This window comes from Paenibacillus sabuli, from assembly GCF_014705605.1.
GTDB lineage: Bacteria > Bacillota > Bacilli > Paenibacillales > Paenibacillaceae > Paenibacillus_D > Paenibacillus_D sabuli.
Genome location: NZ_JACXIZ010000036.1, coordinates 56,231 through 100,245 on the forward strand (window position 1 = coordinate 56,231; position 44,015 = coordinate 100,245).

Genomic DNA, 44,015 nt, shown 5'->3' on the forward strand with positions numbered 1-44,015 from the left:
GTGCCCGGGGTGCGCTGGAGTCCAGGGGCACGGGCGACACGAAGGGGTCGAGTGCTGCAAGCAAAGCAACAGGCTAGATTGAACGGAAAAACTGCCGACTTCGGCGGCAAATCAAAAAAAATCCCGCCTATCCAAGGCGGGTTCCCATACCGTTCTGCTGTTCGCAACGGTCATTTAACTTTTGTGGCTCGCGCTTCGCCTGCTCGCAGCGGTTGCACGTTTTCGTGACAACCGGCTCGCGCTTCGCCTGCTCGCAGCGGTTGCACGTTTTCGTGACAACCGGCTCGCGCTTCGCCTGCTCGCAGCGGTTGCACGTTAACCCACCGAGTTCATTTTACCAAGCTCATCCTCGACAAGATGGGTAAGTTCGTCCTCATAACCTCCAGTGATGCGGTACTTGCGCACGTAGTCCCGGACAAATTTGCGCGGGTCTTTGGGCTGAAAAATTCTCGTGAGCTCCTTCAGGCTTTCCTTGACTTCATTGTGGCCTCTTTTAGCCATGAAATCCCCTCCCATTCATTGGATGGCGGTTCCTAAACGCACGTACGAGAAGTCTGTGCCGCTCGCAAGCAGACGCAGTCATCCACTCGCTCAAACGATGCTCCAAGACGGCAAGGCACTTCATGGTCAGCTGGATTTATGGTTATGACTTCCTTTATTATAGCAGTTAACGCAGTGGGAGAAAAGCAGCCTCTGCGTATTTCCCATAAACTTCTAGTCCTTCTCATCCTCCGAAGGGCGCTCCCCGTCGGCGGAGTCGTCTGCGGAAGTCTTGGATACCAAGCGCAAATAGGCAATGACGCCTACCACGCCCACGACGACTCCGAATCCGACCAGCACATAGGTGACCCACCCCTCAGCCATTCTTTATTCACCCCCATGTCATCCGTTTCCAGTTTAAGGACCATTATATCGAATTCATACGCCGGTTTCAATTCGACCCATCCCAACAAAAAGACCGGCGGCAAGCCGGTCAATTCCCGTCTGCCGTCGGACCTGCAGGATGATGCCGGTATTGCTCCAAATCAATCCGTCCGCCCGCTCCTACCGTCACGCCCTCGGCCTCCAAGAGCATACGCTGCAGCTCGAATCCCGGCCCGTCCTTGAGCGCGATCTGTCCGGCGGCATTGACAACGCGCTGCCAGGGCAGTCCTCGGCTGCGGCTCATGGCGTGCAGGATGCGCACGACCTGCCGCGCCCCGCGCGGACTGCCCGCCAGTCCGGCGATTTGACCGTAGGTCATGACGCGGCCGGCCGGAATCGCGCTGACGATGCTCAGCACCTCTTCCGTGAACGGCGACAGGCTACGCGCTTCTTCCATACTTATTCCCCCCTTTCCCACCAGCTTGCAACATTTTGCTTCCATTATATATATTACGCTTTGAGCGATCCAATCTCGCCCCCGATTCTCGCCGCGTCGCAACGTCAATTACACAATCGTCGACGCCTTCAAATGGTGTTTTTGTTTTGCGCCCGGAATTGGCGCGGCGAGCAGCCGAAATAGGCGCGAAACGCCCTAGTGAAAGCAAATAACTCTGCATAACCGAGCGTATACGCAATTTCGGTCACCGCGTCCTCCGTGTCCCGCAGCAGCATCGCCCCCTTCTCCATGCGCAGTCGCTGCAAAAAACGGGAGGGAGATAAGCCGAACCGCCGGGAAAACCGGGTCGAGAAGCTCGACCGGTGCATCCCGAATCTGGCCGCCACGCCGTCGACGGAGAGCGGCTCGGTATAATGCGTCTCCATATAGCGCCAGCACGCCTCCAGCCAATCCGTCTCGCTTCGCTGCCCCCCTCGTCCCGCCCCCATGCTGCCGAAGAGCCGGTACAGATCGGCGAGCAACTCCATGGCGAGGCCGCCCGTAGCGGTCTGGCTATACGCCGTATCCAGCAGTTGCTCCATAGCCTTGAGCGTGTGCGCCCCGCACCCGCCAACGAGGCATGGACGCTGCGAAGTGAACCCGAGCGCGTCCAGCATCGGCACCGCTTGCGGCCCCTGAAAAGCGACCCACATGAGCCTGGGAGGCGGTGATCCGTCCGGCACCGCACCGTAGGTATACAAGCGCCCGGGATACAGACAGAAGGCGTCGCCGGCGCGCAGCCGCACCTGTTCCTGCCCGTACAGTAGCTCCAACTCCCCCTGAGCGATGAGATGCATGCTACAGCATTCGATCTGGCGCGGACCGACGCGGTATACGGCCTTGGCCCGATTGCGACCAGCGCGCAGCGGCCACAATCCCCCCGTCTGCTCCAGGCGACCAGGGACAAAATAATAAAAATCGGCGAATTGATCCTCCCACTCCTGCACGCCCGTTTCCCCCTTTGAGATCTACAACATAATGACAACTTCTATATAACATTTTAGCATGTTCAACGTGGCGTATCCGCGCTAATCTATAACAAAATGAAAAGTTAGAGGAGGAAGTCAAATTGAAGAAGAAACGTCCGAACGTGCTGCTCATCACCAGTGATCAGCAGCACTGGAACACCATCGGCGCCTTCCAGTCGGAGCTGGCGACGCCCAATCTCGACCGTCTTGTCAGAGAAGGCACTGCCTTCACGCGAGCCTATTGTCCGAACCCGACCTGCACGCCGACTCGCGCTTCGATCATCACCGGCATGTACCCGAGCCAGCATGGCGCGTGGACCCTCGGCACCAAGCTGCTTGAGGATCGGCACACCGTGGGCGAGGATTTTCAAGCCGCCGGCTATCGGACGGCTCTGGTGGGCAAGGCGCATTTTCAGCCGTTGCGCGGCACCGCCGAATTTCCGTCCATCGAGGCCTACCCGACGCTGCAGGATCTTGATTTCTGGAGATCGTACGAGGAACCGTTTTATGGCTTCGAGCATATCGAGCTGGCGCGCAACCATACGAATGAAGCGCATGTCGGCCAGCACTACGCGCTATGGCTGGAGGAGCAGGGTTGCGAAGACTGGCGCAGCTATTTCCTTGCGCCAACCGGTACGATGGATCCGTCGATTCGCCACCGTTGGCCGATCCCGGAGAAGTATCATTACAATACGTGGATTGCGGAGCGTTCGAATGCGCTCCTGGAGCGTTATGCCGAGCAGGATGAGCCGTTTTTTCTGTGGTCGAGCTTCTTTGACCCGCATCCGGATTATCTCGTGCCGGAGCCGTGGGACACGATGTACGATCCGGAGCAATTGACGATTCCCGAGCTCGTGCCCGGCGAGCACGATGCGAATCCGCCGCATTTTGCGATGACGCAGGAGGAGTCCCCCGATTTTTCCGCTTGGCGGGAGAGCGGGCTCGGCATTCACGGGTACGGCTCGCACCTGTTGCCGGCGGAGGAGCGCAAGCGGCTCGTCGCGACCTATTACGGAATGGTCAGCCTGATGGACAAGTACATCGGTCGCATCCTCGACCGGCTCGACCAGCTTGGCCTGCGCGAGAATACGCTCGTCGTGTTCACGTCCGATCACGGCCATTTTTACGGACAGCACGGGCTGCAGTACAAGGGCGGTTTTCACTATGAGGATCTGATCCGCGTGCCGATGCTGGTCCGCTACCCCGGCCTTGTGCCGGCCGGGCGCGTCTCGGATGCGATCCAATCGCTCGTCGATCTGGCGCCGACGGCACTGCGCATGTGCGGCATCGACGTGCCGCATGCGATGACAGGCGTCGACCAGAGCGCCGTCTGGCGCGGCGAGCAGGCCGAAGCGCGCGACCACGCCTTGTGCGAATTCCGGCACGAACCGACGACGATCCATCAGAAGACGTACGTGGAACGACGCTACAAAATAACCGTCTACTACAAGCAAGCTTACGGAGAGCTCTTCGACCTGCAGGAGGATCCCGGCGAGCTGCGCAATGAATGGAGCAACCCCGCGTATGCGGAGCTCAAATCCGAGCTGCTGCTCAAACTCGCCTGGGCCGAGCTGGGCAAGGAATCAATGCCGATGCCGCGCATCTGGCATGCTTGAGGGCTTTCGGCCGGGTGCCGACATCGCGGGTCTGGTAAGCTTGAGGGCTTTCTTTGGCCGGACGCAGCTATTGTGGGCAGTGAGCACTTCATGTGATGGGGCGGCGCGCCAGGCGGCCTAGGGCAGTGGGATGCCACACTATGGATCGGACGATTAACGTGCGGACAGATCAGCGCGCTGCCAGCGCATGCGGTCGGTATTCGGCCAGCGACGCGTCAAGGTCGCTCATTTGAAGGCTGCGCCGCGCAATAATGGCCTTGCGCATCGCCTTCAGCACGACCTGCTCCAGATCCGCAAAACTGCAACCCTCCGTCAAACCGGCGAACGGACCGGCGATTGCTGCTGCACAAGGATACTCTCCAATCAGCTTGGCGGTGTAGGTCCAGCGCGCCTTCTCATCGGGCAACGTATAGGTCATTCGCGTGTCGAAGCGCCGCCAGACGGCATGATCGAGCTCGTCCTCCAGATTGGTGGCCGCCATGAAGATACTCTTCCCCTCGAATGCATCCAGACACTGCAGCAATGTATTGACTACGCGCGACATTTCCTTGACTTCGTCGTTATTGTCGCGCGTGCGCGCCAAAGCGTCAAACTCGTCCAAAAACAGGACGCACGGCGTCTCCCGCGCATAGTCGAAAACCTTACGCACATTGCTGCCGGTCTCCCCCAGATGGCTGTGTATGATCGCATCCAGGCGCACTAGCACGAGCGGCAATTCGAGTCGGTGCGCGATGTAGAAGGCGGTCAGCGTTTTACCCGTTCCCGGAGGACCGAACATCACCAGCTTGTTAGGTGCGGAAACGCCGTATTGCGCGAACTGCTCGCGCATGCCCAGACATGCCATGAATTCCTCGACAATCACTTGATTGACCGGATGAAAAACCATATGTTTGACGCGTTCTCCACTTTCCCCGGGCGCATACACCTGGGCCATATCCATTCCCTTTGCCCGGGGCAGCCGGCTCTGCTTTCCGTATGACTTTGCCATATGACGCTCCTTATATACGTAATAATTACGATTTTATTCAAGGTAATTGTAAGCATTCCTTTTGTAAATTGTCAAGGCTCGCGTCGGTATCCAACGCGAGCCTGCAGCGTTTCCTTACAACGATTGGATCAGCGCCTTCAGCTTGTCCCCCGACTGCCGGAGCAGCGTGCGCTCCTGCTCGGAGAGATCCGGCTGCAGCACCTCGCGTACGCCCTGACGATCGACGATGCAGGGGACGCCGAGATAGACGTCGGAGACGCCGCAATAGTCGGTCAACAGGGTCGATACATTCAATACGGCTCCCTCGTCGCGCAGAATGGCGGTGCAGATGCGGTCCAGCGCGAGTGCGATGGCATAATAGGTCGAGCCCTTCGCCTCGATAATCTGATAAGCGGCGTCGCGCGTCTGGGTGAAGATTCGGTCCTGCTGTTCGTCATCCAGCGCGAGTCGAATCCCAGCGACATTGGCCGTGGACCAGACGGGCAGCTCCGAATCGCCGTGCTCGCCCATAATATGGGCATGAATGCTGCGCGAATCGAGCTGGAGCTCCTCGCCGATCAGGTAGCGGAAGCGCGCGCTGTCGAGCAGCGTGCCCGAGCCGATGACGCGATGCGCCGGCCAGCCCGAGCGCCTCTGGGAGAAGTAGCTCATGATATCGACCGGATTGCTCGCAATCAGCAAGATGCCGTTCGTATTGAAGCGCAGTACCTGATCGACAATTTGTTCAAATATGCCCACGTTTCGCTTCAGCAGGTCGATCCGCGACTCGCCCGGCTTCTGGGCGGCTCCGGCGGTAATGACGATCAGATCGGCCGCGGCGCAATCCTCGTACGAGCCTGCCCACACCTTGGTCCGCCCCACGAACGGCATTCCATGATTCATGTCCAGCGCGTCGCCGACCGCCTTGGCCCGATTGGCGTCGATCAGTACGAGCTCGTCTGCGCGCTCGCGCAGCAGCAGCGTATAGGCGGTCGTAGACCCGACTGCGCCCGCGCCGATGATCACGATTCTCGTTTTTTTCATAGGATATCCTCCTCCTCGCTCCCATCTTCCCTGTAAGGTTTCCACGCCTACTGGCTGCATTCCTTTTGCTGTATGTGAATTTTGTTTGACGCTTGCGCGCCGCACAATGCCTCGCATTCCCGAAAGGCAAACTGCTTGCAACCCAGACACTTGGCAACATCCAACCGTTGCAGCGCATCATCGATCGCCTCTCCCGTACGATTATAGAACTGCGCTTTACCGATGCGCCCGTATAATCCGGTTTGCTTCAGCATCTCCAGCGGTTGAGAGCGAATACCGGAAACAAGCAACGCCCCCCCGCTTTGCTTGACAGCATCGGCGAGTTCGGCAAGATTCGCCTCTCCGGTCACATCCATCAGAGGCACGCCCCCCATTCGAAGCAACACGATTCCGGCAAGTCGCAGTTCTGCCATCCGTTGTTCAAATAAATGAGACGTACCAAAAAATAGAGGTCCCTCTATCGTCAGTATTTGCACCTGCGGACAGTCCCTCCGCGATTCGACCCGATGAGCGCGTACCCTTCCGGATATCGGCTCAGGCAGCATTTTTTTCACGCTCAACATACCGCCTATACGCTTGACGAACAGCAGCAGCGCCAGCAGCAGACCCATCTCGACTGCAGTCGGCAGATCGACGAAGACCGTCAATAAGAACGTCACAACAAGCACCAGCGAATCGCCCGTTTTGGTTTTGAGCACATGCATGAACGCTTTGCGCTCACTCATATTCCATGCGACGAGCATGAGAATCGGCGCCATACCGGCGAGCGGAATCGATGAGGCGTACGGGGCGAACAAGAGCAGCACCAGCAGCACCGCCACGCCGTGCACCATGCCCGAGACCGGCGATACCGCTCCATTGCGAATATTGGCCGCCGTACGCGCGATCGCGCCGGTGGCGGGGATGCCGCCGAATAAAGGTGCGGCCAGGTTCGCGATGCCCTGACCCAACAGTTCGCGATTGCTGTCGTGGCGCTTGCCGCTCATGCCGTCGGCAACAACGGCGGACAACAGCGATTCAATCGCGCCGAGCAGCGCGATGACAAAGGCCGGCTGGAGCATCGGCACGATTCGCTCCCAGCTCAACTCCGGCAATTGGACGTGGGGCAGCGTTCCGGGAATCGTTCCGAATACGGACCCGATTGTGGCCACCTCACCCCGAAAAAACAGCGTTGTCGCAGCAGTCGATACGATCAGCGCCGCAATCGATGCCGGAACCCTCGGCAGCAGTCTCGGCAGCACGAGCAGCACCGTCAACGAAAGCAGGGCCACGACTACGCTATAGCCATTGACCGAGTCGATCCGCAGCCACAACTCATGCATATTATGAGCAAAATATTCATGCCGCTCCACCCCCTCGAGACCTAAAAAATTCCCGATCTGACCACTGAAGATAAGGACGGCAATGCCCGTTGTAAACCCGATGATGACCGGCTTCGGAATATAGCGGACCAACATGCCAAGCTTAAGCAAGCTCATGACAATCAGCATGAGCCCGGCCAGCATGCCTGCAATCAGCAAATTTTCATAACCGTAGTGCATGACAACCGCGAACAAAACGGGAATAAACGCACCGGTCGGTCCGCCGATTTGAAAACGCGAGCCGCCGCACAGCGAAATCAGAATGCCGGCAATAATCGTCGTGTACAGGCCATACTCCGGCCTGACACCGGAAGCAATGGCAAATGCCATGCCAAGCGGAATCGCAATAATTCCGACTACGCTCCCTGCGACGACATCCTTCTTGAATGCAGTAAAATTGTAGCCCTCATACCGTCCCATCCATTTCACGCCGAAACCCTTCTTTTCTTCAAATATTTGATTATTTGAATATATAGAGAATACTACGCTTGCCGCCCCTTATTGTCAATGAACCGGAGCGCTCATCTTTTCCGACGCCGTGAGATTCGTCGTCCTTTAGCGCTGGCTCCGCATCCCCTCCAGCATAGAGATCGCATCCACGAGGTGATTGTCAAAAATGTGGCGCGCCACCGCCAGCAATTCCTTAATCAGCGGGTCGCGCAGCGCATAGACGACTGTAGTGCCGTCCTTTAAACCATAGACGACATTTTTGTGGCGCAGCACGGCCAATTGCTGCGAGACCGCGGAGCCCTCCGAGCCGAGCAGGCTCTGGAGTTCATTGACCGACCGGTCCCCTTCACTGAGCAGCTCCAATATGCGAATCCGCATCGGATGAGCAAGCGCCTTGAAAAAATCGGCCTTGAACTGCTGAATATTCGCTGAATCATGCATGTAAAGAAGCTCCCCTAACCGAAAGTCTCAATTCTATGCCTCCTATCATAGCATATCCGAAAGCCCCGCCGCCAGACGATCGCCGCACAGCAGCAGCACTGGCGAGGCTGTGTTTTGGGGGACTGCAGCCGCCCCGTGCCGCGCCGCTATGCAGCACCTGGTATGGCCGGGGGAACAACGTGCATAGGCTAACAGGAAGCGGAACAAGAGCGACAGCTAGACGAATCAAAGACCGGAGAAGGAAGGGATCAAATGAAACGGCTTCTCCCGCTGCTGCTGTTATGCGGCGCACTTGCGCAATTGATCTACATTCGGATCGACAGGGAACAAGCGTTGGCCGGGAACGGCGCACGTTACCGCGACGCCGGCTTCGACCTGCGGATTGCGGCGGATTTCGAGGAGGCCAGGTCGATGGAACCGAGCGCCTTCCGGATAGAGCTGAAGGACGATACCGGAGCTCCCGTGGACGGAACGAGTCTGCGACTCTCGATCACGATGCCGGGCATGCTGTGCGGCACCATACCTGGCGAGATTGCCGAGATCGCCCCGGGCGTCTATCGGGCGACGGCCATCCCGGTGATGGCCGGGAGCTGGCAGGCCCGCGCCTCCTTGGGTCTCGCCGGCGTCGAGGCGCGCGTCAGCACAGATTTCGAGGTGAAGTGAGGCTTCTTCTACCACAGCCACGGATGCACGCTCGGAATCCAGCCGTTGGCGGCACAGCCCTTGAGCAGCGCCAGCACGCCCATCAGACAGGCGAGCATCGTTCCGGCTCTGCGCATCGACCGCCGCCAGCGCTGAGCCAGGCTGCCTGCTGCCAGCGCGGTGAGCAGCAGGACCGGGAAGGTCGCCAAGCCGAATACGAGCATGATGAGCATACCCGCCCACCCCGAGCCCGAGGCCGCGGCGTTGATCTGCATCGCATAGGTGAGCCCGCAAGGCAGCAGACCGAGCAGCAGACCGGTGACAAAGGCACTCAGCCGATCACCCTGGCCGGACGATTGCCCGAGCCGGGTCAGGCGAGCATGGAAATCCGCGCGCTGCAGCACGCGATGTGTGGGCAAGGTGTAGCGGCGCAGCGTCCAGAGCAGGATCAGCAGGCCGCCGAGTATGCTCGCCGCTCCCTGCAAGCCGACGAAGCCGCCGGCGATGTCCAGGAACGAGCCGATCGCTCCCATCACCGCGCCGATCGCGGCGTACGTCATGACCCGTCCGGCATTGTAGGCCAGCACGCCCAGCAGCGGTCTGTGCGGGCTGCGCAGCGCGATCGCCGATACGAAGCCGCCGCACATCGCCGCGCAATGCGGCGCGCCCATCAGACCGGCCGCCGCAACGAGTCCCAGGCTCTGCATCGTCAGGCTCATCGGCGCGCCTCCTGCGGCCGCATGCGCTGCAGCCGCAGCGCGTTGCCGACGACCAGCACCGAGCTCGCGGCCATCCCGAGGCAGGCCAGTCGCGGCTCGAGCTGACCCGAGGCGGCAAGCGGCACCGCCACGCCGTTGTACAGCAGGGCGAAGCACAGATTCTGCCGGACATTGCGCATGGTCGCCTCACTCCACCAGTGCGCATCCGTCATCGCCGACAGGCGGCTGGCGGTCAGTACGATATCGCCGGCCGCCTTGGCCGCGTCGGCGCCGTTACCCATGGCGATCCCGACGTCGGCGGCTGCCAGCGCCGGCGCATCATTGATGCCGTCGCCGACCATCGCCACCCGCTCGCCCCGGCGCTGCAGCTCGCGGATCAGCTCCAGCTTGTGCTCGGGCCGCATCCCGGCGCGCACCTGCACGATGCCGACCTGAGCGGCCACGGCCGCAGCCGCGGCCGGCTCATCGCCGGTGACCATCCACACGCGGACACGGCGCTGCAGCCGCCTGATCGCGCTGCGCGCGTCGGCTCTGAGGCGATGGCCGACATGCAGCCGGCCGACGCACTCCCCGTCAGCGGCAATATACAGCGTCGTCTCAGCGCCCGCCATCCCTGTCGGTCCATGCGCATCCCCCAGTCCCTTCACTGCTTGCTCCAGCAGCCAGCTCCGGCTCCCTACGCATACGCGAACGCCGCCTACTCGTCCCTCCATGCCGCAGCCTGGATGCTCGGCATAGCGCGCAGCCGGACCCGGCTCGCCCAGTCGCTCACGCGCCGCTGCCGCTACCGCCTGTGCGAGCGGGTGAAGGGAATGTACGGCCACTGCCCCGGCCAGGGCAAGCAGCTCGCGCTCGCGTCCGTCCACCGACTGCAGGCGCGTCAGCGTCGCCGTCCCATCCGTCAGCGTGCCAGTCTTGTCCATCAGCACAATCGTGCACTGCCGCAGCCGCTGCAATGCGCTGCCGCGGGCGAACAGCACGCCGCTGCGTGCCGCCTGCGTGCCGGCGATCAGCAGCGACACCGGAGCGGCCAGTCCGAGCGCGCACGGACAGGCGACCAGCAGGACGGCAAGGGCGTGCTTCAGCGCAGCCGCCGCCGGCTGGTCCTGGCCGCCTGCGGCGAGCAGCCAGCCGACATAGGTCGCGACGGCACAGAGCAGCATGAGCGGCACGAAGTATGCGGCGATCGTATCCAGCGTGCGCTGGATGGGCGGCTTGTCGCGCTGAGCGCGCTCGACCAGATCGATCAGCGCCGTCAGCCGGGTCTGGCGATACGTCCGGTCGGCTCTGACGATCAGGCCGCCGCTCGTGCAACGGGTGCCCGCATAGACGCGGTCGCCGGCCCGCTTCAGCACAGGAGCGCTCTCGCCGGTCAGCATCGCCTCGTCGATCTCGGCTGCGCCGCGCTCGACGAGGCCGTCCGCCGCGATCGCTTCGCCGCGCTCGAGCGCGATCCGATCGCCGGGCGCGATGCGCTCGGCCGGCACACGCTCGGTTGATACGCGCTCCGTCTGCTCCGCGATCACCCGCCGCGCCGTGCCTTCGCGCAGCTCGTAGAGGGCTTCCAATTGCCGCAGCGCCCGTCCCCGCGCCAGCGCCTCCAGCCATTTGCCGAGCAGTACTGCGCAGAGAATCATCGCAATCGCGTCAAAGTAAAGCTCGCCGTGCGTGTGCGCCTGGGCCTGAGTATATCCGTGCGCGTGCGACTGCTCGGTACCGCCGCTGCGGAACACGTGATAATGACTGTAAAAATATGCAATCGTGGTGCTGATCACGACCAGTGTATCCATATTGGCGCTGCGCGAGCGCAAGGCCTGGTAGGCGCCGTAGTAGAACGGGTAGCCGACGCCGAATTGCAGCAGGGAGGCGATCCCCCACTGCAGCCACGGCTCCGTCAGCAAGCTCGGCGTATACTGCGCAAGCCATGCAAGATGCTGCGCCAGCATCGCCCACAGCAGCGGCACCGACAATCCGAAAGCGAGCCAGAAGCGCATCCGGTAGCTCGCGCTTTCATCTGCGAGGGCGGCTTGCGGACGACGTGGCGCATGCGCACCGTACCCGAGCCGCTCGATCGCGTCGAAGACCGCCCCCGATTCGATACGCGCCGGCTCGTAGCGGACGACGGCCTGTCCGAGCGCCAGGCTGACCTCGGCCGAGCGGATGCCGTCCTTGCGAGACAGCACTTTTTCGATACGCGCCGAGCATGCGGCGCACGTCATACCGGTAATCTGGATTTGCGCCTCCTGAATTTGCGCTTCGCGCATCTGCTTCCCCTCCCGGCTTGTTCGTTCTCGTCCAGTCCGCAATCCTTCTTGTCCCATTACGATATGCCGCGCCGCGGCGCGGCAGAACAGGATCTTTGCCCGGACCCAGCCGCCTTATCGCTCGTGCTGCAGGGTACGTGGGACCTGTTCCGCATAAGGGGCGAGATAGAGCTCGCGCACCTCGTGGCGAATCCAGCTCATCAGCAGCAGAATCGTCAGGAGGACCGCTGCTGCGGCAGCGAACAATCGCCGCGAGTCGGCTTGGTATAGCCGGTACAGCAGGACAATCAAGATCAGCGCCAGCGCAACTGCCACCGCCAGCAGCGAGGTGTGGAACACAGAGCCGCCCAGGAAGCTTGCCCGGACCTCGACATGCATGCTGAGCAGCAGGATCGGACCTGCGAGCATTTGCAGGACGGTAAATATAAGCGCCGAGCCCTTGCCGTATTTCATCGCCAGCGCATGCACCGGGTCGCCGGTTTTTCGACTGAGACGTCTGCCCCGCCAGTACATGTACATGCCAATGATGCTAAAGCTGGCGGCCATGAAGTGGAAGTACCGTTGCCAGATCGTCGGATAACGGAAGAGCGAGTCCCAAAAGCCCTTGGCGCCCTCCCACAGCTCAGGCTGCAGCATCGATGCGACATTTGTAATGAACAACAGCGGCACAAACAATAAAATTGCGGCCCCGGCGATCCCGAATGCCAGGTGCAGCCGTTTTCGATGCTGCCAGCGCTGCCAGGTGAACTTGTACACATAAAGCAGTAAGAACGAAAGGATGAGGAGCGGGATCAGCATTAGCCACCACTTGCCGATCAGAATCGTCGACGGATAAAAAAACTGGGTATAAATCGTGCTGATGATCAGCAGCGGCGCTACGCCGAGCACGACCGCGATGCTTTTGTGCATCGACACAAGCGTTGCGATCTGCAAGCCCAGCGCATCGGCGACACGGTCGCCCTTTACGATCCCCCTTATCTCAAACACAACGGCGTTGACCGAGCCTGCCACGACGATATTGACATAGATGAGATGCAGAATAAATCCGACGACAATCAACACTTCGAAGAATGGCAGATTACCCGGGACGACTAGTCCAAGATCGTTGGGGACCGGCGACTCCGTTTTGTACAAATATGGCATTTTGATCTTTACTCCTTCTGCTTGGAATCCTCGGTTAATCGGATGAGACCTCTTCATCTTTGGCTACGACCGCTGTATCCGGATCGTTCACCATTGCGGCCAGATAAGCGGCCAGCGCATCGATCTCCTCCTGCGTGCCCGCAAACGGCGGCATCACGTCCCGGATCTCGTGCATGACCGGAATGAATCCGGCCAGCGCCTCCTGGCTCATACCTGCTGCGCGTTCCGTCATGGCCCGGCTGCGTCGCACGCCGTCGATACTGTGGCATGCAATGCATTGCATACGGAACAATTCGGCGCCCGCCTGTAGTTGATTGTCCGGTGTAATCTCCCTGACGGCGGTGAATGTAGCGTTGGCCAGCATGCCCTCCTTGGATAGTCGCTCTACATCGGACTTGAGCACACCGTTAGCGTACATATAGTTGTAAATGACGTAGGGCTTGCGAATATTCTCACGTATGATCTCGAACTCCGTAATGAGCAGCAGGGAAAAGACAGCGGTGAAGACAGTCAATACAATCGGCACCTTCGGCTTGCCGTCCATCAAGGTGACGGCCAGAATAAAAATTAGCAGCAACCCGCCGGCATTAATGAGCAAAAATGCCGTTTCGCTCATGCCCGACGCCCATTTGACCAGAATCTGCGCCTGGTCCGGGAGACTTCGCAAATACCAGATACCGCTGATCAGCATCATCGGGACGGAAAAGGCCAGCCACTTGCCGAATATGCGCTGCACCGTCACGCGGTCGCGCAGCCCCTTGACCAGCCAGCGGTTCATGACGTGAAGTACCGCGACGCCGAGCGTAATCGCCGCGAACGTGCGGAAGATCGTCGACGGCACCCAGGTCGGATTCAAAAAAGCATCCCAGAAGGACAAGGTCTCGGTCCAATCGCCCGGATTGATCTGCGCCGCCAGTATCCCTGTGATGATGACCAGCGTGAACCAGGACATGATGCAGAGCGCCACACCGATTCGCAGGTGATATTTTTTCTGCTCGCCCTTCCATCTGTCCCAGGAGTAAAAGTACGTCAAGAGTAAAATGACCTCAGACACGAAAACAAGCCATTCGGTGAACCAGGCCCAGTGAAAAATACGCAGCAGCGAGCCAATGGCATCCGGCAAAATGACGGTTGTCGTGAACCAGATTCCGACGCCTGTCATTGCGCCGACTGTCGTCGTAATGATCATGATCCACTTGCTCAGCCAGCGCGCGTACGCCTCCAGGGCGGGATTGTTGTCCCTGCACGCCTTGTACTCGACGGATACCATCAGCACACATCCACCAATGGCAACCGCATGATTGATCATGACGTGCAGCACAGCCATGGCGCCGATCAGATTGCCATTGCCCAGCCAACCGAAATCAATCGTCGGAAAATTCATTCTGAATCCCTCCTTCTCGGAAACCAAGTATAGCGAGTCTCCAAGCACGACAACATGGCTAATAGTAGCTAATTCGCTTCCCCGGGAGCGTCTTTTCATGACTGAAATGTGACGTTCGTCATGCACGGAGGGCGTGTTCATGATTTCTGTTCGTCCACTAGCTCCCTCGAGCCAGCCCGCTTGAGCCGGCTCAAACGAGCCATGGCGCACTTCCCAAGCCGATGCTAAGATAGAGAAAAAACAGAGGGCAAATGAAACAAAAGGAGGCCGTGAGGATGACAATGGCAAGACGCATTTTGCTGCTGGATATGGCGTCGAACGCCGCGCAAACGATTCGCTATCTCGCAGAGGAATGCGGTTGGCTGGTGGAGGAGGATCGGACGCGCAAAGGCTACTTGCAAAAGGTGGCGCACGGCGAATATGCGCTCGTCTTGCTGGATGTGTCGGATCGCAGTCCGGAACGATTCGCCCATTGCAGAGCAGTCAAACGCGCCCTTAAAGAGAGGCCGCTATTGCTGCTGACCGACACGGGTGAGGTCGAGGAGCGCCTGCACGGGTTCCAGGCCGGGGCGGATGACTGCCTGAGCAAGCCGTACAGTCCGCGTGAATTGATCTATCGCATGCGCGTCCTGCTCATGCGAACGAACGTCTCTGCCGATCGGCCGCACGCGCCCGATGCCGATCAGCCCCGGCACTCCGCTCTGCTCGGCCTGAAGCTCCGCATCGAACGACGCGGTCGAACGCTGTGGGTCGATCGCCACTGCGTCAGGCTGTCCCGCCGCGAGTGCACGCTGCTATGTTGTCTGGCCGAGCGGCGTAACCGTACTGTGAGCCGGGAGGAGCTGCGGCGGCGTGTCTGGAACGCAGAGACCGGTCCGAGCGACCGTATCGTCGACGCCAACATTCGGCGCATCCGCGAAAAACTCCGGCGGCTAAGCCCCGATCTGGGCGGATTGATTCGGACCGCGCGCGGACAAGGTTACTGCCTGCTCGACCCTGCGGTCGTCGGCGGTTGAGGCCACGCATCCGCGCAGCCCGACGATCGCCAAAAGCCAAAAAAGTACCGCCTGCAGAAAAAAGCTCCGTTTCCACCTGATAGGGAAACGGAGCTCTTCGTGTATAAAAGCGAAACGACGCGGCCGACTTTCACAATCTAAATCAAGTCATCTGGCGTCTGCGGCGCCGGCCGCCTAGCCCGATCGCGACCGCAAATGCAAGCTGCTGCATGACGAGTAGCACGAGCCCGCCGTAAGTCGAGGTGCTGCCTGCCCGGTATGCCAACTGCGGCGCCTCGAAGCCGGGAGCCAGACACACGCCGGCATCCGCCAAGTGCAACGGATGCTGATAGGCTGCGTATCCCGAGCTCATCATGAGCAAGCAAGCCGGAAAAAGCACCGCACTGCCGAGCGCCAGCAGCTTGTAAAGCTGGTGCCGGCCCCGTCTTGCGCCGACAGGGGCACCGGCAGCTGCGGCGCTATCGGCAGCGGCAGGCACGCGCCGCAGCAGGTAAGCCCACATGACGCAGGAGCTGAGCAGCAGCACGGCGTGCAGCAGCAGCCGCAGCGGCACCATCACCGCCAGAAAATTGTACAAATCTGGGACAAGCGAGGCTGCCAGCCCCGCGAAAAGCACAAGTGTCGCGAGCAGGCCCGCGCGATCACCGGGATCTCCGCTGCGCAGGCCGGGCAGCCGAGCCAACAGGCCCGCTCGCCACCGATCCGGCAAGCCGGTCAGCAGCAAGGGGACCATTGCCAGGTAGCGCAGGCATACCTGTAGCACGTAGACGTCGATCGCTTCGTCGGCAAGCGCAGCGAGCACGCTGCCGTAGCTCGCATACAGCAGGAGCAAGCCTGTATAAAAGCAAGCTTGGCGCGATCGCGGCAACCGTACGAATCCGCCTTGAGCGTCGGAGTAGCCGTTGCCGACTTGCGCATATAGCAGCGCCAGAACACCGCCGACCACCAGCAGCTCCGGCGTCAGCAGCTCATGCCATGTTGTAGATGCTATCCACCCGATCTCGATCACCTCCGGACTCTACTATTCTATCGCGAGTCCGGAGATTGCGAAATGACTCCTTGTGGCTATTTCAACCGGGGTCGCTCATCGCCGCCTGGAGCTGCTTCGCGCCGACGACGAGGTGGATGCCGTCAATCGTGCGCAGCGAGCCGGAGACGACGCCGGCCAGCCGGCCGCGCGCGTCGAGTACCGGGCCGCCCGACATGCCGCTGGCAATCTGCGCCGACACGAGCACGCGCTCGCGGCCGTTGATGACCGCAGCCGGCGCGTTGACGATGCCCTCGGTAATGACCGGCGTCTCCTTGAGCGGATAGCCGATTGCGAAGACCGGCTCGCCATGCACGGCGTCAGCGGTACGAAGCGAGACAGACGGATAGGGCGCGGCACCGGCGGGCCGCGACGGGAATTGCAGCACCGCCGCATCCGTCAACGCGTCATAGGCCGTGACCGTGATGCCGGTGACGAGACTGCCGTCCGCCATGATCGCCTCCAGACGCTCTGCCGATTTGACAACATGATAGGCCGTGACGGCCGTGCCGTCGGCCTCGATCAGCACCCCGCTGCCTACCGAGCGCAGCGCCCCGTCCGCCGTCAGATTGCGCAGATAGAACACCGCCGGCGCCGCCTCGCTGTAGATCTCGCGGGCCTCGTATTGCTGCGGCTCCTCCGCCCCGGTCGGCTGCATCGCCAGCATCAGACCCGCTGCCAGCAGCACGATCGCGCCCAGTACGATCCCGATTCTCTGTCTCATATCCACCTGTCTCCTCTCCGTGCTGCGACGAGGCAGCAGTTGTCGCTTGCCCCGTCGCTCCTGCCTGCAGTACACCTTGACTCATACGGCTTGATTCGTACGCTTTGACTCGTGCGCCTTGACTTGCCCTTCGGTCGATTATTCGCCCCTGGCCGCGGCCATGATCGCTTCATAGGCCCAATGCTGCTCCGGCACATCGGCGAATCCGAGGCCTGCGGCCGCCGTCGTCGAGGTGCCGATCAGCCGGTTGATCAGCACGACCGCTTCCGCCCGGGTGATCAGCCGGTTCGGACGGAAGGTGCCGTCCGGATACCCGTTGACATAGCCGGCGCGGACGAAGGCTTCGACATACGGCGCGGACCAGTGCGCCTGCACATCGGCGAATTCGACGGTTCCCGCCGCGCCTGTGTCCAGTCCGAGAACACGCGACATCACGACGACGAATTCGGCGCGCGTCAGGCCGCGCTCTCCGCGGAAGGTGCCGTCCGGATAGCCCTGGATGATGTCCGCCGAGGCGAACTGCGCGATCAGATCGGCCCGTCCCCGCGGCACGTCCGCGAACTGCGAGGCCACCGAGAGCTCTTCGAATTGCAGCAGCTCGGCCAGACTCAGCACCAGCTCGCCGCGCGTGATGGCCTCGCCCGGACGGAACCGGCCGTTCGCCCCGCTCGCCATGTAGCGGACGGTCGGCGCGTCGGCGCGAATCTCGAATTGCGCCGGCTGGACAGTGTATGTGACCGTGACTACCTGGCTGTCCGTACTGGTGATGTACTTCAACGTCATGTCCCCGGCGATGACGATAGCGCCCGTGTAGATCGCGCTCGCCGTCGTCGGCTCCGTGCCGTCGGTCGTGTAGTAGAGCGTGACGCCATCCGGTACGTTCAGCACCAGTCGGCTGTTGCGCGCTACCTGCAGCGGCTCGCCCGCCTGCGCCTCCAGCTCTCTGTCGCCCACTGTCATCACGATCGGTGCCGGCGCAGGCGGAAGCGGAGGCATCGGGAAGAACATCCCCGGCCCGGACGACTTGCGCGTCCAGGTCGCCGCCGCGACCGCACTCGGCTCCTTGTCCTCCGCTACAGTCAGGGCGCGAATCGTCGTCGTCTCCTCGAGCGTGATCGGCCCGGTGTAACGGATCGTACCCGCGCGGCCCGGCTGCGGCTGCGCGCCGTCCAGCGTGTAATAGATCGCGCCGTTCGCTTCATTCGTGGCCAGCTCCACCTCGACGCGCTTGTCGAAGGTCCCCTCTGCCGTCGCGAACCGCGGCGCCTGTGCCGTCTCCTCGAATCGGGGAGCGGTCTTGCGAATCGTGATCATGCGCTGCAGCTCGCCCGTCTCGACCAGGAAGGCCACGCCGCCCGAGGCGGCGGTCAGACGCGCCTGCGCTCCGGATATGGCGGCGCCGCTTGAGGTCCAGCGCAAGGCGCCGTCCGCCGTCAGACGCAGCGCAGCCGTGACCCGATAGACCGTATCCTGCTCGTCCAGTAGGAGCGCCGCAGCGGCCAGCTCTGCACGAGGCGTGCCCGCATAGGCCCGCAGCTGCGGATAGAATCCGCCGCCCGCCTGCCACAGCGACGCGTCGAGCACCTGCAGGAGCGAGCCTCCGGCCAGCTCCGCGGCGCTTACCCCTGCCGCTCGGCCCCCGTCATTCACGGCCGCGCCGGCGACGGCGCCCGATACGCGGACGCCGCTGGCATTGTAATAGGCCGTATCCGTCTTGAGCATCTGCCGATTGTAGAGCGCAGCGGCGATGTCCGCCTGCGCCTCGCGCTGTCCGGCGATGCCGCCGAAGAAGACGCGCCCGCGGACAATGACTCCGCCCGCCTCGGCTCGCACCTCGCCGGCATTCCAGACGTCGGCGATGCGGCCGTCCGTCGCGTAGCCGGCGATGCCGCCAGCCCGCGCGCGCTCGCTGCCGTCCGCCGATACGGATGCGGATACGACGCCGGAGTAATGCGCGCCTGTCAGCGCTCCGGCCGACAGCCCGGCGATCCCGCCGGCCGTCGCGTCCTGCGCCCCGGCCGCTGCGGCCGTCACTTCGCCGTAGGCAAATGCCGTCTCGATCCGGCCGCCGCTCCGCAGCTCGCCTGCGATGCCGCCGGCAATTCCGGCCTGCACGGCGCCGCCGGTCGCCGCTTCGGCGATTCGGCCTTCGTTGACCCCGGCGATCCCGCCGGCGACTGCGGCCTTCGTCGTGCCTTGCGTCGCTGCGCCAGAGATCGTGCCGCTGGCTTCATTGATGCCCGCGACGCCGCCAGCCTGCTGCTCGCCGCTCACGACGGCGTCGCTCGAGGCGTCCTGCACGGCGCCTGCGTTCGTACCGGCGATGCCGCCGGCGACCGCGCCCTGCACGGTGCCTTGGGCAGATGCCGCGCCCACCGTGGCGTCCGCTTCGTTCGCGCCGGCGATGCCGCCGGCTTGCTGCTCGCCGCTCACGACCACGTCCGCTGCTGCGTCCTGCACGGCGCCTGCATTGCGGCCGACGATACCGCCGGCGATCCCGGCCTGGATCGTGCCGGACACGTCTACGTCTGCAAGGACCGCTCCCGCATGGTTCACCCCTGCGAGGAGGCCGGCGGCATCCGCCGCGGCAGCGCCCGTGCGCACTTCGGCATCGGTCAGCGCGAGCCCGCGAATCGTACCATAATTGTGCGTCGCCAGTCCGAGCGCGCCCGCATCTGCCTCCAGGCGCAGACCGCTGACGGTATGGCCCTGTCCGTCCAGCGTCTGGCGGAAGTCGCGGTAAGGCACCCAGATCATGTCTGTCAGATCCATATCGGCCGTCAGTCGCGTATCCGCCGCTGCGACGTCTGTCGCGGCCCGGTCGAACAAGCGATACAGCTCGAGCTGCGTATCATCATTGGTCAGCAGGACCGCGGTCCGCCATTGCAGCGGGTCGGCCGCCGCGTACCCGTCCGCGCCGTCTCCCATCAGGAAGGAAGCGTCGGTGCGGAGCAGCCACCGCTCGAGCTGCAGCGTCGCGAGCCGGTCCTCGCGGGTCAGCGCCGACGCGCTGCCCGCGTCGTGGCCGATCGCCGCCTGAGCGGCGGCGTAGGCCGAATCGGTCGTCGACCCGTCGCGATACTGGTAGCCGACGAGCCCGCCCTTGTACGCATTGGCCCCGGTCACCTCCAGCGCCAGCTCCGATGCGTGCGCATAGATGTCGCTGAGCTCGCCGTCATTGTAGCCGGCGAAGCCGCCCATATAGGCGCGCGTCGGATGATTGACGCCGGCGGCATGCAGCTCCGCCTGCACCGCGTAGGAGGCATCGATTGCCGCCTCGCGCTCGACCGCACCGGCGAAGCCGCCGGTCCGCGTATCGTAGCCGGCATTGTCGACCGCGCCGGACGCATAGGCCCGGGAGACGGCGTACCGGTTGACCGATCCGGCGAAGCCGCCGGCAATTGCGGTCGTACGCGCATCTACGCGCACGCTGCCCGTCGCATAGGCATCGGCAATCTCGCCGTCGCCGATCGCAGAGCGCTCGCCGAGCGCACCGGCGAAGCCGCCGGCATAGATCGTGTCCTCCAGGCTCTCGCTCGTCACGACGACTGCCATATCGGAGGAGGCATCGCGCAGCAGCATCCCGTCGGCTGCGCCGATCAGGCCGCCGGCCTGCACGACCGGGAAGTCGGGCTGGCGTGTGACTGGCGCCGCGACGGTCACTGTCGCGTCCGCTGCCGCGTCGACGTGCGAATCATGCAAGGCACCGCCCTCGCCGGCGCCGATTGCACCGCCTGCACGGACGAGCGTGCTCTGCTCGACGCGCACGGCGCCCGCGCTGTGCGACGATACGACGATCCCGCGGCTCTCGCCGACCAGGCCGCCGACCGTAGCCGAATGCGCCTCGCGCGCCTCCAGCGCAATCGCCGACTCGCCGAAGTACAGCGAGGCGTCGAGCGTGCCGACGATGCCGCCCAGCGTCAGGTCAGCCGCTCCGCTGCCGGAGGCCTCGATCGACCCGCCCGGCACGCGGACGTCGTACAGCCCCGTATAATACGGGATGACCGAGCCGAGCTCGACCGCGTCGTCCAGATCGGCCGCGGTCCAGGCGCCGGCCACGCCGCCCAGCGCCGAGGCGCCGCTCACGGCTTGGTAGCGCACCTGCGGCTCGGCCTCGACCTCGCGCAGCACGCTGTCTGCGCCGGCCCCGACGACGCCGCCCAGCGTCGTGCGGTCGCTGCGCGGGCGAAGGCTGCCTGCGAAGCTCAGCTCCGTCGCCACCGCATCGCGCAGACGGCCGATCAAGCCGCCCGCGACCGTCTCCGTAGCGACCTGCGGCGTCGTCAGCTGCACGCCGCCGGCTTGCAGCTCGCGCACATCGATCGCAGCGGTGCCTTGCCCCGTCTTGTCCCCGGCGATGCCGCCGACGATGCCGCCGCTGATCGGCGCCGCATCCGCCCTCGCGAGCAAGGCGATCGATTCCAGCGGCGCCGCGCTCTCGGCGAGGCCGACCACGCCGCCGACCGTCGAGTCGCCCGCAGACGCGGTCAGCTCGGAGCCGTCCTCGAGCGTCACATCCAGCCCGATCAGCCCGCCGGAGCGCTGATGCCCGACGACGCCGCCCAGCACTGTGGCGGCTCCGCTGCCCGTCACCCGATAGGTGATCGGGACGACCAGTCCATTCACTTCCCCCTGCTGACGACCGATGTAGCCGCCCAGCACAGCGCCGTCCGCAGCGCTGCGGATCTCGCCGGCGAGGTCCAGCTCGCCCAGCGCCGCAGGCGTCACGACGCCCTCCTGCTCGCCGATCAGGCCGCCGGCCGCTGCATCCGTGCCGACTGCTACTACAGCCGCGCCCTCCTCCAGCGTCAGCGACAGGCCTGTGAGCGTGCCCGAGCTGGAGCCCGCGATGCCGCCGACAATCCGCCCTGTGACCGTCACAGACTCGAGCAGACGCACTGTCGCTTGGTCAATCGCGCCCCGGTTCAGACCGACCAGCGCGCCCGCCGTCTCCGTCGCGCCGATGCCGAGCGGCTCCAGCACGACTTCGGCGATCCGGCCTTGCTCGCCGACGACGCCGAACAAGCCGCTGTAAGGCTGTCCCGGCGCAATTTTCAGGCCGTCGATCAGATGGCCGCCGCCTTCGAGATTGCCCTCGAACGGCGTCTCGGGCGCTGCGCCGATTGCCACCCAGTCGCTCGACTGGATGTGAATCGGCCTTGTGATCCGCACGGTCCGCTCGGCGAAGTCCTCGCGCTCCAGGCCCAGCACCGTGCCATTGACGAGCGCTGCCAGACCGGCCAGCTCCGCCTCACTCGAGATTTCGAACGTGATCGCATTCGGATTGCGCGTATACCAATTGAGATTGGCATTCACATCCGGTCCGCCGCCGCCGCCGTTGTTGGCGGTGCGGATTAGCTCCGGATAGCGGTACTCGGCCTGCAGCGAGCCGTAGCGCCACACCGCGTCGAAATCCCAGCCCGACAGGTCGGGGAACGTCCCGCGGTCGCGCAGCGTTTCTGCGAGCAGCGTGCTCAGCCGCGCCGGCACGTTGAGCCAGCGATAGTTGCCCTCTGCGAAGTCGGGCAAATCCTTGTTGATGCCGACCGCTTCATCCTTGATGTAGTACACCTTGTACAGCAGGTTTTTGCTGTCGTTGTCGTAGCGTCCGGCAAAACCGCCCGCCTCGGCGCTGCCGGACATCGTCACCTTGGCGGCCGAGTAGCTGTCGCTGATCGTACCTGCCGCGATCCGTCCGGCGAAGCCGCCGGCATAGCTGCCCGCGCCGCTCGCTTTGACATCCTTGCCGGCGTAGGAATAACGAATCGTCCCGTCGCGGTGATCCCCGACCACGCCGCCGACCAGCATGAACGCGCCGTCGGCGCTGACGTTGGAGACGCTGTAAGAGCGTTCGACCAGGCCTTCGTTCACCCCGATCAAGCCGCCCAGCGCAGCCGCGTGGGCCGCGGTGCCTTCGGCCGAACCGGTCACGTCGACGTCGACATACGAAGCGAGCACCTCGCCTTCATTCAGTCCGACCAGACCGCCTGCATGGACATCCTGGCCCTGAATCGTCAGGTCGCTGTTGGCATACGCGTAGTAGAGCGTGCCTGCCGCCCGATTCACCCCGGTATGGCCGCCCACCACGCTGCCCGCGCCGCGCGAGAGCACCTTGATTTTATCGGCAATGCTATCGTTGGCCACAAGGCTGCGGTTCTCTCCGATCATGCCGCCCGCAATCGCATTCGCCGCGCGGCTCTCCACGACCGGAGAATTGGAATTCGCCGTATTGCCGATGATCCGCGTGTTGTGCAGCGTGCTCACGGCAGACGCCGGATCCGCATCCGCATCGTATGCCCGGCTGTCGTTCACGCCGACTGCGCCGCCGACGATGGCGCCGGTCGCGCCCTCGAGCGCCTTGATGCCGAGCGTATCCATATAGCTGCCTGTAACCACGGCCGTCTCCGAGCCGCGGAAGTAGCCCGCTACGCCCCCGGCCACACCGTCCTCCGCGCCCAGACTGATATTGAGCACGCGCGCCGTCATGTCCGCGATCCGCGTCTCCTCGCTATATCCTGTCACACCGCCTGCATGCGCCTCGGCAGCCGCCGCCGTCGCCGTCAGGAACACCTGACGCAGGTTCGGATAATCCGTGTCGCCGGTGCCCGCGATGCTGCCGCCGACGGTCTGCCCGGCCACGCCGCCAGCGCGGATGCCCGGTGCCGCGAGCGACAGGATGACATAATCCGAGTCCTCCGCCATGACGGTCGGATTGGTGATCACTGCGCCTTCGCTGCGTCCTGCGATACCGCCCGCCCGCACATCGGCTGCGCTGGCGGTGACCAGCACCGCTTCGTGCGCCTGGACCAGCACATCCGCGATCGTCGGCGCGGCCGCACCCTCGACCGCCGGCGCCGTCATGCCGACCGCGCCGCCCAGCGCCGTGCCCGGACCGGCCGTCGAGAGCGCCATATTGGTCGCAGCGCTGGCGGCGATATCGCCGGTATTGGAGCCGGCGATGCCGCCGCCGGCGCTGGCGGCGCCGTCCAGCGTGATCGAGCCGTCCGTAGCGCTCGCATTGACGAGACGGCCGCTGTTCGTGCCGGCGATGCCGCCGGCCTCCATATCCGCGCCGGTCCCGGCGATGACCGTGCGCAGCGTCTCGATCACAGTCTGCTCAGCGGACTGGATGGCGCCGTTGACGCCGATCGCGCCCCCGGCGACGAGATCCGCGCCAGCGCCGTCCACGCGTACGTCGCGCGTCAGCAGCTGAACGGCCGTCACCTCGGAGCGGCCGAGCCCGCCCGCCAAGCGGCTGTCGCTCGCCGTGCCGCCCTGCAGCGATACATGATCGGCGACGATCGGCTGCCCGGCTGCCCCGACGGTCGCCTCGCCCGTGAGCTCGCCGGCGACGCCGCCGAGCGTGTAGCCGCTCCGGCCGTCCGCCGCCGACAGCGTCGTGCGATGCACCTCGCTGTCCGTCAAGGCCAGCTCGCCGCTGTTGAGGCCGACGATGCCGCCGCCGGTGAGGTTGTCGGCATCGTCTGCTGCTGTCGGGATGTCCGCGCGAACGAGGACCGTATCGTCCGACTCGCTATCGGCATCGCCGACCCGCACGCCGGACATGCTGCCTTGCGCCAGCGCCGCCGCACCTCCGGCATAGCCGTCCGGGGTACGGACGGTCAGCGTCGTATAGACAATCTGCGCGCCGTCCAGCTCGCCGACGAGCTGGCCCGCGATGCCGCCCGCATGTCCGTCGGTGACGATCTGCGCATGCGCGTCGTCCGTCCCCGCTGCGCGTGCGTCGCGCAGCTCGGCATGATCCGCGATGCCCGCGATGCCGCCGCTGTACGTATAGGCGCCGCCTCCCTGGGCGTCGATCGCGCCGCCGAAGGAGAGCCCGGCCAGCGCCGCCTCATTGCCCGCAGGGCGCGTATAGCGGCCGACGATGCCGCCGGTCGCGACCGGCGCTTCCTCGGTCGCGCCGCTGCCGGTCACCGTGATGCTGCCGGCGAATGCCAGCTCGTCGATGCGGTGCTCGGGCGCATCCCCCGGCACCGTCCCGATATAGCCGCCCGTATAGAGCAGCCGCTCGCCCGCTACGCGAATCTCCCCGGTGCTGTACGCATTGCCGGCTGCGCCGGTGCTGCGCGCGAACGTCCGATTGCCGGCCACGCCGCCGGTATACAACCCGACGTCGCCGCTCACCTCGATCGCGCCGCTGTTGCCGTACGCCTCGACGCCGGTATCCTCCAGCAGGATGCGGTCGCCGCCATAGCCGATCAGACCGCCGGTGTAGGCCTCGTTCAGCTCGCCGTCAGCAGGCGCTGCGACCGTGATCGCCCCGGAGTTCACCGCTTCGCCGTCGAACTGCACTGTGCCCGAAGCATGGCCGAACAGTCCCCCGGTATGCACATCCTGGCGCCCGGTCGCCGACACCGCTACAGGCGACGCCAGATCGTCCGCCCACACCGATGTCGTATCCAGCAGCCCGGCGATGCCCCCGGTATAGACGCGGCTGCCGCCGTCATTGACGATCGCTGCGCGCCCGTCAAAAGCCGTATCGAACGGGTAGCCGCCCTGCTCCGCTGTGATCGCGCCGATCAGACCGCCGGCTGCCGACAGCGTCGCTTGCGGCGCATCAATCGTCACCGCGCCGTCATTGCTCGTATTGGTCGAAAAGCTCACCGCGCCGTCCGCACGTCCGACGATGCCGCCGGCATAGCTGGAGCTGCCGCTGCGCACCGTCACTGCGCCTTCATTGACAATCGGAGTGCCGTCCTCTTCCATGAGCAGCTGGCCTTCGGCCGCGCCGGCGATGCCGCCGCCGATCGCCCGTCCCGAATAAGCCGGACTGGCAACCGTGAGCGGTGTCTCGTTCGCCACGCGCTTGAGCGTCAAGCCCGCAGGACCGCTATGTCCGACGACCCCGCCCGCCTCGACGTCGGCGCCGGTCGCTGTGAGCGCCGACGCCTCGTACGCCGAGTTCGACAGGCTGCCCTCGGCGTATCCGGCGATCCCGCCGGCGTACACCGTCTGGCCGCCTTCGACACTGATCGGCACCTCGCTGACGATATCGTAGATCGTGCCGAGGCCGCTCATCTTGCCGACCGCCGCGCCGCCGTACACCGTCTGCGCGACCGACTGCACATCGAGCTCGCCGCCGCCGGCCAGCGTGAAGCCGCCGATCGTCGCATCCTGCGCATAGCCGACCAGTCCCGCGTACGGGACGTCGCCGAGGATACGCATGTTCGCGATCGTGAAGTTCTGACCGTCAAGCGTCAGCAGCGTTCCGCGGAACGGATGCGCCTCCGTGCCGATCGGCACCCAGTCGTGGGCATCCAGATCCATATCCGCCGCAATTTCAATAATTTTGCCCTCAAAGCCGTACCGCTCCCGGCCCGTGCCGTTCTCCGCCCCGGTCATCGTGCCCGAATTGACCAGCTCGGCCACTGCCGCCAATTCCGCAGGGGAAGACAGCGTATACGTATCGTATTGTTCAAAGCCGTAAAACCAGCTCGTATCCGTGTAGTCCGTCCACTTCGAACCGGCCGCGCCGGCAGCGAGCAGCCACGTGCCGATTGCCGCGACGGCCAGCACAGCGGCAGCCGCAATGCGGAAGGAGCGTTTGCTTGTTTTTCTCAATTCCATCACACCGCCTTATTATGCGTTAACGGCTGTCCGGCCGGCGCAGCGGGCCGCAGCCCGCCGCGCCGGCCAAATCAGCCGTGCATGCTCACTTTTACGCGGAATGGATCCGCATCGTTATTGCGGCTTCGCCAGCCAGACGCCCAGCCGCGACGCGATGACCGCAGCCTGGGCGCGGCTCAGCTCGCCGCTCGGGTCGATGCGTCCCTGCGCGTCGCCGGCAATGATGCCGTACCTGACGGCGAGCGCCGCAGGGATCAGGCCCCACTCCGGAATGCTCGCCCGATCGCTGTAAGGCGCGAGAATCGCATTGGCTTCGGCCGTGCCGAGCTGCGCGCCTTGCTGCAGCTCCAGCAGCCGGCCGATCATCGCCATGCCCTCCATCCGCGTCAGGGTGCGCTGCGGCGCGTAGCTGCCGTCGCCCATCCCGGTGACCAGTCCGTAACGGGCCGCGATGCCGACGCTGCGCGCATACCACGCTTCATTGCCCACATCCGGGAATTCCCCGCTGCCTTGCTTGGTCATCAGCCCAGCCGCGCGCAGCAGCATCGTCGGGAATTCAGCCCGCGTCACGCGTCCGTTCGGATCGAATTTGCCCTGCCCTTTGCCGAGCACGAGCAGCGCCGAGGCCGAGCGGGCGATGCCCGCCTCCGCCCAGTGTCCGCTCTTCACGTCGGTGAAGGAGGCGTTGCCTGCGAGGAAGAACAGGCTGCCCGGATCGGTCAGCGGCACGCGCACATACGCCTGGCCGTTCACCATCTCCAGCTCCCACGGCAGCGGCGTCCATGCGCCGTCCTCGCCGAGCAGCATGACCGCGCTCAGCTCGCGCAGGCTGACGCCTTCCGGCACGGCGATCTGCGCCCGCGTCTGCAGGCTCCAGTCCTCCTCCGCCAGATTGAGCGAGATCGACGTTCCGGCGCCCGCGCCCAGCAGCTGCGCCTGAATGTCGTCCGCAATTGCAGCCGCGTCGCCGCTGATCTCGACGCTATTGGGCGCGACCATCAGCTCCAGATCGCCGTCCAGCCGAGCCAGTTGCTCCGCCGTCAGGGTCAGCTTGAGCAGCGGCAGCTCGAATGCGACTGCCCGTCCGGCCGCGGCGAGCGTACGCACCGACGCCGCCTCCATGCGAATGACGTAGCCCGTCGCATCGGCCTCGCTCGAGTGGATGACGAGTTGACCGTTCGAATCGGCCACATCATCATTCGTGATGTTCGTGGCCAGGATGCCATTCGTCAGCGTCGACTCAATCGCCGTGCCGTTGATCGTCATGGCGCCGCTCTCGGTCTGTCCGCCTGGCAAGCCGAACCACGGGAAGAACACGCCCCCGCTCTCGCCCCACACGACAGCCGTCAGCACGCCGGAGGCCGCGACGGCCTTCTTGTCGGCCGAGGTGCGCTTGGCGACGATGAAGCGATCGCCGGTCTGCGCCGTCACGATGCCGTCTTGCGGCAGGATCGTCCATTGGCCGAGATCCGCGCCAAACGACGGCGCAGCCGTCGAAGCATTGCCCGTGTAACGCTGATAGACAAGCTGGTAGCCGAGCTGCTCGCCCGCCTCGGTGACGACCAGCTTGGTCTGACCGCGCTGGCCGCTAATTGGCATGGCATGCGCCTTGATCGTCTGGAGCGCGGTCGGCTTGGCTTCCTCCACCTTGACCGGCGCATAGCCGGTCAGCGTGACGGAGTCCGAGACCCGGTATTGCACCTCGACCAGCGCCGAGCCGACATGCTCGCCCAGCACCTGGCCGTTTGCGTTCAACGTTACGCCTTCCCCGGCCGTCAGCGCGTAGCTGAGCCGCTCCAGCTCCTCATCCTTCACAGCCGCTGTTTTGAAGCGCTGCTTGCCGTCCCCTGTTTTGCCGTCCGGATAGCGCAGCGCCGCTTCGATATCCGCCGTAGCTCCCGGCGCGATGGTGATGGCGCGCAGCGTCAGGCCGACCGGCACCTCGAAGCCGTCGTTGGTAATCGAGACGCTGGCCCGGTTTTCGTTGCCGGCGCCGTCGACTGCCACGAATGCCAGCTTGACGGTCGGCTCGGACGAGCTGACCGTGATCTCGCCGTCGAATGTCCCGTCGGCATTGACCTTCACTTCCTGCCCGCCGACCGTCAGGTAGGCGTCGTTGCTCGTCTGCCCGGCGACCCGGATCTTGCCGCCTGCTGTGCGCTCGCCCGTCTGCGGCGCATCGATGTACAGCACCGGCGCGAGCGTGTCCACGGTCAGCTCCAGCAGCGTATTGCGCTTGTCCTTGGTGACCGTATTGCGCGCGCGCAGCTCGATCCCGTACGTCCCGTCCGACGCCATGCCGTCGATCGTCAGCTTGCCTGCGCTGCCGCCGCCCGTATTGGCCAGCTTGGCGTAGCCGATGCTGCGGCCGTCGAACAGCGCTTCGACCTCGATGTTCGGCTGGTCGGAGACGAGCTGGATCGTCTGCTCGCCGGCGCTACCGGTCAGCACCGTCAGCTTCGGACCGAAGCCCTCGCTCGAGGCGCTGCGCAGCTTCGGCTCCGCCGGCACCGGCAGCAGCGTCAGCGCGCTGCCCTTCGCTTCGGCGAAGTGATAATTTTCGTGCTCGTCCGCTTCCTTCGTCGGCTTCGTCGCCGCCGCGACGGCGACGCTGTATTTCGAGCCGGGCTCCAGCCCGGTGTACTTGATGTTAGCCTCGTCCGTGATGACCTCGTTAGTGGTCGCGACCGCCCGCCAGTCGCCGACGAGGATGCCCTCGTAGCGCCCGCTGGCGGTATTCCAGTACGGCGCCAGCTCCTCCTCGGTGAACAGCAGCTCGCCGAACGGCATATACTCGCCCCGCTCGCCGCCCTGCATCGCCTCGGCGTGCAGCGCATAGCTGTGCTCGAAGCCCTCGTGGCCCGCCTTTTTTGCCGCAGGCTTGAACGAGAGTGCGAACATGCCGTTGCCCGCCGGCTCGACCTTGACTCCGCTGACCGCAGTCGGCGCGAGCGGATCGATGAGCTCGAACTGCTGCGGCGAGGTCATCGTGTCGTACGCCGAGACCGACTTGAGCTCGGCCCGCAGGTAGTAATTGCCCTGCTGCAGCAAGCCGCGGATATCCTCCGTGTCGCCGAGCAGCGAGACGGCCGTGACGTCGATGTCGTAGCTACCGCTGCCGTCCGTGCCGACCGGCACATCCTTGGCGATCAGCAGACCGGGCTCGCCCGGCTCCAGCACCTCGTCCGAGGTGGCCGACGGCGTCGCCGTACTGAGCGCGTCCTCGGTCAGATACAGGCTGACCGTATCGCCCTCCTTGGCATTGTCGACCGTCCACGAGGCCGTGAAGCGATTGGGATCCGCATCGTCAGCCGCCAGCTCGACGCTGCCGAGCTCCGGCTGCGTCGGTACGGCCAGCAGCTTCGTATCCACCGGCTCCTCGGCCGTCAAGGTCCAGGTCGCACCGCTTGCAGCGACGCGCTCCTGCGGCACGATGATGTACGCCTTGTACGAGTCGACAGCGTCGCTCGCCTTGGCTGCCGGGATCCATTGCGTGAATGCCGTGGCGTCAGGATCGGTATTCGTATTGTCGTAGACGATCGGATAGCTCTTGCCGGTGCCGTCCTTGAGCGTCAGATTCGGCACGTCCGGTCCGTCGTAGGTCACCTCCAGCAGCGCATTGCCGCTGGCCTCGCCCATCGGGATATCGTGGATGCGTCCGCCATTGCGCGAGAGGATGCCGCCGATGCCCACATTCATCGTGCCTTGATCGACTACAGCCACACCATTGCCGAGATCGCGGTAGACGACCTCTTGCTCCTCTTGCTCCGGCGTCAGCCAGGAGGTGGCGACCGTCTCGATGCCCTGGCCGATCACGAGCAGCTGCGGGCCCTTCTCCGGGTCCTCCACGATCAGGTGCACCATGCCGTCCGGCAGCGCCTCGCCGGAGGTGCCGAATTCGATGCCCCCGCCCCAGTAATACGTGATGCCAAGCGAGATGAGCAGGATGCTGACGCTGCCCCATACCTTGTCATTATTCAGTCCGAGGAACACGCTCGACAGCGGCATCCCGCCGACGACCGGCACGCTGCCCGGAATTTGCACCTTCGCTCCGATGTAGCCCTCGAAGTCGATGCGATTTTTCTCCAGATTCTGACCGACGAAGATGCCGGCCTTGCCGATGATGACGTCCCAGCCCATGACGTCGACCTCGGCTTGCAGCCGCACGAACCACGGCGTGACCCACTGCGCCTCGAGCAGCGCCTCGGTGATCATCGGGATCAGGTCGTCCCCGGACGGATCCGTGGAGAAGTCCAGCTTGCCGACAATCGCAATGCCGGTCCGCTTGAGCGTCATATCGATATCGCCAAAGTGATACGCCGGCGGAATGCCGAAGCGCAGCGACACGCCCGCTTCCAGCGTCAACGGGAACGGATCGTCGCTCGTGCCGCCTGCGATCGTATCGGCCAGCTCGCGGATCGCGCCGCGGATCGCGGTCAGATAGGTCGCGCCGGTGATGAGCACGCCCGGCTGGCCGAGCGTCGTGCCGAAGCCGATCACATCCGGCAGGATGCGGCCGTCGTCGACCTGCTTAAGGGCGAATTCGATATCGACCTCCATCATATTGCTGAGCTCCGCCGAGAAGTTCAACCCGTAATAGTTGTTGATGCCCTCGACCTTTTGCTCGTAGTGGGTCACATTGAGCTCGCCGCCTACGCCCTCGGCCTTGCTGTCGGGCTTGATCAGGCCCATCTCCTTGTTCAGCTCGAACTTGAGACTGGCGTCGACGCCGACGAAGCCCTTGTCATTGAAGACGACGTCCTTGATCTCGGCGTCGACGATCGCGAAGGACACCGAGCCGCCGAACGATACGCCGCCCTCGCGCAGAATGAATTCATTGAAGGAGAAGGTGAAGCCGCCCACCGCCATCGGCATCAGGTTGAACAGCGAATGACGATTGAAGTAGACATCCTCCACCATCACCTGACGCATCGGGTTGAGACGCGAGCCGAGCTCGCCCTGCGCCCACGCCAGCGACCCGTTCAGCGAGTCGTCCTCGGGGTTGTCGTTTTCTTCGTCCTCGCCCTCTTCCTCCTCTTCTTCTTCCGGCTCTTCCTCTTCTTCCTCTTCGCCGCGCGGTATGCTCTTCTGGAAGCCATTGTAGAAGTCCAGCGTCCACTCGCCGCGGTGGAAGACGAAGCCGCTGCCGGCTACGCTGAGCGTGCCGTCGCCGCGGACGAACAGCGTGTCCAGCAACGGAATCGATTCGTACTTGGAGCCGAATACCTCGAGCCCGCCGCGCACGAACACCAGATCCTTGCCCTGGTAATCGACAGCGCCGTTGATGATCGCCGGCTCGGTGGACGTATCGACGACGACCTGCACATTATCGCCTGTACCGACCTGACGGACCATGCCCTCGATCGTAACGAGCGATTCCAGGTCGTCGCGATCCTCGAAGAACGCCTCCATCTCCTCCTCCGAGGCGAACGTCCGGTAGTTGTACAGCGCGTATTCCTCAAAAACGCCCTCGTCCGGCGTCAAGTAGTCGCCCATATCCAGGTCCGGATCGACCACCCGGCTGGACATGACCATCTGGGTGAATGCCGGCCGCAGCGCCGTCTTGGCCGCATACAGATCTGCGCCCGGGGCGAACGGCTTGTGATACATCGCCTCGTTGACCGCCTCCAGGTCTTCCTCCGAGGCGGTAGCCGAGACGAAGCTCAGATCGACGAGCTGCTTGTACACCGCCATCAGGTTCGAATTGCGAATGCGCGCCTCCTCGTTCTCGGTGACGAGGAACGTCTGCGCGGTCGTGATGTCGAACAGCGCCGCGATCTCCTCGTCGCCGCCGGCATCGCCCTTATAATCAATCTCAACCTGATATTCGCCGAGCGGCAGCTCCGGTCCGAGACCGGACTCCACGACGTCGCCCGCAGCGTCGACGCGGTCGCCGCCGCGATACGTGATGATCATATCGCCGGTCGAGCCGTCGTCGGTCGGCTGCAGCAGCACCGACGACTTGACCGGCACCTTGTACCGCGCGCCGGTGACCGTCTCCTTCAGATACAGGTCGAAGTTCGGGTCCGAATTGGCGTCGCCGACGTTGTAGGCCTCGACATTCGACAGATTGACGGTCACATACTTCTCGTCCGTCGCGAACGCTTCATCGGGCGAGAGCCCGTACACATAGGTCGCGCTCGCTTCGCCGACCGGGGGCAGCAGGATGAAGTTCGCCTTGCTGGACTCGTACTGCGCCATCACGCCCTCGTCCTCGGCACGCTGCGCACTGTCCAGCTTGGCCAATGTCTCCGGACTGCGCGCGGTCAGCAGATACTGCCGCGTCGTCGGCCACGGCCGGCCCTTCGCCTGCACCTTGAAGGAGACCGTCACCGTGTCGCCAGGCTTGTACTTCGGCACGATGCCCTGCTCGGCCTCCTCGATCGTCGCCGGCTTGCGCAGGATGAGCTGCTTGGAGCGGACGTTCTCCGTCAGCGCCTTGCCGTCGTCGTCGCGCACGATTCGGCCTTGATCGTCCAGCCGCACGAAGCTGAGCCCGCTCTCGAGCGTCAGATCGGCGGTAATGTTGCTGTGTTCCATATTATAGGAAGGCAGATTCTCAATCTCCGCCGTCACGTCGAAGATGCCCTCATCGGCATAGGCGCTGCCGTCTTCCAGCGTGTTCAATTGCATTACCGGATCGAGGTAGCGAATCGAGAACACCTTGTCCGGGGCGATGACCTCGCCGAGCCCGTACACCGTCTCGAACGACTGCTTCGCGCCTTGCGGCAGCGGCTCCGGCAGCCAGTACAGCGCGACTGCGGCATCAGCGCTGCCGTAATCGTTGGTGTCGCGCGTGAAGTCGAGATTCGGATTGACCTCGTAATCCCACTTCGTGTTCGCGAGCCCGTTCCAGTGGCCGACGATCATCTCGTCGAGAATATGCGTGTTGTTCTCCGAGAAGTTGTTGAACCCGTACGCGATCGTATTCGTCACGAGCGGATTGGTCAGATCGAGCTTGTCGCGCATCACCCAGTAGGCCGGCAGCTTGTAGTATGCCGTGTCCGCCTCGGGGATGCCGATCGCGCCCGGATCGTGCACGAGCTTGCGCTCGACCGTGAGCGGCGCCCGGTACGACGTGCCGATCTGGAATTCCGGACCGTCGTTGTCCGCGACCATCGTGTCGAGCAGGATACGCGATCCGATCTCGACCTGCGCCCCGCTCTGGTTGTCCACCTCGTAGCGGACGTTGACGTTGCCGGCGTTTTTCAGATCGTCGCCGTTGCTGTACAGCATCAGGATCTGCTTGATCGACACGCCCTTGATGCGCCACACCGTCTCGATCTGCCGGGTGCCGTTGCGATTGACGACGATGACCGGCTTCGTGATTTCCGAGAAGAAGTCCGCGCCGAACTTGTACGGATTGCCGAAGATATAGTCCGTGCCGTCGATCCGGAACGTCGTGAAGGACGTCTCCGGGTCGTCGCCGCCGTACAGCATGTTGACGTTGTCGTCGTTCTTGCGAATCGGCTGTCCGTCTACCGTACGGATGCCGAAGCGGCCACTGCCGTTGTCCACGGTCACCTTGATGTAATCATTGGAGATGACCGTCGTCTTGGGGGCGTTGGCCTGGGCGACCACGTAGGTGATCGCCCCGCCATGCATCGTCATGAATAAGATAAAGACAAGCAGTCCGATTGTTATTTTTTTTGCCAGCTTCACGCTTGCACCTCCAGCTCTATTCATTGCGCTACTCCACCCCGCCGACGAAGAACGTCGAGAATACGCGCTCCCGCTCCTGATTGCGGACAATGACCGTATACCAGCCCGCCTTCGGCAGCGTGACCTTGAAGTTTTGCGAGATCAGCTCGTCGTAGGTCAGCTTGGTCGCAATCGTCTTGAGCTGGCCTTCGCGGTACAGGCCGGATTGGACCAGCAGCTCGTAGGTACCCCACGCGTTGACCTTGTCCTCTTCTCCGACCTTCATCAGGTCGTAGCCCTGGACCTCGAAGGTCAGCTTGTTCGTATCGAAGAGCGCTGATTCGCCGATGGAAGCCGAGATGAGCAAGCCGTTGGCAAAAATCCGCATGCCGTCCTCGCTGACCACGTACACCTCCTGGGTCGCCGTAGCCGTATTGCCGACCTCGTCGACGGCCGTGTAGGTCACGAGCTGACGTCCCAGCTTGGACAGATCGAGTCCGGACACACTGACCGCGATATTGGACGCCGCCGAGACGTTGTCGCTGACGGTGTAGCCGCCCAGATCGAGCGCGGCGTCGAAGCCGGTCTTGTCCTGCAGGATCGCAGCCTTGGCCTGATGCAGCTCGATCTCCGGCGCGGTGTTGTCCAGCCCTTGCACGGTCACCGGCACCTTGGTCCGATTGCCGAGCAGATCGCTCAGGGCGATCACGGCCGATCCGTTGGCCTGGAAGATCCGGCTCGTCGTGTACGCGCCGCCGGCGTCGCTGATCCGATTCGTATACGCGCCGCCACCGTCCTTCGCGGGACGCGTGCCCAGGAAGATCGGATTGTACGCCGCGCCCTCGCCCTCGACCGTCACCTTGACGCTACCGCGGGCGTATTGCACGCCGCCGATCGTCTTGATCTGCTGCTGCGGCAGCGGGTTGCCCTGGTCGTCGACGAAGGTGTAGCGGATCGCGCTCGGCTGCGGCACGCCGGCCACGAGATGCTCGAGCGTCTCGGATACTTGCGTCGTATTGCCCGCGCTGTCGCTGACGGTGAAGGTATAGGTGCCGTTCGCAGTCACGGCGAGGCTGCGTTGCCCGCCGACGACAATGAATTCCTCGCCCTCCGGATCGGCCTTCTCCACCGTCAGCACGACGCCCGCGGCAGCGATGACATCGCCGTCGCCATCCTCGACCGTGCCGTACGCCTCGTCGACCCCCGGACCATAGGCATACGTCCGGACGATCCGCACCTCCGGCGCCGTCTTGTCGATCTTGTCGACCGTTGCGGTGGCCGTGCCGACATTGCCCGCCTCGTCTTCGAATTCGAAGGTGAATTCGCCGTTCTCCTCGAAGATATACGTATCGCGCCCGTTATTGTTCAGCACGCGCACCGGCTCGTCCGTCTCGAGCTTGACGATCATATTGCCGCTTGTCATCGCCGCGCCGCCGGCTCCCGCTTGCCCCTCGCTCACGTATACAATGCTGCCCTGCGGCGCCGTATCGTCCACATTGTTGACGACGACATACAGCTTGACCGCCGGCCGCGTCGGATCGGTCAGGTCGGTCAGGTCGAAGGCGTAGTAGCCGTTCTCCCGCACGGTGAAGGTCGTCCCGCTCTGCTCCATGCCCCCGGGCGGATTATCGGCGGCCTTGGCTACGCGGATGCCGAGCGGCGGCGTGATCTGAATCTGCACGCCGGTCTCCGGGCGCACCGGACTGAGTGTATTGAGCCGTGCGATCGCGTAGATCGGCTCGACATCGCTCAGCTCCTCCGTCGTCAGCCGGATCGGCGTCCCCGGCGAGCCTCCCGAGCTGCGGTATTTCACCTGCACATCCAGCTGTGCCGGGTCGCCGGTCGGGAGCGCCAGGTCGACGAAGTTCGTATAGGGCCGCCAGCGCGACCAGCTCGTGCCGCCATCGGGCGAGACTGAGAATTCGTAGCCTTGCTTGGCAGGCGTGTCCAGGTTCAACTGGACGATGCCAGTATAGCCTGCGGATGCGTCACCGTACATATAGATAAGGCTCGATTTTCCGGAGGCAGGAGGAGCATCCTTCTTTTTGTGCTGCAGCGTGAAGGTGCCCGTGGCGCTCACTGCGCCGTTGCCGGCCATGTCCTCCGCATAGACGTACAGGACGAAGTCCCCCGTCTCGCCGGGCTCCAGCACTTCGCTGCCCTGGATCGTCGCCGTACCGTCCTCCGGCAGCGCGAGCCATCCGTCCGAAGCGGCCTCCGGCGCAGGCGCATCCGCGCTGAGCCACTGATATTTGCTATTCTCCGTCACCGTCGCGGCGCGGCCGGCCTCGACAGCGATCGTCGCCGTCACCGTCTGCGACTCCTGCGGATAGGGCACGCCGGTCTTGCTGAAGCTCACGGTCGGCGCGGTGTTGTCGAAATAATAAAGCTTATAGGGATAATAACTCCTGCTGCCATCCTTTGGCTCGACAAGGATATGCACGTACTGCATCCCCTCGGCTGTCTCGCTCATCGGCAGCACATAGCCGTACTCGCCGCTGCCATATACCGTCTCGGTCACCGATCCCGGGTCGCCCGCCTCGCGATAGACCGACTCGGTCACCGTCGTATACGCGCTCCCGCTCGGGGTCGTCGAGCTCGGGCTGACGGCGTAGGCGACCCGTGCGGGATCGACGCCGCTGACGTAGAATTCGACGTCGTGGGTCCGGGTGTAATGCTCATCACTCTCCGGCAGGAACGCCGTGCGCACCACGCTGCTCGAGTCGACGACGAGCGTCTGACCGAGCGTGCTCGCGCCGGTGTTGCCCGCCGCATCGGCGGCGCGGATATGCAGCGTGTAGCCGCCGTCCTCGAATACATGGTCCTTCGTCGCGATCGTCGCCCGGCCGTCGGCATCGAGGTCCAGCGGCAGCCACTCTGCCTCGCTCGTCGCCGCGCCCTCGGCCGTCACTTGATAGGCCGCCTCGGACACCCCGCTATGCGGGTCCGTGACGAGGACGGTGACCTTCGGGTTCGCGGCCATGTTGTCCGCGATATGCTCGAAGACGACACCCGGCGCGCGATTGTCCAGCAGGAACGGCGTGCTGTTGTAGCTCCAGTTGGAATCCGGCTGCTTGTAGTCCTCCAGCGACCAGATCGTCAGGTCGTCGTAGGCGCCGACCGCCTTGAGCGCCTCCGCATTGGCGGCGATGATCTTGTCGGCCTCCGAGCCCTCCGCCTCTGCCTTCCACTGCTCGTATTGCTCCGGATGCTCGTCGATGAACCGGGTCATCTTCTCGTATTGCGCCAGCTCGCGCGCCGAGTCCCACGTCATGTCCGCGGTCCAGGCGTGCAGGTACCAGACACCGCTGTTCGAGGCCAGCAGCGCTTCGGCCGGCGGGGCGAGCATATTCGTCTTGTTGTTGACGACCTTGAGGTCGAAGTTCGGCAATTCGCCGGGGTACAGCTCCTGACGCGGCTGCTGGCCGGTGAGCGCGAAGCGCTTGAGCGCGGCGTGATGGTCCGCTTCCTTGTCCGCCAGCGGATTCGCCGGGCTCTGGCTCCAGTAATAGTAGACCAGACCGACCGAGGGCGACTGCGAGCCAGTCATATTCGACGGCCGGTAGATGCCGCGGCTCGGCAGCGAAGCGCCGGGGTTGGCCGGATCGAGCGGCGGCACGATCAGGTTCGGATCGTTGGCGTCGATCGTCGCTTTGCCGTTTTTCTGGTACGTGGTGCTCGAAGCGCCTCCGGATTCGAAGCGGAAGCTGATCTGCGGCTTCGTATTGTCGATCATCAGATTGGCCCAGTCGATCGTCGAGTCGAGCAGCGATTCATCGCCGTCGAGATGGACGCCCTTGTAATTGGCCGGCTGGAACAGCTGGTTGCCCGCATAATCCTGCAGCACGAAGCGGTCGAGCTCGCTGGCCGGATCGCTGCCCGGCTTCTCGTCATGCGAGAGCGCCACGACCTTGAGCAGCGGCGTCTCCAGCTCGACGGCCTCGGTCAGCGTCGTGCGGAACAGCCACTTGTCCGTGCTCGCGCCGGAGACGTAATAGGCCTTCATGCCGTTGTTGAACAGCAGATAGGCGCCCGCAGGGTCCCAGGAGGAGGTGTGATCGCGCCAGGCCGTCACTTCCTCCGAGAATTGCACGGTGAAGTCGATCGTGTCGTTGTCGTTGACGGTGACGCCGGTCAGGATCTCCGGCTGGATGCCGTTGCTGGTCTTGGAATACTTCGGCCGCACCGCATCCACGATGACGCGGAAGCCGCCCCGATCGTAATCGAACGGGTCGACCCGCTTGCCGATCAGATGCGGATCGCTGCCGCTGTCCGCCGTACCGGGGAAGGTGATCGAAGCGGCGTTGCCGGCCGCGTCGACGAAGCCGGCCTCCAGGAATTTCTCGTACAGCGACGGATTGTTGCTGTCTCCGGTCGTGCCGACGATCGCCGGCTCCAATGGCAGATTGCCGCTGTGATGATAGCGCACGCCCGTATAGCGGTAGGTCACTTGATCGTAGTACTTGGCCAGGCTGCTGGCCGTATTCGTATATTGCTGATTGACCAGGTATTGCGTCTGGCCGTTCGCGGGCAGGCCGGTGCCCTCCGGATTGACGAACAGCGGATGGCGCAGGAAGGCATCGCTGATCTGGGGCAGCACGTTGTTCGGACGCACTGCTTCGCTGAAGTTGTAGGATAGATCGATGTATTCGTTCTCCTTGACGTACAGCTCCTGCTGGCCGGTGTTCGGATTGGTGCGCTGCAGGCCGTCGCCGCCGAAGCTGTAGGCGTTCAGCGTCGGCGCCGTCGTATCCTTGAAGCGGATATACATGCCGCGGATGCCGACGGGAGAGTCGCGGTGGTGACGGACACCTGCGACGCGAATCGTAATGACCGTGTCTTCAGCAATTGTTGCCGAGTCGCTACGCCCTCCTACGCCGCCGTGCCATGCTTCTTCCTCGACCTCCGCCACCGTGCTGCCACCATTGCGGACTGTCATTCTGGCGTAAGTGCCCTGATAGCTCTTGCCAATGCCAATGAAGCCGCCGCCCTCGTTCCAGTCGAGCGAGGACCAGCCGATCTCGACTCGCGCATGGCCGCTCTTCGCCAATTGCCTTAGTTGTGGATTATCCTTCACTCTGATGGTCAGATCAACGACTTGGTCTTTATACAGAAAGATATCGCCGACATTCAACGCCGCAATATTTTCTATTTCACTATTTGCGGTGTAGCTGAATCCCGTAACATTATTTAAAAAATTGATAGACATGTTATCGGCACTGACGCTGCGATTGCCGATCTTGGCTTGGCCGACTAGTACTTCCACGTCCTCCGCCGCCGCCCGCACCGTCTGAGGCGGCGCAAAAACAGCCAGCTGCACTAGCAAGCTGGCGACGAGCAGGGCAGAGAGCCACGAACGATGAGGCCGCGTGAATCGAATGGTGGACATAAACATTTCCCCTTTATCAAAATCTTTCTTGCATCCAGAAATAAGGACAGAAATCGACAAATAAAGTGAATAAGGTCCCGAATTTTAGTATATTCTCGGGCTTATCTAGGTCCTTTGACGACGCAAGCTTCATACGTATGTATTGGATCACTACCCATAGTACCAAATTCGTCTGAACAAATTCTCAACAGATTTCGATTCCGAGTGAGAGGGCCAGGTTTAATTTGAGAGAGATGGAGAGCTGTTAGATTGGTTTGTCAACAGCAGAAGGGGAAGCCATCGAAATGGCTTCCCCTTCGGAACCGTTACTGCCGTCTTCGTTTCCCGGCAGTATTCGGACAACATTTATTCGGACATCATCCTGTTGATTTATTTATAATATATCGCAGCGTATATCACGGTGAGTTACACTCGTTGCGACGCGACAGCGCGGGGAAAGAATCGACGCTGGCTTACAATATGGTCCATGTTTTCCTCCGCAAGTTTGCCGTCGGTTGTTCGAAAACGATTACATTTAGTGCTCGTCACTCAACAACTTCGCGGGTAGTTTGTGCTGCTAGTAGGTACCTTTTCCATTGACGATTCTTCACCTTGCGCTGTCCCCGGTCTCAAAACTCTCTAACTGCTTCAGCATGACAAATCCACAGTGTAAATTTTCTTCTATAAATGAGCAAATTCGCTTCCAGTAAACTGTAAATCAAAAAAGAATAGAGACAAAGCGCGCTCCTTGTGGTAAAAAGTAGTCACCACAACAACATCTACACCAAGGAGAATTCGCTATGTCTCATACCGCCATCGTACCCGATCATGCCACACTTCGCAACTACTTGTTGCATCACCGGCTTCCACTCTATTATTCCAAGCCGGTCTTGGCTCATATCGAGACGTATATGGCGGCCGCGACCGCAAAAGGATTCCGTGGCAAAGTGGTGGATCTGGCAGAACATAGCGAGTGCCACCGGACGACGCTCGGCCATTTTCTGGCCGAAGGGAAGTGGGACGAAAGCGTATTGCAAACCAAAGTGAAGACCGAATCCCTTCGTCAGGTCATGCAAGCATCTGAACGGACGGCAGAGCCGCTTTTCGTCATCCATGATGATACGATCGCTCAGAAGAGTAAGCCTTCGTCACAGGCTGAGGCTCCGATCGAACGCACTGGTTTTCATCATTCGCATCTGCTGGGCAAGGTCGTGTGGGGCCACCAGGTTCAAGCTACCGTCGTAGGTTGTGCGGATTTTTCCCTCGTCCACTCCATCGATCTTTATGACAAAACGAAGACGCATCTCGACGGCACCGTGTATACGAAAATCGATCGTGTTTGCGATCTGGCGGCAACATTGCCGACTCCGTCTCATGGTGGATACGCGCTGGTCGATTCTTGGTTTACCTGCGCCCGGGTCATCGACAGCTATGCGGCGGCAGGCTACCATCTGATTGGGGCGCTTAAGACCAATCGCATTCTCTACCCGCAGGGCATTCGTATTTCGGTTCAGGACTTTGCTGCTCATATCCGGAAGGAAGACGTTCGCCTCGTGACCGTGAATGGTTCTTCGTACTGGACCTATCGGTACGAAGGTGCGCTCAACGAAATCGACAATGCCGTTGTCCTTCTATGTTGGCCAGAGCAAGCGTTTGGGGAGTCGAAAGCATTGCGCGCGTTCCTGTGTACCGATGTTTCCTTGGAGACGGAAACCATTTCGGCTTACTACGCAAAACGATGGCCGATTGAGATCTTTTTCCGTCAGTCCAAGAACAACCTCGGATTTGACACGTACCAAGTTCGTTCCGCCAAGGCCTTTATTCGTCTGTGGGCTTTGCTTGCGTTTACCCATTTGTATTGCACGACAGGCTTGGAACAACCTCATTCGTTTGGTAATGGCTTGCGTATCGTCCGAAAGCAAGTTCAACAGGACCGCTTTCGAGCCATTTATGAATGTGGACGAAGTGGCGTTCCCTTTCATGTCGTTTGTGAGCAGTTCAAGTTGGCCTAAGATGTATTTGTAATTTTCTGTATCCGATTTTGCTCATTTATAGTTTTCTTGTCGTTTTCAGAGTTGTGCGACGGAATCAGACTATTTTTTTCTTTTTTCAATTTCATAAAAAATTATACCTAAAGCAACTAAAGCAACCATTAATACTCCATAATAAAACTTTTGCGGGAATTCATCCATGACATAATACAAGATTAATCCCAAAATTATTACTGGGTTTGCTATTAATAGAGTGATTTTTATAACCAACTTGTTTGCGTTTGAAAATACAAATAATCTAAAAATTAAAGCACCATTTGCAACCAGTAGGATAAACAGCCCAAGAATTAATTTTTCCACAACCGTATTACCTCCCACATTCCGCACCCTGAGCATGCGGTAGGGAATTGAATTTGGAGATCAATAAGCCGTTAAACGGATGTAACGATGGTTTAAGGAGCCAAACCATAGCTGGATCAGATCGTTTCTTTAAGTCAAGATACACCGATTCATCCAAATCGAGATGGCTCAACACACACTTCTCCTCTTTGCTCAAGGGGCGGGCGAATTGCCGGGTTCGTGTACCGTCCGGCATACGAAACACGTCGACCTGTCAGTACTTGAAAATTTGGAAGATGGCGGCGTCCATCGGCTTGCGTACTTGTCAGCATGACGCGTAATAAGAAACGCGTCTCTATTTTTTTAAAATCAAATTGATTTGGGATATGATAATTTAGATTCGTCGCGATAATACCGTACCTATATTGCCACTTCCTCTTCTATCTCCTCTTTTTAATAACCCCCCTCAATTCGTTAATGAAAATGCGCAAAAACATTATCCCCAATACAACAAATGAGAATGAGACGTAGATTGAAGCTGGCGGAGAATATACTGCGTCACTTGATGCCCGCACAGCAAGTACAATTTTTCCGGAAAGCAAACCAACTACACCTTTTTGCAAAAAATAAATACCTATGATAGCACCTACTAAAGAGGTTAGGCAATTTTTCATAAAATCCAGATAGAATCCTCCAAATCGTTTATTCTAATCACGTAACATGACTATACTACCAGAAAACTTGTACAAATTCTCAACAACTCCCAAATCTTATTAAGAGACAATAAGACTCGCCAACACATGAAAGCCCTCGTCACAATGGACGAGGACTGCATACGGATTGCCGAAAGTGAACCTCTCTCTAAACCCCACACCTACTATTCCTCCACAAACCCGAGCTTCATCGAAATCGCGCGCGCCGTCGCCTTGACGTCGGCCGCAATCTCCGCGATCGCTTCGTCGGGGAAGCGATGCAGCGCGCCGGAGAGGCTGATCGCGCCCTCCACCCGGCCGAACATGTTCAGGATCGGCGCGGCCACGCAGCGCGCTCCGAGCGTGATCTCCTCATTGTCCACCGCGTATCCCCGGGCCCGGATCAGCGCCAGCTCCTGCCGCAGAGCCGGCATCGTCGTGATCGTATTCGGCGTGCGCGGTTCCATGCCCTTGCGCGTTACGAGGGCGCGCACCGTCTCTTCCGGCAGCATCGCCGCTATGGCCTTGCCCGTCGCGGTGGCATGCACCGGCGCCTTGGACCCGACCTGGTCGGTCATCCGCAGCGCGAACGTGCCCTCAATAATCTCGATGTAGATGATCTCCTCGTCCAGCAAGGCGCACAGATTCACCGTGTCGCCGTATTTGTCGACCAGCTTTTGCATTTCGCTCATTGCACTGGCGCGCAGCGTGCTGCGTTCCAGCAGCCGTTTGGTAATGACCAACGGCTTGTAGCCCAGACAATAGTAGCCGTCGTCGTCGCTGCGGCTGATGAAGCCGCGGTCCTCGAGCGTCAATACGATCCGGAAGAGCGAGGACTTGGGCTGGTTCACAATTTCCGACAGTTGGATCAGACTGAGCGAGCTGTGCTCCGACAGCGCCTCGATCACATCGAGCGCCTTTTCGACCGAATGAATGGCATAGCGGTTCGGCTTGGCGTCCGCCCCTTGGGCAGCCGCATCCGACGCTGTCTGTATCGCATCCGCTTTTCGTTTCATGAATCTCCTCACCCGCCCTGTCTCTGGTATTTAATTCCGGCATGACTCCAACAATGGACAGAGTCGCTCCAGACGGTCATTTGATCATATTCCCATTCGCCAACGAACCTAACGGTTGCCACAGCGGCTATTACGCCAAAAAATGCGCCGATTGCATTGTAAACATTCCTGTATACGCTAAGCTAGCGGCTTTGAAAAAAACAGGAGTGCCCCGTATGATGGAGGTGTGAAGGGTCAATCGCCCGAATAAT

General features: G+C 62.2%; 23 protein-coding genes. 4 read left to right on the top strand and 19 right to left on the bottom strand.

Annotated elements, in window-relative coordinates; all coding sequences use genetic code 11:
• Nucleotides 1-315: 315 nt before the first annotated feature.
• From IDH44_RS19435 to IDH44_RS19450, 4 genes are all read right to left on the bottom strand, one after another.
• The gene (locus IDH44_RS19435) at nt 316-501 is read right to left on the bottom strand and encodes a hypothetical protein (RefSeq protein WP_190920483.1); all 186 of its coding nucleotides are present in this window, start codon (nt 499-501) and stop codon (nt 316-318) included.
• 213 nt (nt 502-714) lie between these two features.
• A complete protein-coding gene (locus IDH44_RS19440) occupies nt 715-864 on the bottom strand; it encodes a hypothetical protein (RefSeq protein WP_190920484.1) in 150 nt (49 codons plus the stop codon).
• Nucleotides 865-973: 109 nt separating this feature from the next.
• Nucleotides 974-1,321, bottom strand: a complete 348-nt coding sequence (locus IDH44_RS19445; protein ID WP_223869839.1) for an MGMT family protein — start codon at nt 1,319-1,321, stop codon at nt 974-976.
• Nucleotides 1,322-1,449: 128 nt separating this feature from the next.
• On the bottom strand, nt 1,450-2,307 hold the full coding sequence (locus IDH44_RS19450; protein WP_190920485.1) for an AraC family transcriptional regulator: 858 nt from the start codon (nt 2,305-2,307) through the stop codon (nt 1,450-1,452).
• 122 nt (nt 2,308-2,429) lie between these two features.
• On the opposite strand from IDH44_RS19450, the gene IDH44_RS19455 reads away from it, so the two are divergent.
• A complete protein-coding gene (locus IDH44_RS19455; protein WP_190920486.1) occupies nt 2,430-3,944 on the top strand; it encodes a sulfatase family protein in 1,515 nt (504 codons plus the stop codon).
• 169 nt (nt 3,945-4,113) lie between these two features.
• Here the strand turns inward: IDH44_RS19455 and IDH44_RS19460 are convergent, their stop codons facing one another.
• The 4 genes from IDH44_RS19460 to IDH44_RS19475 all read right to left on the bottom strand — a co-directional run bounded on the left by IDH44_RS19460 (nt 4,114) and on the right by IDH44_RS19475 (nt 8,207).
• Nucleotides 4,114-4,932, bottom strand: coding sequence for an AAA family ATPase (locus IDH44_RS19460; protein WP_190920487.1), 819 nt, complete (start codon nt 4,930-4,932; stop codon nt 4,114-4,116).
• 114 nt (nt 4,933-5,046) lie between these two features.
• Nucleotides 5,047-5,955, bottom strand: coding sequence for an L-lactate dehydrogenase (locus tag IDH44_RS19465; RefSeq protein WP_190920488.1), 909 nt, complete (start codon nt 5,953-5,955; stop codon nt 5,047-5,049).
• Nucleotides 5,956-6,002: 47 nt separating this feature from the next.
• A complete protein-coding gene (locus IDH44_RS19470; protein ID WP_190920489.1) occupies nt 6,003-7,745 on the bottom strand; it encodes a SulP family inorganic anion transporter in 1,743 nt (580 codons plus the stop codon).
• A 126-nt stretch (nt 7,746-7,871) separates the two neighbouring features.
• On the bottom strand, nt 7,872-8,207 hold the full coding sequence (locus tag IDH44_RS19475) for an ArsR/SmtB family transcription factor (protein WP_190920490.1): 336 nt from the start codon (nt 8,205-8,207) through the stop codon (nt 7,872-7,874).
• Between the two features lie 252 nt (nt 8,208-8,459).
• Between IDH44_RS19475 and IDH44_RS19480 the strand changes: the two genes are divergently transcribed.
• Entirely contained in the window at nt 8,460-8,870 is a 411-nt protein-coding gene (locus IDH44_RS19480; RefSeq protein WP_190920491.1) for a FixH family protein, read from the top strand.
• A gap of 8 nt (nt 8,871-8,878) precedes the next feature.
• On the opposite strand, the gene IDH44_RS19485 is transcribed toward IDH44_RS19480, so the two are convergent.
• From IDH44_RS19485 to IDH44_RS19500, 4 genes are all read right to left on the bottom strand, one after another.
• Nucleotides 8,879-9,568 carry a sulfite exporter TauE/SafE family protein gene (locus IDH44_RS19485; protein ID WP_190920492.1) on the bottom strand — a complete coding sequence of 230 codons (690 nt, stop codon included), beginning with the start codon at nt 9,566-9,568 and terminating at the stop codon, nt 8,879-8,881.
• Entirely contained in the window at nt 9,565-11,832 is a 2,268-nt protein-coding gene (locus tag IDH44_RS19490) for a heavy metal translocating P-type ATPase (RefSeq protein ID WP_223869840.1), read from the bottom strand. Before IDH44_RS19490 ends, IDH44_RS19485 begins: the two co-directional genes overlap by 4 nt.
• Nucleotides 11,833-11,946: 114 nt before the next feature.
• Complete coding sequence (locus IDH44_RS19495; RefSeq protein WP_190920493.1) at nt 11,947-12,975, bottom strand: cytochrome c class I; 1,029 nt, start codon at nt 12,973-12,975, stop codon at nt 11,947-11,949.
• Nucleotides 12,976-13,009: 34 nt separating this feature from the next.
• A complete protein-coding gene (locus IDH44_RS19500; RefSeq protein ID WP_190920494.1) occupies nt 13,010-14,359 on the bottom strand; it encodes a c-type cytochrome in 1,350 nt (449 codons plus the stop codon).
• Between the two features lie 275 nt (nt 14,360-14,634).
• Here IDH44_RS19500 and IDH44_RS19505 point away from each other — a divergent pair, with 275 nt between their 5' ends.
• A complete protein-coding gene (locus IDH44_RS19505) occupies nt 14,635-15,375 on the top strand; it encodes a response regulator transcription factor (protein WP_190920495.1) in 741 nt (246 codons plus the stop codon).
• A gap of 142 nt (nt 15,376-15,517) precedes the next feature.
• On the opposite strand, the gene IDH44_RS19510 is transcribed toward IDH44_RS19505, so the two are convergent.
• The 5 genes from IDH44_RS19510 to IDH44_RS19530 all read right to left on the bottom strand — a co-directional run bounded on the left by IDH44_RS19510 (nt 15,518) and on the right by IDH44_RS19530 (nt 39,747).
• Nucleotides 15,518-16,384 (bottom strand): cytochrome c oxidase assembly protein, encoded by an 867-nt coding sequence (locus IDH44_RS19510; RefSeq protein WP_190920496.1) that lies wholly within the window; start codon nt 16,382-16,384, stop codon nt 15,518-15,520.
• Nucleotides 16,385-16,445: 61 nt separating this feature from the next.
• The gene (locus tag IDH44_RS19515; protein ID WP_190920497.1) at nt 16,446-17,126 is read right to left on the bottom strand and encodes a S1C family serine protease; all 681 of its coding nucleotides are present in this window, start codon (nt 17,124-17,126) and stop codon (nt 16,446-16,448) included.
• Nucleotides 17,127-17,264: 138 nt separating this feature from the next.
• Nucleotides 17,265-26,711 (bottom strand): chitobiase/beta-hexosaminidase C-terminal domain-containing protein, encoded by a 9,447-nt coding sequence (locus IDH44_RS19520; protein ID WP_190920498.1) that lies wholly within the window; start codon nt 26,709-26,711, stop codon nt 17,265-17,267.
• A gap of 120 nt (nt 26,712-26,831) precedes the next feature.
• A complete protein-coding gene (locus IDH44_RS19525; RefSeq protein ID WP_190920499.1) occupies nt 26,832-34,379 on the bottom strand; it encodes an S-layer homology domain-containing protein in 7,548 nt (2,515 codons plus the stop codon).
• Nucleotides 34,380-34,407: 28 nt separating this feature from the next.
• Entirely contained in the window at nt 34,408-39,747 is a 5,340-nt protein-coding gene (locus IDH44_RS19530) for a hypothetical protein (RefSeq protein ID WP_190920500.1), read from the bottom strand.
• Between the two features lie 779 nt (nt 39,748-40,526).
• Here IDH44_RS19530 and IDH44_RS19535 point away from each other — a divergent pair.
• Nucleotides 40,527-41,738: an IS701 family transposase gene (locus IDH44_RS19535; RefSeq protein ID WP_190920501.1), complete on the top strand. Its 1,212-nt coding sequence runs from the start codon at nt 40,527-40,529 to the stop codon at nt 41,736-41,738.
• An 81-nt stretch (nt 41,739-41,819) separates the two neighbouring features.
• On the opposite strand, the gene IDH44_RS19540 is transcribed toward IDH44_RS19535, so the two are convergent.
• Both IDH44_RS19540 and IDH44_RS19545 read right to left on the bottom strand, forming a co-directional pair.
• On the bottom strand, nt 41,820-42,077 hold the full coding sequence (locus tag IDH44_RS19540; protein WP_190920502.1) for a hypothetical protein: 258 nt from the start codon (nt 42,075-42,077) through the stop codon (nt 41,820-41,822).
• A gap of 856 nt (nt 42,078-42,933) precedes the next feature.
• Entirely contained in the window at nt 42,934-43,764 is an 831-nt protein-coding gene (locus IDH44_RS19545) for an IclR family transcriptional regulator (RefSeq protein ID WP_190920503.1), read from the bottom strand.
• Nucleotides 43,765-44,015 lie beyond the last annotated feature (251 nt).

Coding starts and splice junctions, on each gene's coding strand:
- IDH44_RS19435 (WP_190920483.1), bottom strand. CDS start 501: ATGGCTAAAAGAGGCCACAATGAAGTCAAGGAAAGCCTGAAGGAGCTC.
- IDH44_RS19440 (WP_190920484.1), bottom strand. CDS start 864: ATGGCTGAGGGGTGGGTCACCTATGTGCTGGTCGGATTCGGAGTCGTC.
- IDH44_RS19445 (WP_223869839.1), bottom strand. CDS start 1,321: ATGGAAGAAGCGCGTAGCCTGTCGCCGTTCACGGAAGAGGTGCTGAGC.
- IDH44_RS19460 (WP_190920487.1), bottom strand. CDS start 4,932: ATGGCAAAGTCATACGGAAAGCAGAGCCGGCTGCCCCGGGCAAAGGGA.
- IDH44_RS19465 (WP_190920488.1), bottom strand. CDS start 5,955: ATGAAAAAAACGAGAATCGTGATCATCGGCGCGGGCGCAGTCGGGTCT.
- IDH44_RS19475 (WP_190920490.1), bottom strand. CDS start 8,207: ATGCATGATTCAGCGAATATTCAGCAGTTCAAGGCCGATTTTTTCAAG.
- IDH44_RS19480 (WP_190920491.1), top strand. CDS start 8,460: ATGAAACGGCTTCTCCCGCTGCTGCTGTTATGCGGCGCACTTGCGCAA.
- IDH44_RS19485 (WP_190920492.1), bottom strand. CDS start 9,568: ATGAGCCTGACGATGCAGAGCCTGGGACTCGTTGCGGCGGCCGGTCTG.
- IDH44_RS19490 (WP_223869840.1), bottom strand. CDS start 11,832: ATGCGCGAAGCGCAAATTCAGGAGGCGCAAATCCAGATTACCGGTATG.
- IDH44_RS19495 (WP_190920493.1), bottom strand. CDS start 12,975: ATGCCATATTTGTACAAAACGGAGTCGCCGGTCCCCAACGATCTTGGA.
- IDH44_RS19500 (WP_190920494.1), bottom strand. CDS start 14,359: ATGAATTTTCCGACGATTGATTTCGGTTGGCTGGGCAATGGCAATCTG.
- IDH44_RS19505 (WP_190920495.1), top strand. CDS start 14,635: ATGACAATGGCAAGACGCATTTTGCTGCTGGATATGGCGTCGAACGCC.
- IDH44_RS19515 (WP_190920497.1), bottom strand. CDS start 17,126: ATGAGACAGAGAATCGGGATCGTACTGGGCGCGATCGTGCTGCTGGCA.
- IDH44_RS19530 (WP_190920500.1), bottom strand. CDS start 39,747: ATGTCCACCATTCGATTCACGCGGCCTCATCGTTCGTGGCTCTCTGCC.
- IDH44_RS19535 (WP_190920501.1), top strand. CDS start 40,527: ATGTCTCATACCGCCATCGTACCCGATCATGCCACACTTCGCAACTAC.
- IDH44_RS19545 (WP_190920503.1), bottom strand. CDS start 43,764: ATGAAACGAAAAGCGGATGCGATACAGACAGCGTCGGATGCGGCTGCC.